General features: G+C 38.3%; 37 protein-coding genes, 1 other RNA gene and 1 other annotated feature. Of the genes, 29 read left to right on the top strand and 9 right to left on the bottom strand.

Features of this window, described 5'->3' with window-relative positions; all coding sequences use genetic code 11:
- Positions 1–463: 463 nt before the first annotated feature.
- The 6 genes from ruvA to AC25Y1_RS18800 all read left to right on the top strand — a co-directional run bounded on the left by ruvA (position 464) and on the right by AC25Y1_RS18800 (position 5,391).
- Entirely contained in the window at positions 464–1,066 is a 603-nt protein-coding gene (ruvA, locus tag AC25Y1_RS18825) for a Holliday junction branch migration protein RuvA (protein WP_488149550.1), read from the top strand.
- A 34-nt stretch (positions 1,067–1,100) separates the two neighbouring features.
- Positions 1,101–2,105, top strand: coding sequence for a Holliday junction branch migration DNA helicase RuvB (gene ruvB, locus AC25Y1_RS18820; RefSeq protein WP_488149549.1), 1,005 nt, complete (start codon positions 1,101–1,103; stop codon positions 2,103–2,105).
- A gap of 30 nt (positions 2,106–2,135) precedes the next feature.
- The gene (gene queA, locus AC25Y1_RS18815; RefSeq protein WP_488149548.1) at positions 2,136–3,191 is read left to right on the top strand and encodes a tRNA preQ1(34) S-adenosylmethionine ribosyltransferase-isomerase QueA; all 1,056 of its coding nucleotides are present in this window, start codon (positions 2,136–2,138) and stop codon (positions 3,189–3,191) included.
- On the top strand, positions 3,188–4,330 hold the full coding sequence (tgt, locus tag AC25Y1_RS18810) for a tRNA guanosine(34) transglycosylase Tgt (protein ID WP_488149547.1): 1,143 nt from the start codon (positions 3,188–3,190) through the stop codon (positions 4,328–4,330). The genes queA and tgt overlap by 4 nt, the downstream gene beginning before the upstream one ends.
- 38 nt (positions 4,331–4,368) lie before the next feature.
- Positions 4,369–4,632, top strand: coding sequence for a preprotein translocase subunit YajC (yajC, locus tag AC25Y1_RS18805; RefSeq protein WP_488149546.1), 264 nt, complete (start codon positions 4,369–4,371; stop codon positions 4,630–4,632).
- Positions 4,633–4,749: 117 nt separating this feature from the next.
- Positions 4,750–5,391: a DUF421 domain-containing protein gene (locus AC25Y1_RS18800; RefSeq protein ID WP_488149545.1), complete on the top strand. Its 642-nt coding sequence runs from the start codon at positions 4,750–4,752 to the stop codon at positions 5,389–5,391.
- On the opposite strand, the gene AC25Y1_RS18795 is transcribed toward AC25Y1_RS18800, so the two are convergent.
- Positions 5,385–6,914, bottom strand: coding sequence for a putative polysaccharide biosynthesis protein (locus tag AC25Y1_RS18795; protein ID WP_488149544.1), 1,530 nt, complete (start codon positions 6,912–6,914; stop codon positions 5,385–5,387). The two genes, AC25Y1_RS18800 and AC25Y1_RS18795, sit on opposite strands and share 7 nt — an antisense overlap.
- 167 nt (positions 6,915–7,081) lie before the next feature.
- Here AC25Y1_RS18795 and glcT point away from each other — a divergent pair, with 167 nt between their 5' ends.
- The 9 genes from glcT (at position 7,082) to dtd (ending at position 19,319) form a co-directional block, all read left to right on the top strand.
- Positions 7,082–7,927, top strand: coding sequence for a glucose PTS transporter transcription antiterminator GlcT (gene glcT / locus AC25Y1_RS18790; protein WP_488149543.1), 846 nt, complete (start codon positions 7,082–7,084; stop codon positions 7,925–7,927).
- A 237-nt stretch (positions 7,928–8,164) separates the two neighbouring features.
- Positions 8,165–10,195, top strand: coding sequence for a glucose-specific PTS transporter subunit IIBC (gene ptsG, locus AC25Y1_RS18785; protein ID WP_488149542.1), 2,031 nt, complete (start codon positions 8,165–8,167; stop codon positions 10,193–10,195).
- Positions 10,196–10,364: 169 nt separating this feature from the next.
- Positions 10,365–10,688 (top strand): post-transcriptional regulator, encoded by a 324-nt coding sequence (locus tag AC25Y1_RS18780; RefSeq protein ID WP_488149541.1) that lies wholly within the window; start codon positions 10,365–10,367, stop codon positions 10,686–10,688.
- 121 nt (positions 10,689–10,809) lie between these two features.
- A complete protein-coding gene (gene secDF, locus AC25Y1_RS18775) occupies positions 10,810–13,089 on the top strand; it encodes a protein translocase subunit SecDF (RefSeq protein ID WP_488149540.1) in 2,280 nt (759 codons plus the stop codon).
- 73 nt (positions 13,090–13,162) lie between these two features.
- A complete protein-coding gene (locus AC25Y1_RS18770; protein WP_488149539.1) occupies positions 13,163–13,504 on the top strand; it encodes a LapA family protein in 342 nt (113 codons plus the stop codon).
- Positions 13,505–13,625: 121 nt separating this feature from the next.
- Positions 13,626–15,974 (top strand): single-stranded-DNA-specific exonuclease RecJ, encoded by a 2,349-nt coding sequence (gene recJ / locus AC25Y1_RS18765; protein ID WP_488149538.1) that lies wholly within the window; start codon positions 13,626–13,628, stop codon positions 15,972–15,974.
- Entirely contained in the window at positions 15,971–16,483 is a 513-nt protein-coding gene (locus AC25Y1_RS18760) for an adenine phosphoribosyltransferase (RefSeq protein WP_488149537.1), read from the top strand. Before recJ ends, AC25Y1_RS18760 begins: the two co-directional genes overlap by 4 nt.
- A gap of 175 nt (positions 16,484–16,658) precedes the next feature.
- The gene (locus tag AC25Y1_RS18755; protein ID WP_488149536.1) at positions 16,659–18,860 is read left to right on the top strand and encodes a RelA/SpoT family protein; all 2,202 of its coding nucleotides are present in this window, start codon (positions 16,659–16,661) and stop codon (positions 18,858–18,860) included.
- Positions 18,861–18,878: 18 nt separating this feature from the next.
- Positions 18,879–19,319, top strand: coding sequence for a D-aminoacyl-tRNA deacylase (dtd, locus tag AC25Y1_RS18750; protein ID WP_488149535.1), 441 nt, complete (start codon positions 18,879–18,881; stop codon positions 19,317–19,319).
- A gap of 87 nt (positions 19,320–19,406) precedes the next feature.
- Here dtd and AC25Y1_RS18745 read toward each other — a convergent pair whose 3' ends face one another.
- Positions 19,407–20,930 (bottom strand): N-acetylmuramoyl-L-alanine amidase family protein, encoded by a 1,524-nt coding sequence (locus tag AC25Y1_RS18745; protein WP_488149534.1) that lies wholly within the window; start codon positions 20,928–20,930, stop codon positions 19,407–19,409.
- Between the two features lie 127 nt (positions 20,931–21,057).
- Positions 21,058–21,293, top strand: a binding site (T-box leader).
- 67 nt (positions 21,294–21,360) lie between these two features.
- Between AC25Y1_RS18745 and hisS the strand changes: the two genes are divergently transcribed.
- The 7 genes from hisS (at position 21,361) to AC25Y1_RS18710 (ending at position 29,142) form a co-directional block, all read left to right on the top strand.
- Positions 21,361–22,647, top strand: a complete 1,287-nt coding sequence (gene hisS, locus AC25Y1_RS18740; protein WP_488149533.1) for a histidine--tRNA ligase — start codon at positions 21,361–21,363, stop codon at positions 22,645–22,647.
- Between the two features lie 21 nt (positions 22,648–22,668).
- Positions 22,669–24,432, top strand: coding sequence for an aspartate--tRNA ligase (aspS, locus tag AC25Y1_RS18735; RefSeq protein WP_488149532.1), 1,764 nt, complete (start codon positions 22,669–22,671; stop codon positions 24,430–24,432).
- An 86-nt stretch (positions 24,433–24,518) separates the two neighbouring features.
- Positions 24,519–24,700, top strand: a non-coding RNA gene (gene ssrS, locus AC25Y1_RS18730) — 6S RNA.
- A gap of 207 nt (positions 24,701–24,907) precedes the next feature.
- Positions 24,908–25,675: a tRNA threonylcarbamoyladenosine dehydratase gene (locus tag AC25Y1_RS18725; RefSeq protein WP_488149531.1), complete on the top strand. Its 768-nt coding sequence runs from the start codon at positions 24,908–24,910 to the stop codon at positions 25,673–25,675.
- Positions 25,676–25,939: 264 nt separating this feature from the next.
- Positions 25,940–26,974: an ABC transporter substrate-binding protein gene (locus AC25Y1_RS18720; protein ID WP_488149530.1), complete on the top strand. Its 1,035-nt coding sequence runs from the start codon at positions 25,940–25,942 to the stop codon at positions 26,972–26,974.
- A 96-nt stretch (positions 26,975–27,070) separates the two neighbouring features.
- Complete coding sequence (locus tag AC25Y1_RS18715; protein WP_488149529.1) at positions 27,071–27,931, top strand: ABC transporter permease; 861 nt, start codon at positions 27,071–27,073, stop codon at positions 27,929–27,931.
- Positions 27,928–29,142: a quaternary amine ABC transporter ATP-binding protein gene (locus tag AC25Y1_RS18710; RefSeq protein ID WP_488149528.1), complete on the top strand. Its 1,215-nt coding sequence runs from the start codon at positions 27,928–27,930 to the stop codon at positions 29,140–29,142. The genes AC25Y1_RS18715 and AC25Y1_RS18710 overlap by 4 nt, the downstream gene beginning before the upstream one ends.
- Positions 29,143–29,203: 61 nt before the next feature.
- On the opposite strand, the gene AC25Y1_RS18705 is transcribed toward AC25Y1_RS18710, so the two are convergent.
- Positions 29,204–29,374: a hypothetical protein gene (locus tag AC25Y1_RS18705; protein ID WP_488149527.1), complete on the bottom strand. Its 171-nt coding sequence runs from the start codon at positions 29,372–29,374 to the stop codon at positions 29,204–29,206.
- A gap of 111 nt (positions 29,375–29,485) precedes the next feature.
- On the opposite strand from AC25Y1_RS18705, the gene AC25Y1_RS18700 reads away from it, so the two are divergent.
- The 3 genes from AC25Y1_RS18700 (at position 29,486) to AC25Y1_RS18690 (ending at position 31,506) form a co-directional block, all read left to right on the top strand.
- The gene (locus tag AC25Y1_RS18700; protein ID WP_488149526.1) at positions 29,486–29,878 is read left to right on the top strand and encodes a CidA/LrgA family protein; all 393 of its coding nucleotides are present in this window, start codon (positions 29,486–29,488) and stop codon (positions 29,876–29,878) included.
- On the top strand, positions 29,871–30,557 hold the full coding sequence (locus tag AC25Y1_RS18695) for an LrgB family protein (RefSeq protein WP_488149525.1): 687 nt from the start codon (positions 29,871–29,873) through the stop codon (positions 30,555–30,557). The genes AC25Y1_RS18700 and AC25Y1_RS18695 overlap by 8 nt, the downstream gene beginning before the upstream one ends.
- Before the next feature lie 70 nt (positions 30,558–30,627).
- On the top strand, positions 30,628–31,506 hold the full coding sequence (locus AC25Y1_RS18690; RefSeq protein ID WP_488149524.1) for a patatin-like phospholipase family protein: 879 nt from the start codon (positions 30,628–30,630) through the stop codon (positions 31,504–31,506).
- 247 nt (positions 31,507–31,753) lie between these two features.
- On the opposite strand, the gene AC25Y1_RS18685 is transcribed toward AC25Y1_RS18690, so the two are convergent.
- Positions 31,754–32,575, bottom strand: a complete 822-nt coding sequence (locus tag AC25Y1_RS18685) for a squalene/phytoene synthase family protein (protein WP_488149523.1) — start codon at positions 32,573–32,575, stop codon at positions 31,754–31,756.
- A gap of 292 nt (positions 32,576–32,867) precedes the next feature.
- Here AC25Y1_RS18685 and AC25Y1_RS18680 point away from each other — a divergent pair, with 292 nt between their 5' ends.
- The 3 genes from AC25Y1_RS18680 to AC25Y1_RS18670 all read left to right on the top strand — a co-directional run bounded on the left by AC25Y1_RS18680 (position 32,868) and on the right by AC25Y1_RS18670 (position 38,591).
- Entirely contained in the window at positions 32,868–36,692 is a 3,825-nt protein-coding gene (locus AC25Y1_RS18680) for an AAA domain-containing protein (protein WP_488149522.1), read from the top strand.
- Positions 36,693–36,847: 155 nt separating this feature from the next.
- Positions 36,848–37,633: a hypothetical protein gene (locus AC25Y1_RS18675; protein ID WP_488149521.1), complete on the top strand. Its 786-nt coding sequence runs from the start codon at positions 36,848–36,850 to the stop codon at positions 37,631–37,633.
- Positions 37,617–38,591 (top strand): helix-turn-helix transcriptional regulator, encoded by a 975-nt coding sequence (locus AC25Y1_RS18670; RefSeq protein WP_488149520.1) that lies wholly within the window; start codon positions 37,617–37,619, stop codon positions 38,589–38,591. The genes AC25Y1_RS18675 and AC25Y1_RS18670 overlap by 17 nt, the downstream gene beginning before the upstream one ends.
- A 101-nt stretch (positions 38,592–38,692) precedes the next feature.
- On the opposite strand, the gene AC25Y1_RS18665 is transcribed toward AC25Y1_RS18670, so the two are convergent.
- From AC25Y1_RS18665 to AC25Y1_RS18645, 5 genes are all read right to left on the bottom strand, one after another.
- Positions 38,693–38,848, bottom strand: coding sequence for a DUF1540 domain-containing protein (locus AC25Y1_RS18665; RefSeq protein WP_488149519.1), 156 nt, complete (start codon positions 38,846–38,848; stop codon positions 38,693–38,695).
- 76 nt (positions 38,849–38,924) lie between these two features.
- Positions 38,925–39,227, bottom strand: a complete 303-nt coding sequence (locus tag AC25Y1_RS18660) for a YunC family protein (protein ID WP_488149518.1) — start codon at positions 39,225–39,227, stop codon at positions 38,925–38,927.
- Between the two features lie 154 nt (positions 39,228–39,381).
- Complete coding sequence (locus AC25Y1_RS18655) at positions 39,382–40,200, bottom strand: MetQ/NlpA family ABC transporter substrate-binding protein (protein WP_488149517.1); 819 nt, start codon at positions 40,198–40,200, stop codon at positions 39,382–39,384.
- An 18-nt stretch (positions 40,201–40,218) separates the two neighbouring features.
- Positions 40,219–40,881 (bottom strand): methionine ABC transporter permease, encoded by a 663-nt coding sequence (locus AC25Y1_RS18650; protein ID WP_488149516.1) that lies wholly within the window; start codon positions 40,879–40,881, stop codon positions 40,219–40,221.
- Positions 40,874–41,617, bottom strand: coding sequence for a methionine ABC transporter ATP-binding protein (locus AC25Y1_RS18645; protein WP_488149515.1), 744 nt, complete (start codon positions 41,615–41,617; stop codon positions 40,874–40,876). Before AC25Y1_RS18645 ends, AC25Y1_RS18650 begins: the two co-directional genes overlap by 8 nt.
- A 235-nt stretch (positions 41,618–41,852) precedes the next feature.
- Between AC25Y1_RS18645 and cyoE the strand changes: the two genes are divergently transcribed.
- The gene (cyoE, locus tag AC25Y1_RS18640) at positions 41,853–42,797 is read left to right on the top strand and encodes a heme o synthase (protein ID WP_488149514.1); all 945 of its coding nucleotides are present in this window, start codon (positions 41,853–41,855) and stop codon (positions 42,795–42,797) included.
- The last annotated feature ends 115 nt before the right edge of the window (positions 42,798–42,912 follow it).

Raw genomic sequence — 42,912 nt, 5'->3', positions numbered from 1 at the left:
CTGCTTAGAAAAATAGTGTCCAATTTTAAGGGTCCAGTGCACAATTTGCGACGAGGAGGCTGAGGTGATGCCCGTGGAAAGCGTCCGCCCGGAACGGAAATTAACGTTTTCACACAAATATACAAGTTTTGAAATCCTAATTCGTTGAGGTACTTCAGTAGAGCCTATTATATTCCATCCAATTCTTCCCTAACTAAATAATAAAATCCCTCCACCGCCTAAATTTTGAGTATATCCGTAGATTCGAGAGTTAAATCCGATGATTCGACAACATATCAGTACATTCACATTGCATTTCCGAAGAAATCCACACTATTTCCGCACATTCCCTACACATATCCGCAAAACGGGACTATACACCCACCCCAACAATCATAAAAAACAACCCCAACGACACAATCGGCTGTAGAAAGTGCGTTCGTATGGTATAATCGAAGATAGCTATTTTAAGGGGGCAATCTGCTTGTACGATTACATAAAAGGGCATGTCACACGTGTCACACCCGAATACATAACACTTGACCAAAACGGGGTAGGTTGGTTGATCGCTACGCCGAATCCGTACGCATTTCATAAGACAGATGAGATCCAACAAGTGTTTACCTATTTGCATGTACGCCAAGATGTGCAACTACTACTAGGTTTTAAAACTTTAGAACAACGCGAACTATTTAAAAAACTAATCACTGTATCTGGGATCGGTCCCAAAGGTGCGCTAGCCATCTTGGCAAGTGGTATTCCATCACAAGTCATTGGCGCCATCGAACGTGAAGATGAAACATTCCTCGTCCAGTTTCCAGGTGTCGGGAAAAAGACCGCTCGCCAGATGATTCTCGACTTAAAAGGGAAGTTGCATGACCTATTCACCGAGATTGATTATGAAGATGAAGAGCATTCACTTCTCACAATGGCTGAAAACGGTGCACTCGACGAAGCCTTGTTAGCGCTCGAAGCATTAGGCTATTCACAACGCGAACTAAACAAAGTCAAACCTGTAATCGAAAAAGAAGAGCTCGATACAGAAGGCTATATGAAAAAAGCCTTGCGACTACTCCTTAAACAATAATAGGGCTGATTGGCCATAGAAAGGATGGTGTACGATGGAGGATCGTGTCATATCAGGAGAAACAACAGAGTTTGACGAAGGGTTTGAACAGTCTCTTCGTCCGCAACTCCTTAACCAATACATTGGACAAGAAAAGGTCAAGGACAATCTCAGTATTTTTATCGAAGCAGCAAAAGGGCGAAGCGAAAGCCTGGATCATGTCCTCTTGTACGGACCACCAGGACTTGGTAAAACTACTTTAGCTACTGTTATCGCAAACGAAATGAATGTCAATATCCGAATGACCAGCGGCCCGGCAATAGAGCGTCCTGGGGATCTTGCAGCGGTCCTCTCTTCGCTTGAACCAGGCGATGTTTTATTCATAGATGAAATTCATAGGCTGAACCGTGCGATTGAGGAAGTGCTTTATCCTGCTATGGAAGACTTTTGTCTTGATATCGTTGTAGGGAAGGGGCCTTCCGCTCGTTCGGTCCGGCTCGACTTACCGCCGTTCACACTCATCGGTGCGACGACGCGTGCTGGCGCATTGTCTGCGCCTTTACGAGATCGTTTTGGTGTTCCTTTAAGACTTGAGTTTTATGAGGAAGAACCGTTGACAGAGATTGTTGTCAGAAGTTCATCAGTTTTTGATGTTTCAATTGACCGTGAAGCTGCGATTGAAATGGCAAAACGTTCTAGAGGTACGCCTCGAATTGCTAACCGATTACTGAGACGGGTTCGGGATTATGCACAAGTGCGCGGCGATGGTAAAATTTCACTTGCTACTGCACAGGAAGCACTTGAAATGCTACAAGTCGATGCACTCGGCTTGGATCATATCGACCATAAGCTTATCACGGGAATGATTGAGCAATTCCGCGGGGGACCTGTTGGAATTGATACGATCGCCGCGAGCATTGGTGAAGAATCTGTGACAATTGAAGATGTTTATGAACCTTATTTATTGCAAATTGGTTTCATTCAACGTACACCGCGTGGTAGAGTTGTAACAAATTATGCATATACTCATTTTGGATATGCAATTCCTGAAAAACCATAATTTATAAAATGAAGGTGGCATTACGACGTAATGAATGTAAATGACTTTGATTTTGATTTACCAGAAGAACTCATTGCACAAACACCATTAAAAGATCGTACAGCAAGTAAATTGCTCATACTTGATAAAGAAACTGGTGAGATTGAACATCGCCAGTTTTCAAGTTTTCTAGCTGAATTAAATACTGGAGATTTACTTGTCTTAAATGATACTCGTGTCCTTCCTGCACGATTAATGGGTGTCAAAGAAGACACTGGAGCAGTCATCGAAGTCCTTTTATTAAAAGAAAATGGTGTAGATGAATGGGAAACACTTGTAAAACCAGCAAAACGTATTAAAATTGGACATACGGTTACTTTTGGTGATGGTATATTGAAAGCGGAATGTACGGGTGTTCTTGAACAAGGTGGACGAATCTTTAAATTTACGTATGACGGGATTTTTCATGAGATTCTTGATAGACTAGGAACAATGCCATTACCGCCCTATATCACCGAAACCTTGGACGATAAAGAACGGTATCAAACCGTCTTTGCGAAAAATCGTGGCTCGGCAGCAGCACCCACAGCTGGTCTGCATTTTACCGAAGAATTATTAACGAAAATCCGTGACAAAGGCGTGGACATTACATTTGTAACACTCCATGTTGGACTTGGGACTTTTCGTCCAGTCAGCGTTGACACAATTGAAGACCACACAATGCATGCTGAATATTATCAGGTGACAGCAGAAACTGCCGCATCGATTAATGCAGCTAAAGCACGTGGTGGACGAGTAATCGCAGTTGGAACAACATCTGCCCGTACATTGGAAACAATTGGGTCGAAATTTGATGGGGACATCGAAGCATCTAGTGGATGGACGTCGATATTTATCTACCCGGGTTATCAATTTACAATTGTCGATGGGTTATTGACAAATTTCCATTTGCCGAAATCGACATTACTGATGCTCGTTTCAGCACTAACCTCTAGGGAACATATTCTTAAGGCTTATCATTCGGCAATTGAGGAGAACTATCGCTTTTTCAGTTTCGGCGATGCGATGTTCATCAAGCCTCCAAACAGAAAGGATTCAGATCAATGACAGCAGCAGTAACTTACGAACATATTAAAACATGTAAACAAACCGGGGCAAGACTCGGGATTGTTCATACACCTCATGGTTCCTTTGAAACACCAACATTCATGCCTGTTGGGACACAAGCGACTGTGAAAACGATGTCTCCAGAGGAATTAAAAGAAATTGGCTCTGGCATCATTTTAAGTAACACCTACCATTTATGGTTACGTCCAGGACACGACATCATAAAAGAAGCCGGTGGATTGCATAAATTTATGAATTGGGATAAACCAATCTTAACGGATTCTGGTGGTTTCCAAGTATTTTCCTTAAGTAAATTTAGAACAATTGAAGAAAGTGGAGTCCATTTTCGACATCATTTAAACGGTAGTAAATTATTTTTAAGTCCTGAAAAAGCAACAGAAATACAGAATGCGCTTGGTGCGGATATTATGATGGCATTTGATGAATGCCCGCCGTATCCTGCAACATTTGAGTATATGAAAGCCAGCGTTGAACGGACGTCGCGATGGGCAGAACGTTGTCTATCGGCGCACGAAAGACCGAATGATCAAGCATTGTTCGGAATCATTCAAGGCGGCGAATTTGAAGAACTTCGTAAACAAAGTGCTAAGGACCTGATTTCACTGGATTTTCCTGGTTATGCCATAGGCGGATTATCCGTCGGGGAATCAAAAGAAGTGATGAACGAAGTATTGGAATTTACGACACCCTTACTTCCGCAGGATAAACCGCGTTATTTAATGGGCGTCGGTTCACCGGGTTCTCTAATTGATGGTGCGATTCGCGGGATTGATATGTTTGACTGCGTCTTGCCGACACGTATTGCACGAAACGGCACATTAATGACAAGTGAAGGTAGACTTGTTGTCCGGAATGCAAAATACAAACGTGATTTTGGTCCACTTGACCCGAATTGTGATTGTCATGTCTGCAAAAATTACAGCCGCGCATACATTCATCATTTAATACGAGCTGAAGAAACATTTGGAATTCGACTAACGTCTTATCATAACTTGTACTTTCTCATAAATTTAATGGAGCAAGTACGAGATGCAATTCGCACAGATAGTCTCGGCGATTTCCGCGAAGAATTTTTTGAGCGTTACGGATTTAACAAACCTGATGCAAAAAACTTCTAAATCTTGTATAATATATCTTGTTTGAAAGGGGGATTATAATGGACACACTTTATCAGTTATTACCATTCGTAGCAATGTTCGCAATCATGTGGTTCTTTCTCATTAGACCTGCACAAAAGCGTCAAAAAGAAACAAAGTCGATGCAAAGTGCATTGAAACGAGGAGACAAAGTAATTACTATCGGTGGCATTCACGGATCAATTGATGCAGTAGACGAAACTACGGTGTACTTGAAAGTCGCAGATGGTATGACACTGCGTTTTGATAGACAAGCTGTTGGTCGCGTTACTGAACAACTTTAATTTTAAATAGCTAGACGGTTCTTGAGATGGAGTCATCCATTTCTAAGAACCGTCTTTTTATTTTTTGTATATAAGATGAATCAGTTTGGGCATCCTTTCTATCGGAGGCGGATGTCATTGAGCGATATCTTAATAATTGTTTTTCGTACATTTATTATATATATAATCATATTAGTCGTTTTACGAGTTATGGGAAAAAGAGAAGTTGGAGAACTTGGTGTCATTGATGTTGTTGTATTTATTATCATGGCTGAAGTTGGCGCACTTGCGATTGAAGATACAGATAAGAATCTTTTCCATGCAATTTTGCCCATCTTTTTACTGCTCATCATTCAATTAATTTCATCTGTTATTTCATTGAAAAGTAAAATGTTTCGTGATTTGGTGGATGGTGATCCAACTGTTATCATACGGGACGGAATTATATTGGAAGAAGAAATGAGAAAGCAACGCTATAATTTGGACGATTTGTTTCAACAGCTGAGAGAACAACAAATCGGTTCTGTACTTGAAGTCACATTTGCTTTTTTAGAACCATCGGGCAATCTTTCTGTGTTTACTAAAGAAGAAACGCAACCTGTTCTTGCATTGATAAGTGATGGAGTTATTCAAAGCCGCCACGTTGAAATCGTTGGATTGACGGAAAAACAATTAATCGACGAGTTAGCAAATCTTGGTATTAATGATATCGAACATGTTTTTTATTGTTCGAATGAGAAAGGCAAACTACAATTTCAATTAAAAGAAGAATATCAATAACTACTTCTTTTTAATAATTTTTTAAGTAATAAAAAGTCATTGAATCGCAACTGGCGCGTTAACATAAGTATAATCAGTAGAAAAAATGATGTGATGAGACATTCTGTGATGATGTCCAAATTCCCAATGGGGATGAAAATCGGACGCATAATCGCAGTCAAAATAAAGGAAATATAGGGAAGTGCGAACATGGTAAAACCAGTTGCTGTTGATCTGTTTTTACGAAGTGTTGCAATATGAAGAAAAGAAGTGATGAGGACGCCGAACCCAATCGCGAGTATTGCACCCGTTTCTTGTATGCCAGGCTGAGATGCGAGTACAAACATGACAGCGAGTTTTGCGATACCGCCGTAAACAGAATTCATCATCCCGGCCTTGGCTTCTCCTGTTGCTTGCAAAATGGAATAGAGTGGGCCTTGAATATAGTAAAAGAAAAATACGGGTGCCAACATTGCCATATAGGATCCGCCTTCTGTAATATGGAAAAGTTTTTCCGCAAGCACCTGTCCATGTAAAAAAAATACGGCCGCTGCGAAAGTACCTGTAATGGCGGATAAACGTAGGGCTAAATGGATCCGTTCACGTAATTTGTTTTTGTTTTTAGAAGCTGCAGCCCCACTTACCGCGGGCACTAATACCACAGACAATGCATAAGGGATGAATGACGGGAACAAGAGTAGCGGGATGAGCACGCCCGAAATAATCCCATATAAGGAAGTCGCAGCAATTGCAGTGATACCAGACATAGAAAGTGCGCGCAAAAATATGATGGGTTCTAAAAACCATGTAAACGTACCAAATAGCCGACTACCCGATGAAGGCAATGCGACTTCAAGAATTGGCTCGAAAGGATATCTTTTTTGTTTTTTTCCAGTTTCTTCATTTGCATTTCGTTTTCGGTATTGACGATATTTTATTAATAAATAAATGACTGATACAGCTTCAGCTAGCATTGTGATAATCATCGCATACGCTGCATTCAGTGCTGTATTATCAGGAGATAGGATGAACGGGAGCATCCAAGTAATGAGCAAAATGCGGAAAAATTGTTCAATGATTTGCGACCATGCCGTTTCCTCAATCCGTGTGATTCCTTGAAAATACCCTCTTATTAAACCGCCAATGGCCGCGACTGGTACAATCGCAATACCTGCATAAAGCGCGGAGGCAGATGCAGGATTGCCAAGAAGGGTCCCTGCTAAATAGGGAACAAATGCGATGGATGTCGGTATAAAAACAATCGCTGTTAATAGAGTCATAAAAACGGCTGTTTTCATAACAGCTGCTATTTTTTCATGCTCGCCTTTCACTTTATGTTCAGCGATGACTTTGGCAATTGCAATTGGTATCCCAAGTTGAACTAAGGATAGAAAAAAGATAAATGCGGGGTATGCAGTCATATAAATTCCAACAGATTCTTCACCCGCAATGCGCATAAATTGAATTCGATAGACAAACCCCAATAGTTTTGACATAAATACAGCGACCATTAAGACAGCTGTCCCGCGGATGAATGAAGACAAATACAACAACTCCTTCTTAATTCAAGAAATTTGCGATAAAATCGAACAAATAAATTTGTCCCTCTACAATTCTATGCTTTCGAATAATTGTTATTACATACGGAAACTAACCATTCCCAAAGATAAGTGGTATTATGAAACTATGAAATTGTAATGGGGATAGATGAATGAAAATATACGAAGTGCTAAAATCATTGAATAATAATGTCCTAATCGCCACTGACATTAACAGAAATGAAGTTGTGTTAATCGGAATAGGCATTGGATTTGGAAAGAAGCCAGGTGATTCGATCACTTCCGAAAATGTCGAGAAAATGTTTGTGCTAAATGACCCTGAAAAACAAGCGCAATATAAACAATTACTTTCGACGATCGATGAAGTAACGATGAAAACGCTAATTTCAGTCGCGGAAGTCATTCGTGAAAGAGCGGGAATGCCATTGAACGAAAACATTCACGTCGTGCTTACCGACCATCTAGCTTTTGCGATTACTCGTATGAAACAAGGGATCATGATTCGGAATCCTTTTCTCTTAGAAACGAAAGCGCTCTATCCAGATGAATATCGAATTGCAGAAGAAGTAACCGAAATGGTCAATGAAAAACTACAAATTGACTTACCAGAAGGCGAAGTTGGTTTTATCGCTTTACACATTCACAGTGCAATAGAAAATAAAAATGTGGGTGAGTTGGCGGCGTATTCAGAGTTAATCGTGAAACTGATTGGTGTTATAGAGGAACAATTCTCATTAGAAATTGATAGAAATAGTATCGATTACACACGCTTAATCCGCCACTTACGTTTTGCAATTGAACGAATGGTCCGTGGAGAGAAAGTGAATGAACCAAAGGCGATTACGCATGTGCTTAAAACAGAATATCCGTTATGCTATAATCTCGCTTGGAAATTAATAAAAATTATGCAACAAACTTTACAAGTAGACATTTATGAAGGTGAAGCTGTTTACCTTTCGCTTCATCTACAACGCTTGCATGCAAAGAAACAGTTATAAAGGTATTGAACTTGCAAAATCATTATGCTACAATACATTTATAAATGCATTAGTTTTTTCACAGCAATACTATAATAATCTATCTAGATACGTGTAACTGATCCGATCAGGCATGAGTAAAAGGATGATTGAATTGGAGTTTTAGGGTAACCTAAAGCATCTTTCAATTTCTTTTTCTCATGCCTTTTTTTATTGGATGAAAAATCTAATGACTTTGAAATTAGGAGGAATATAAAAGTGTTTAAAAAATCATTTGGGGTTTTGCAAAAAGTAGGGCAAGCGTTAATGCTTCCAGTTGCATTGTTACCTGCGGCAGGATTACTGCTGGGAATTGGTAATGCTGCACAACAAGAAACAATGCTGAATTTCATGCCGTTTTTGTCAGCAGATTGGATTCAGTTGACAGCCATGGTGATGGAAGATGCAGGCGGAATCATATTTGGAAATTTACCGCTTATTTTTGCGGTGGGTGTCGCCATTGGTCTTGCAAAGGACGGGGCTGCAGCATTAGCAGCACTTGTTGGGTATTTGGTATTAAATCAAGTGATGAGTTCTTGGTTAGGCATCACGCCAGATATGTTAGCGAATGACCCTAGTTATGCTTTAGTGTTCGGAATTCCAACATTACAGACGGGTGTGTTCGGCGGGATTCTCGTCGGATTGATCGCTGCTTTTAGTTATAATAAGTTCCATGCTATTGAAATGCCGTCTTTCCTTGGTTTTTTTGCAGGAAAACGATTTGTTCCAATCGCAACAGCAGGTTTTGCGTTTATAGCAGGATTGGCGCTGCTTATAATTTGGCCACCAATTCAAACGGGCATGAACATTGCGTCTTTATGGTTATTAGAAGAAGGAACATATATTGCCGTGTTTTTCTTCGGGTTCATTAAACGTCTCTTAATCCCGTTCGGTCTACACCATATCTTCCATGCACCATTTTGGTATGAATTTGGATCGTATACGACAGCGGCAGGCTCAGTTGTTCGCGGTGATATGACAATCTTCTTTGCCCAATTAAAAGACGGCGTTAAACTAACTGCCGGAAACTTTATGGGTGGAGAGTTTCCAATTATGATGTTCGGTTTACCGGCTGCTGCGTTAGCGATGTATCATGCAGCGCGTCCTGAAAGAAAGAAACTAGTCGCTGGACTTTTGGGTTCAGGTGCTCTGACGTCATTTTTAACAGGGATTACAGAACCACTTGAGTTCTCGTTTTTATTCTTATCACCGATTTTGTTCTTCATTCACGCGGTGTTAGATGGGTTATCATTTGTCTTAATGACATTTTTCCAAGTACATGTCGGTTATACGTTCTCCGGGGGTGCGATTGACTTCTTCCTCTTTGGAATTTTACCGGGTAGGGAAGCTTGGTGGATTGTAATCGCTCTAGGTCTAGTCTTTGCGGTTATCTATTACTTCTTATTCCGCTTCATGATTAGTAAGTTCAATCTTATGACACCAGGTCGTGAAAAAGGTGACGAAGACGAGGAAGACAGTAAACAAGCAGGTGCAACAAGCGATCTTCCTTACGATATTCTTAAAGCAATGGGCGGACAAGAAAATATTACAAATTTAGATGCTTGTATTACGCGCCTCCGTGTTTCTGTAAAAGATGTTAAAGTTGTTGACAAAAAAGAATTGCAAAAACTAGGTGCAGCAGGTGTGTTAGAAGTTGGAAATAATATTCAAGCCATTTTCGGTCCACGTTCCGAAATTATTAAAGGGCAAATTCAAGATGTTGTCAGTGGAAAACGTCCACGAGCTGAAGTGATTGCCGAACCATCAACAACCGAAGCACCGATTCTTGACGCATCAGATTTATTCGTATCACCAATTAAAGGAGAAGTTAAACCGTTATCTGAAGTTCCAGACGCAGTATTCTCCGGTAAAATGATGGGTGACGGCTTTGCAATTTTGCCAACTGACGGGAAAATCGTATCTCCTGTTAACGGAAAAGTTGTCAGCTTGTTCCCAACTAAGCACGCAATCGGCATCCTTTCCGATTCAGGTAGAGAAATACTAATCCATGTTGGCATTGATACTGTGAAGTTAGAAGGAAAGGGTTTCGAAGCGTTCGTATCTCAAGATGATCGTATCGAAATCGGCCAAACTTTATTACAGGTTGATCTTGATTATATTAAAGAACATGCAACATCCATTATTACACCAATCATCTTCACGAACTTATTTGACGGAGAAGTGATTGATATTAATAAAATGGATTCTGTAGATCATCAAGAAAAAGATATCATTACAATTAAGAAGTAAATCGTTTAAAAAAACAAGCTGTCTTTAGTCGTTCAGGATTGACTAAGAGACAGTTTGTTTTTGATTTGTTATTTTTTGAAAATTAAATGTCACATTATGCCTAGTTTTTGGTATACTGAGCATAGCGGATAAGCACGTACATAAGACTGTAAGAGAAAGGATTGGGAAGATGAGTACAGAACATGGTCCTATATACACGAAAATGCTTCCTGCACTTCAAAGTAAGCGGAACGAATTCCATTTGTACGGCTATACAACTGTAACTGTAGAAGATATATGGATATATTGTGTACGTAAATTATGGCGTAAGAAAAATGTGAATGAAATGAGAAGTTATCAAGTGACTGATGATATCTTAAAGATTTTACCCGCCGCTTTCATGACGTACACACAAATTGAAGCCCAACGTAATTCAGACTGGTTTTCAGAAATAAACAGTGCTGATTTGCAAATTCTTCTAAATCCAAAAAAAGATGCTGAAAATGAATCATGATAAATGTCTATGTCTAATTGACACATAGAGACCAGTGTTTCATAATAAGGTTATTGTGTTTTCGAGTGAGTACTATTAAAAAAAGTTGTACCACTCATCAGAATGAGGGGGAATTTCAAGTATGAAAACTAGAGGACGGATAGTATCGTTTTTACTCCTACTCGTCATTTTTGCCGCGACGATAGGAACGACAGCAAATCCGATTTTAAAAGATGTGAAACTTGGTCTTGATTTACAAGGTGGGTTTGAAGTTCTATACGAAGTCCAATCGCTTAAAGACAAAGACCAGACAATTACAGAAGCTATGGTAACCGATACTGCCGGTGCATTAGGGAAGCGTATTGATGTGCTCGGAGTCAGTGAACCGAATATTCAAGTCGAATCGAATAATCGAATACGTGTACAGCTAGCTGGTGTGGAGGATCAAGAGTCAGCGAGAGAGCTACTCTCAACACAGGCGAACCTAACATTTAGAGACGCAGATGATAATCTACTTCTCGATGGAAGTGATTTAAAAGAAGGGAAAGCACAACCAAGTTTTGGGGAGCTGGGACAACCTGTCGTTTCTCTTGAAATGGAAGATCCAAATAAATTCGGAGAAATTACAACTGAGCTAGCAAAGTTAAAATCTCAAAACAAAAATGTCATGGTCATTTGGCTTGATTTTGAAGAAGGCGTCGATTCTTATCAAGAAGAAATCATGAAGCCAGATCCAACTTTTGTATCTGCACCAAGAGTTGATAAGCCTATTCATTCATCCAGTGTTCAAATATCTGGATCACCGTTTAGTGTGCAGGAAACAAAGGAACTTGCTGGTATTTTAAATGCTGGAGCGTTACCTGTTCATCTTGAAGAGATCTATTCTACTTCAGTTGGTGCACAGTTTGGAGAACAAGCACTAAATAAAACAGTGACAGCCGGAATTATTGGGGTCGCATTAATCTTTATTTTCATGATCCTTTATTACCGTTTACCTGGTCTTATCGCGGTCATCACTTTATCTGTTTATATTTACCTGATTCTAGTCGTATTCACCGCGATTAACGGCGTACTAACGCTTCCGGGGATTGCAGCATTAATGCTTGGGGTCGGTATGGCAGTCGATGCGAATATATTAACATATGAACGAATTCGTGAGGAATTACGTGTTGGAAAATCGGTTAAAGAATCTTTCCAAGCAGGTGCGAAACAAGCATTTACTGCCATTCTTGACGCGAACCTAACAACGATTATTGCTGCAGTCGTCCTCTTTATTTTCGGGACAAGTTCTGTTCAAGGTTTTGCGATGATCCTTATCATCAGTATTCTTGTGAGCTTCTTAACAGCTGTTTGGGGTTCTAGATTACTACTAGGATTACTTGTAAACAGTGGTCTCCTTGACAACAAGCCAGGATTGTTCGGTATTCGAAAAAGCAGAATTCACGCACCAGAAGAGCAAGTCGAAACATTAGAGTTGTCGACGAAATTTGATCGTTTCAATTTTGTAGAGTCAAGAAAGACATTTTATACGTTATCGATTCTACTCCTCATTGCAGGAGCGATTATGCTTTCAGTGTTTAAGCTAAATCTCGGCATTGACTTTTCAAGTGGTACACGTGTTGAAGTTCTTAGCAGTGAAGCCTTATCACAAGAAGAGTTTTCAAATCAGTTAGAAGAGCTTGGTTATCCATCTAGCGACATTGTCATTTCGGGAGATAATAGCGATATTGGTGTCGCACGATATGTAGATGAATTCAAGCAAGAAGAAGTTAATGGATTAAAGGCTGAGCTCTCTGAGATTTACGGTTCAGAACCAAATATATCAACGGTTTCTTCAACTGTGGGAAAAGAGCTTGCAAAAAATGCGCTTTATGCACTTCTTTTTGCGGGGTTAGGTATTCTACTATACGTCGCGCTTCGTTTTGAATGGCGTATGGGATTATCGACAATCATTGGACTTGTCCATGATGTATTCTTTATGCTAGCGATATTTAGTATTTTGCGACTTGAAGTCGATATTACATTCATCGCAGCGGTCTTGACGATTGTCGGTTATTCCATTAACGATACGATTGTAACGTTTGACCGGATTAGGGAGAACCTAGTCACTCGCGGGACGATTAAGGATGTTACAGAACTTGCGGAAATCGTCAATAAATCTCTACGTCAGACACTTGGTCGTTCTGTAAACACTGTCCTGACAGTTGTATTTGTTGTCGTAGCACTTATGCTACTCGGTGCAGAATCCATCCGTCCGTTCTCGATAGCTCTTCTTATCGGTTTACTTGCGGGAACTTATTCATCGATTTTCATTTCAGCTCAAATATGGTTTGATTTAAAGAAACGTGAAATGAATAAAAAAGGTAAAATTGAAGGAAATAAAGAGAAAAAACAATGGGGATCGGATGAGCCTGTTGTCTAAATAGTTTCGTAATGAATCGAAACGGGGTATACTCATGTATATCCTGTTTTTCTTATTCGAAAGGGGGAATTTTATGAAATTTCAATGGACATGGCTTATTGGTCTTTTATTTGCTATTATAATTGCAGTTTTTTCAGTGCTAAATGTCGATGCTGTTCCTGTAAACTATGCTTTTGGCACTGCAGAATGGCCACTCGTACTGGTTATTTTATGTTCAGCATTACTAGGTGCGGCGATAAGTGGTATCGTTGCGATGGTCCGGTCTGTGGTCACAAATCACCGCGTGAAAGAATTAATGAAAGAAATTAACGGAAAAGAATTGACGATTGCTGCTCAACAGAACCAAATTATGGAGTTACAAAAACTGGTCGGCCCAATCGAACCAGAGAAAAACGAAGAGAAACACTTAAGCTAATCATTGAAAGAGTACAGCACTCGCTAATTCGCGGGGCTGTATTTTTTGATTAAGTAATTCTGTAACCAAAAAATTACTCTCAGACTCTCACATCCGTTATAATAGAGTTGAGGATGTGAACGTGTTGATTGAATCAAAAAATAAATGGACGATTGAACGTCCAGATGAAACAATTGTAAATCAATTATCAACAGCTTTAGCGATTCCTACAGTGCACGCAAAAATACTTGCTTCGAGAGGAATTACAGATCCAGAAGAGGCAAAGTTATTTTTACATATGGATGAATCATCTATTCACGACCCATTTTTATTGAATGATATGGAAAAGGCTGTTGAGATTTTAAAACAAGCAATTCAACATAACGAAAAAATAGCCATTTATGGTGATTATGATGCGGACGGTGTAACAAGTATTGCTGTTTTATCGACTGCGCTAGAAAAACTTGGTGCTGATGTGTTTTTTGTGATCCCAAATCGATTTGAACATGGATATGGGCCGCATAAGGACCTATTCCAAGATATCTACCAACAAGGTGCTTCAGTAATCGTTACGGTTGATAATGGTGTGTCTGGTATTGATGAAGTTGCTTTCGCGAAAACGCTCGGTATGAAAGTGATTATTACAGACCATCACGAAGTAGGAGAAACTTGGCCAGAAGCTGATGCAATTATTCATCCGCGTCATCCAAATGGACATTATCCATTTCCAGATTTAGCTGGCGTAGGTGTTGCATTTAAACTTGCGAGCGCACTACTCGATGAGATTCCTGTGGATTTACTTGAATTTGTTGCCATTGGAACTGTAGCCGACCTTGTCCCACTTAGAGGAGAAAATAGGTATTTTGTAAAAGAAGGCATTAGACGTCTTCGTACTTCTAAACGTCCCGCATTTCAAGCACTCACAAAATTAGCTGGCACGGAACAATCCAAAATAACAGAAGAAACGATTGGTTTTATGATTGGACCGCGTCTTAACGCAGTTGGACGATTGGGAAATGCTTCGCCTGCTGTTGATTTATTAAAAACGACTGATGTGCAGGTTGCAAATGGTCTTGCTGAGCAATTAAATGATTTAAATAAAGAACGACAGGCACTGGTAGCTAATATTACAAAAGAAGCGGAAGCTATGATCGAGGAAATGTATGGTGATCAAATTCCGAAAGTATTTGTATTAGCCAAAGAAAATTGGAATTCAGGTGTTGTAGGGATTGTTGCATCCCGTTTAACCGATAAATACTATCGACCTTCGATTCTATTATCCATTGACTCTGAGGCTGCTATTGCAAAAGGATCGGCAAGAAGTATAGAAGGTTATAATATGTACGCTGAACTGAGTGAAAATGCTGATATTCTAGCAGGATTTGGTGGACATCCGATGGCAGCGGGAATGACCATAAATCTTGAAAATTTATCTTTATTACGTGAAAACTTGAATCGTCAAGCAGATCTGATATTGAGTGAAGATCAACTGATTCCCAAACTTTCCATTGATGTTCCGTTAAGTCTCGATGAAATCGATGTGAAGACGCTTGAAAAACTCGAGTTGCTACGACCATTTGGTATGGGGTTTGAAAAGCCAACCTACTTATTTGAAAATTTAATTGCCAGCTCGGTTCGGAAAATCGGGGCAGCAAAAAACCATATGAAGCTTGACTTAACAGATGGTAGCTCATCACTCGATGCTATTGGTTTCGGATTTGGCGACATAGCCGATCAAATTACACCGAATGTAAAGTTATCTGTCGTTGGAGATCTAGAAGTAAATGAATGGAATGGCAATAAAAAACCGCAATTGCTCGTTCGAGATATTTTATCTGATGAATGGCAGTTATTCGATCTGAGAGGGATTCGTGAGGCGTCTAGGTGGCTACATACGATTCCTTTGGTCAATACTTCATTTATCGCATTCCAACAAACAACAATTGACCAATTCCGTCCTATGATGAACGGACATAAAATAGAACTTTATGGTGAAGTAATGGCATCAAGTGCCGCGAATATTGTTTTATTGGATATCCCGAAAAATGTTTCCGTATTAGAAGAAGTGGTTAAAGATTATGTTCCTGAACGGATATATGCACATTTTCATGTTCATGAATCCCGCTACTTTAATGGGTTACCGAGTCGTGAGCAATTTGGCTGGTATTATAGTTTTATAAAAAGCCGGGGAACTTTTGATTTTATACAAAACGGAGAAAAGCTCGCAAAACATAAAGGCTGGCGAATAGATTCAGTAAAATTTATGTCAAAGGTGTTTTCTGAGCTCAAATTTGTTACTATTAAGGATGGAATAATATCCACGGTAGAAACAACAGAAAAACGTGATTTACAAGAAGCACCAGCCTATCAAGAAAGAAAAAATCAAATGCAACTCGAAGAACGTTTGCTTTATGCACCTTATGTGGAATTGAAATTATGGTTCGATACAATACGTAGCGGCTCAAATGTCGGGGAGGAACACGAACAATGAATTTAAAAGATTATGTAACAGTTGTGCCAAACTATCCTAAAGAAGGAATTAGTTTTAAAGATATCACAACAATAATGGATAATGGGACGGCTTATAAATTCGCTACAGACGAAATTGTAAAGTTTGCCAAAGAAGTGGAAACAGATATTATTGTAGGACCAGAAGCACGCGGATTCATCATTGGTTGTCCAGTTGCCTATGCACTTGAAATTGGATTTGCACCTGTGAGAAAACCTGGTAAATTACCCCGTGAAACGATAAGTGTCAATTATGAATTGGAATACGGTACAGATACATTAACTATCCACAGCGATGCGATTAAACCTGGTCAACGGGTACTAATCGTTGATGATTTACTCGCTACTGGCGGTACGATTGGCGCAACGATAGAACTTGTTGAAAAACTTGGCGGTGTTGTAGCTGGTTGTGCATTTTTGATCGAATTATCATACTTAAATGGACGTGAAAAACTTTCTGGTTATGATATGCGCGCATTAATGACTTACTAAATAGAGGTCCTCCGCTTCACTGCGGGGGATTTTTCTGTACGATGTGCTTTACATTTACATGCATTTATACATACAATGAGAGTATTATCACTTTTTCGGGATAACAAGGAGTGGGGCAGGATTGTAACTTACTTTTTTAACGATCACCTGCTGATCAATTTGGAGGCGTATGATTATGGCGAAAGATCGCGACATGACAGCAGAAGAAATATTTGAACTTGTATCTTCGTATATGAATGAAGAACATGTAAACTTTGTCAAAAAAGCATACGAGGCATCTAAAACTGCCCATGAAGGACAATTTAGAAGTTCAGGAGAAGCCTATATTCTTCACCCAGTTCAAGTTGCTGGGATTCTTGCAGAATTAGAAATGGACCCATCTACGGTAGCAGCAGGGTTTCTTCATGATGTCGTAGAAGACACTGATGTCTCTCGTGAAGATATTATTCTAGAATTTGGTGAAGAAGTTGCAATGTTAGTGGATGGCGTGACAAAACTTGAAAAACTTAAATTCAGGTCTAAAGAAGAAAAACAGGCTGAAAATCATCGAAAAATGTTTATCGCAATGGCACAGGATATTCGAGTCATTCTTATAAAGCTCGCTGATCGTTTACATAATATGCGTACATTGAAACATGTTTCTCCTGAAAAACAGCGTCGAGTTGCAGCTGAAACGCTTGAGATATTTTCACCTCTCGCTCATCGGCTCGGAATTTCAACAATAAAATGGGAACTTGAAGATATCGCGCTTCGCTATTTAAAACCTCAACAATATTATCGAATCGTTAACTTGATGAATCGCAAACGTGCTGAACGCGAGGAGTATTTAGCGGATATCATGGGGCAGGTAAAAAATGAAATTGGTCAGATGAATATTGAAGCTGATTTATCTGGACGTCCCAAACATTTATATTCTATTTATCGTAAAATGGTGCTACAAGGTAGAGAATTTAATGAGATTTATGATTTATTGGCAGTTCGTATTATTGTTTCAAGTATAAAAGATTGCTATGCAGTTCTAGGAATTATTCATACACTTTGGAAACCGATGCCGGGTAGATTCAAAGATTATATTGCTATGCCGAAACAAAATTTATATCAATCTCTACACACGACTGTCGTCGGACCAGGTGGAGATCCACTCGAAGTGCAAATTAGGACTTCTGAAATGCATAAGATTGCGGAATATGGGGTTGCAGCACACTGGGCTTATAAAGAAGGGAAATCTCTATCCAATAATCCTACAGATATTGATTCCAAACTGACGTGGTTCAGAGAGATTCTCGAATTCCAAAACGACTCATCTGATGCTGAAGAATTTATGGAATCCTTAAAATTCGACTTGTTTTCAGATATGATTTACGTATTTACGCCTCAAAGTGATGTGCTGGAGCTACCAGCGGGCTCAGTTCCAATTGATTTTGCTTATCGTGTTCACTCAGAGATTGGAAACCGCACAATTGGTGCGAAGGTAAATGGCAAGATGGTACCGCTAGACACCGAGCTTCATACTGGTGATATCATTGAAATATTAACTTCTAAACAATCATTTGGACCTAGTCGAGATTGGCTAAAAATTGCCAATTCATCTCAGGCCAAAAATAAAATTCGGCAATATTTCAAAAAACAATTACGTGCAGAGAATGTTGTAAAAGGTCGCGACGCAATTGAAAAGGAAATAAAAGCGCAGGAGTTTTTAGTGAAAGAGGTTTTATCTACTCAAAATATTGAACGTGTTTGCGATAAATTCAATTTTGCTTCTGAAGAAGACATGTGTGCGGCGGTTGGTTTTAATGGTATAACTGCTGAACAAGTTGTGAATCGATTAACTGAAGTATTACGAAAAGAGCGGAAAGAACAGGATACGATTAATAAAATTGTATCTGATATTCAAACGACAGCTCAAAGAAAACAATCCACTGAATCAGGTGTGATTGTTAGAGGAATCGATAATTTATTAATCCGTTTATCAAAATGTTGTAATCCAGTTCCAGGGGATGACATTACGGGTTTTATTACAAAAGGTCGTGGGGTCTCGGTTCACAGAAAAGATTGTCCAAATGTGTTCGGTGATGGAAATAGCGCTGATCGAATTATTGATGTTGAATGGGCTGATGAACCTACACAAGACAACAAAGAATTTCAGGTGGATATTGAAATTTCTGCTTTTGATAGACAAGGTTTGTTGAATGAACTGATGATGGTTGTTGCAGAAACTAAAACACCAATTGTCGCAGTGAGTGGCAAAGCAGACCGCAAAAGCATCGCTAAAATCAATATGTCGATAAAAATTATGAACACCGCACACCTACACCGGATTGTGGATCGTATTAAGCAAGTGCCTGATGTATATTCTGTTGAACGTGTAATTAATTAGGTTAGGGTGAGGTAGCAAATGAGAGTTGTTTTACAACGTTCTGGTCCAGCTTCTGTGTCAGTAAACGGAGAAGTGACCGGAGAAATTGGCAGTGGATATGTTCTACTTGTTGGTATTACGCATGAAGATACTGAAGAGGATGCGGCGTATATTGCAGGGAAAGTTGCAAATCTTCGTTTGTGGGAAGATGCTAGTGGAAAAATGAACCATTCCATTCTTGAAAATGGTGGCGATATCTTATCGATTTCACAATTTACGCTGTATGCTAATACTTCAAAAGGGAGGCGCCCTAGTTATATAGAGGCGGCTCGACCTGACCACGCCGAACAATTGTGGCATACTTTTAATGAGCAATTGAAACAACAAGGTTTACAAGTCGAAACAGGCGTTTTCGGCGCCATGATGGATGTTAGTCTAGTAAACGACGGGCCAGTGACAATTATTATCGATTCGAAATAAATGGATGAGCGAGAATGTCATCAATTAAGAGTCACACAAAAAACAAAAAAGTGTATGGGATATCAAGATCCCATACACTTTTTGTTGTTATTCTTTTAATTGATTATCGAAGAAGGTGAGTAGCCCTTGGAAGATTCCTTGAGTTGCTTGTTCACGGAAGCTATCCGTATTGACGCCATGTTCTTCGGATGCATTTGATAGAAATCCTAGTTCTAGTAAAATAGCTTTTTGTTTATTTTCTCGTAGAACGTAATAATTCGCAGGTTGCGCACCGCGATTTCTTAGTGAAATGGTTGAGTTCAGTCCATCATTTACCGCAACTGCAAGTTCTTTTTGATAATGATTCGTATAATAAGTAGTAAATCCTTGAATTGATGAGTCTATCGATGCATCATAATGGATACTGAGAAATGCATCCGCACTATTCTGATGACTAATTGAAACCCGCTTCTGAAGTGAAACAAATGTATTCATATTACGTGTGAGAACAACATTTGCACCTGCAGATGTTAACTTTCTTGCGAGTAGCTCAGAAGTCTTCATCGTTAGGTCTTTTTCGTTTGTTCCGCTAACGCCTATCGTTCCGGTATCGTAGCCGCCGTGTCCAGGATCAATCACAATAGTCACGCCATTTAATGTTCCTGCAACTCGATTTGGTGCGATTTTTTTCGTCGCAGCAATTGGATCTTGATGAGTAGATACAACCCAACTTGCAACGAATGCACTTTCGCCAGACGATAATTTTACTTCATACCAATCGCCATTTTTGGAGACGACAGGGAATTGATTTCCCGCATTCGCACGAACGGCTACTTTAGAGGAAGTAGAAGCTTCGGTACGCAGGTTAGTTCCATTTGACAAAATATAAACTGTTTCTGGTTTTGTTTTTACATCTGAGACAGGTGTGGAAGTTTTAGATTCAGATAATGATCCATGAAATGAATATACCCAACCATTCTTGCCTTTTTCGAGTTCTAATTCAATCCAATTCCCGCTTTTTTGAAGGACCTTGTATGTATTTCCTTTTTTAATAAGGCCAATTCTTTTGGAAGATAAATCATCATCGCTTCGAACATTTAGCGCATTAACGGAAACTGTAAAATAGTTTTTCTCATTCGAAGAACTACTAATCTCACTAACTGGTGCTGATTGATGAGACACGTATTCTGAATAGACCCACCCTTTGACGCCAGTTACGTCAATGCTTGTCCATTCACCTTCTTGTCCGTTCATCTTTGCAATTTCGCCTGCGTTCATTTGTTTCAGCACGGATGCTGATGTAGATGGATTAGCACGTACATTTAAAAAATTTACATTTGAGGTAATAGTAGAATCAATTTCATCGTTATTCGCAGTGAACCAACTGGCAATCCAGCCTTTTTTATCTTTGTACTTAATCTCATACCAATCACCAGAAGTTGATAGGATATTCACCTGATCATCTTGTTGTAGTGTGGCAATGACATCATAAGATAAACCAGGGCCAGAGCGGATATTGAGCTGACTAGCATCGATGATTGCTGTTTCAGATTGTGCATTTGTTTTAGTGAAATCTGATGCAAGAACAAAAATAAGGATGAATGCAAAAGCTATTTTTCCAATTTTACTCAAATTATCATCTCCTCTTATAAACTAGTATAAAGTAAATGTTACCAAAAAACTACATTTTTTGCGAAATGGTTGACATAGCGCATTAAAATCATTAAGCTAATGAGTAATTGACAATAAAATTCAATAAAATTTACTAATGACGTGGAAAGTAATTGCATGATGCTTTGACCAGAGAGGGAAGGACATGGCTGAAATCCATCCTACAAACAAATGCTATGAACAACACCACCGAGGTTCTTTACTGAACAATTTAATTTTCAGTAGGTAAAGACGGGAAATCGACCGTTAAACGATTTACGAGTGGGCACATGTTGTGCCAATTAGGGTGGAACCGCGGAAGCTATTAAGGCTCTCGTCCCTTGCATATATGCAAGGGATGGGGGCTTTTTTTGTTTTTTAGAAAGAGTAAAGCAGCAAAGGAGAATAGATCATGAATTTTAAAGTGCCGAGAGGAACACAGGATATATTACCTTCTGAAACATGGAAGTGGCAAAAAGTTGAAAAAATAATGAATGACGTTTGTAAATTGTACCAATATAAAGAAATACGTACTCCGATATTCGAACAAACGGAGTTATTCCAACGACTTGTAGGTGAAACAACAGACGTTGTTCAAAAAGAAATGTATACATTTACAGACAAGGGAAATCGCTCAATGACATTACGACCTGAAGGAACTGCTCCAGTAGTTCGTTCATTTGTTGAACATAAAATGTTTGGCTATCCCGACCAACCAGTAAAGCTCTATTATACAGGCCCAATGTTCCGTTACGAACGACAACAAGCAGGTAGATATCGTCAATTCGTTCAGTTTGGTGTTGAAGCAATCGGCAGTAATGATCCAGCGATCGATGCTGAAGTAATTGCCTTGGCCTTGGATGTTTATAAACGTGCAGGTTTAACCGATTTAAAACTGGTTATTAATTCACTTGGCGATACTGAGTGTAGAGCTGCACATAAAAAAGCGCTTATTGAACATTTTAATCCTCATATAGAAGAATTTTGTACCGATTGTAAGTCAAGACTAGAAAAAAACCCACTTCGAATTTTGGATTGTAAAGTCGATACAGAAAATCCATTAATCGCATCTGCACCTTCACTTGCTGATTTTTTAAATGATGAATCAGCGGCTTATTTTAAAGAAGTTATCAGTTATCTTGACGATGCAGAAATTGACTATGAAATTGACCCTACACTGGTTCGTGGCCTAGATTATTATAATCATACTGCATTTGAGATTATGAGCACGTCAGCTGGTTTTGGAGCGATTACAACGTTATGTGGTGGTGGAAGATATAATGGACTTGCTGAAGATATCGGAGGTCCTTCTGCACCAGGTATTGGATTTGGAATGAGTATCGAACGTCTTCTTCTTGCGCTTGAAGCAGAAGGAAAGTCATTTGAAGAAGAACCTAATCTAGACGTTTATGTCGTCACATTAGGCGATAAAGCAAAACGTGTCGGAGTTCAATTACTCAGTCAACTAAGAAATAGTGGACTTCGTTCAGATATGGATTATATGGATCGTAAAATGAAAGCCCAAATGAAGTCAGCCGATCGACTTAAAGCAAAAACGGTTGTTGTCATCGGAGAAGATGAAGTAGCCGAAGATGTTGTCATGCTTCGAAATATGGCGGATCGTTCACAAAATAAAGTTTCTACACAAAGCTTAGTCCAAGAGCTACATGCAATTTTAACATTGGATAATTCATTGTAAATTGAAAGGCGGATGACAGCAATGCAACAACAACGAACACATTATTGCGGCGATGTAACAGAACAAGATATAGGAAATGAAGTGACCTTAAAAGGGTGGGTTCAAATCAGACGAGATCTTGGAGGAGTAATTTTTATTGATCTTCGGGATCGTTCTGGGATTGTGCAAGCTGTATTCAATCCAACTTTTTCACAAGAAGCACTTGAAATTGCTGAAACCATCCGTAGTGAATACGTAATTAGTATTACAGGTGAAGTAATCGCACGTGAGGAAAAGCAAAAGAACCCGAATTTGAAAACAGGTTCTATTGAAATAAAAGTAAATGAAGTATCGATTATTAATAAAGCTAAAACGCCAGTCTTCCAAATTGAAGATGAAACAGATGTGAGTGAGGAAGTACGCTTAAAATATCGGTATTTAGATTTACGTCGTCCAAAACTAGCTAAAACATTTAAATTGCGTTCAGATATTACGAAGACGATTCGGAATTTCTTAGATGATGAAGGATTCCTGGAAGTAGAGACACCAATTCTAACGAAATCTACACCAGAAGGGGCAAGGGATTATCTAGTTCCAAGCAGAGTACATGAAGGGGAGTTTTACGCACTCCCGCAATCACCGCAATTATTTAAGCAGTTATTAATGGTTTCTGGTTTTGATCGGTATTACCAAATCGCGCGTTGTTTCCGAGATGAGGATTTGCGTGCGGACCGTCAACCTGAATTCACACAAATTGATATGGAAATGAGTTTCATGTCAATTGAAGAAATTATCGAATTGAATGAACGACTCATGAAAAAAGTGATGAAAGACGTTAAAGGAATTGATGTTGAAACACCTTTCAAACGAATTCCTTATGATGAAGCAATAGCACGTTTCGGTTCTGACAAACCTGATACACGTTTTGAAATGGAACTAACGGATGTTTCAGAAGTCGTAAAAGAAGCACCATTTAAAGTGTTTAGTGGAGCGGTTGAATCAGGCGGGCAAGTAAAACTTATTAATGTTAAAAACGGTGCAGATAATTATACCCGTAAAGATATTGACGCATTAGGTGAATATGCAGCATTATACGGTGCAAAAGGACTCGCTTGGTTGAAAGTCACTGAAGAAGGTCTTACTGGTCCAATTGCAAGATTTTTTGAAGGTGAACTAGCAGATTCCTTACAACAAGCTGCAAACGCTGAAGCAGGGGACCTTCTTTTATTCGTTGCCGATAAAAAGAATGTTGTTGCAGATGCATTAGGTGCACTTCGCGTAAAAATTGGTAAAGAGCGCGGACTGATCGATGAGTCAAAATTCAATTTCCTATGGGTTACGGAGTGGCCATTATTCGAATATAACGAAGAAGAAGGACGTTATACTGCTGCCCATCATCCATTCACTATGCCTGCTGACGAAGAAGAGTTAGTAAATAATCCTAGCAAAGTAAAAGCACAAGCTTATGACCTTGTCTTAAATGGATATGAACTAGGTGGGGGATCACTGCGCATTTACCAACGAGAGCTTCAAGAAAAAATGTTTAAAGCACTTGGCTTTACTGTCGAAGACGCTAGAGAACAATTTGGCTTCCTACTTGACGCATTTGAATATGGAACGCCGCCTCATGGTGGAATTGCATTCGGACTTGACCGCATCGTCATGATCTTATCTGGTGCAACAAATCTGAGAGATACAATTGCATTTCCAAAAACAGCAAGCGCAAGCGATTTACTGACTTCAGCACCTGATCGTGTAGATAATCGTCAACTTGCTGAGCTTGGCATTAAGACTGTCGAAAAGTAAAATTTCTAAAAGATTTGCATCTTTCAGAAATAAATCTACTAAAATGATTGAACTCTCTATTAAATTGTGGTAATCTATTAGTAATACGAATCCTGAAGTGTTCGTTATTTGTCCTTTAGTTTTGACCGAACATTTCTATCGTAGGGAGTTCACATTTCAATTCGGATGACATGCCTCTCAGGGGACGTCAGAACAGTTGGATAGGACACCCACCTGCCGAGTGCGGGCTCAAAACGATAACTTCAAAGACGGCATATTTGGGATTCGTCTTTTTAAAGAAACTTAATCCTCTCCGGAGAATTTGCGGAGAGGTTTTTACTTGTTTAGAAATTTTTAAATTATGAACAAGTAGTAGATTACGATTATAAATATAGAATTTTAAGCTCTACGCGCGGGATGCTCGAGTTATAGACGAGAATCTAGCGCTTTTGTTTGTGGAAAATAAACTTTAATTACTTGAAAGGCGGAGTTTCGTTTGTTGCATCAATTTTCACGAAATGAATTAGCTATTGGAAAAGAAGGCGTCAATCGCATGCGTGATAAAACAGTCGCTATATTAGGGGTAGGCGGCGTTGGTTCTTTTGCTGCAGAAGCTTGTGCTAGAAGCGGAATTGGCCGCATAATTCTCGTTGACAAAGACGATGTTGACGTAACCAATATAAATAGACAACTTGTGGCTTATCTATCGACAGTAGGTCGTTCGAAAGCCGAAGTGATGAAAGAACGAATTTCAGATATTAATAAAGAATGTGAAGTCATTTCCCTTCATATGTTTTATACAGAAGAAACAGCAGAAGAGTTTTATAGTTACAAGCCTGATTACGTCATTGATGCTTCAGATACGATAAGCTATAAAATACATCTTGCACAGGAATGTATCAAACGAAATATTAAAATCATTGCCTGCATGGGTGTTGCCAATAAAATGGACCCCACGCGTTTACAAATTGCAGATATATCAGAAACACATACTGATCCTTTAGCAAAAGTGATTCGTTTACGTTTGCGAAAAGCTGGTATATCGAAAGGACTACCAGTTGTCTTTTCCGACGAAAGTCCTGTGGTAATCCGTGAAGATGTTGTCGATACCGTCGGTAAACCGAACGCGCCGATTCGAAAAGCGGAAATGCCACCAGCTTCTAATGCATTTGTCCCATCAGTTGCCGGTCTAGTTTGTGCCAGTTGGGTTATGAATGATATTGTTGCAGATATTCCAATACAACGTATAAAAGATAGAATTTAATCTATATATTTATTAAAAAACCTTCATTTTATACAAAATGAAGGTTTTTTGTTGTTAAGAAAAAAGAAATATAAAAAAGATTGATTAATTTTCACCAATGCGGGGTATAGAGGCATTACGCACCATACCAGGACTTTACAAGAATTTATTTAATTCGATTTTTACAGAATTTGGTTTGTTATGAAATTTAGAGTCTGGTATGATGAAAAACATATCTGAATTTAATGATTTAAAGATTAACAGAGGGAGGGCGTTGTACAGTCATTGATTCGGAAAAATATATTAAAGGGGTTTGGATTTGATATGCGCAAAATAGCGCTGTTATTCTCAGTTAGTTTAATCGTTTTACTATCAGCATGTGGAGCAAGTACAAGTAAAGATAGTATTGAGGTGATTACATTCGCGGATGCAGGTTGGGATAGTATCCGTGTTCATAATAGTATCGCACAATTTATCGTAGAAGAAGGTTATGGTTATGAAACAGACGTAACCAACGGAACGACTGCTGCAACGATACAAGCGTTAGAAAAAGGCGACATTAACGTTTATATGGAAATTTGGACAGATAACGTTAAAGATGTCTATGATGAAGCGATTGAAAAAGAGAAAATCGTTAAACTATCCACGAATTTTGATGACAACACACAAGGACTGTACGTACCCACTTATGTAATTGAAGGCGATGAAGAAAAAGGTATTGAAGCTGTTGCACCTGATTTAAAGACAGTCGAAGACTTAGCGAAATACCCAGAACTCTTCCAGGATCCAGAAGATAGGGATAAAGGACGTATTGTCGGTGCCCCATCAAGCTGGGCTGTAAGTGAACATTTAGCAGAAAAAATTGAAACGTATGGTCTTGATGAAACATTTAACTATTTAGCGCCAGGTTCGGATTCTGCAATTGTTGCATCTTTAGTCGGCGCTTATTCAAAAGGTGAACCATGGGTTGGTTATTATTGGTCTCCAACATGGGTAACGGCAAGATATGATTTAACCCTACTTGAAGATCACCCTTACGATGAAGATATTTGGAATGAAAACAAAGGAACAGAATTCGCACCGAACGATGTTGTTGTTGCGGTTCATAAAGATTTCATGACACAAGCAGAAGACGTTGTTGAGTTCTTAAAGAATTATAAAACTAGTAATGATATAACAGAAGATATGCTTGAATTCATGGAAGAAACTGAAGCTGACGAAGATGAAACTGCCCTATGGTGGTTAAAAGAGAATGAAGACATTTGGACAGCTTGGGTTTCAGATGAAATTGCAGAAAAAGTAAAAACAGCATTGAAATAAAATGAAAAGTTAAATGGAAAGTGAGTGAAAAACTCACTTTCCCCATTACTTTATTAATCGGGGTGTGAAAGTGACTGTATCATGCAGTCCCAACTTATGATAGATTTTCCAAATGTACGTATACCAATTGGAGATGTCGTAGAGAGTTTCATCGACTTTTTAGCTGATAATTTTCAAGCACTATTTGATTTTATTTTCTTCATTACATCTTCATCTATTAAAGGAATAGAATCCACTTTACTTTCAATTCCATGGTGGGTTTTCATTGTTGTTATTGTATTAGTAGGATGGTATTTTACAAAACTATCAGGCGGCTTGCTTTTTGGTTTTTTCATGTTCATGGTCGGATCTTTTGATTTATGGCCTGAAACGATGACAACGATAGCGATTGTATTAATCTCCGTAATTCTCTCATTAGCTATAGGAATACCGTTTGGTGTTTTAATGGCATTTAATAATATACTTTCAACAATTATGCGGCCAATTCTCGATGCCATGCAAACAATGCCTACTTTTGTTTACTTAATTCCCGTTATCTTCTTTTTCCCATTAGGTAACGTTCCAGCAGTAATCGCAACAATCATTTACGCAATGCCTCCAGTTATGAGGTTAACCGAATTGGCAATTCGAAATGTTGACAGAGAAGTTGTTGAGTCCGCTCAATCATTCGGATCGTCAACTATGCAAATGCTAACTAAAGTACAATTGCCTCAAGCGCTTCCAACAATTATGGCTGGTGTAAACCAAACGACAATGATGGCACTAGCAATGGCTGTTGTCGGTTCTATGGTAGGTGCACAAGGACTAGGCGAACGTGTACTTTACGCGATTAACCGTATTGACATTTCCTTGGGATTTGAGGCGGGTATAAGTATCGTATTTTTAGCAATCATTATTGACCGGATTACCGGTGGAATTGCAGACCGCTTACAGAAACAAAGGGGGGATGCAGCATGACGATTAAAATGAAGGTCGAAAATGTTACTAAAATTTTTGGGCCACGCCCTAAACGAATCATCTCGATGGTCGAAAAAGGGGAATCGAAAACCTCGATTTTAGAAAAGACTGGCCATACAGTAGGTGTATATGACGCTTCAATGGATATTATGGAAGGGGAAACCTTTGTTATCATGGGTCTCTCAGGTAGTGGTAAATCGACATTGATTCGTTGTTTAAATATGCTGAATCGACCAACTGCGGGTTCCATATTCGTAGACGGGGAAGACATTACTACATTCAATTCACAAAAATTAAAGAAGTATCGTCAAGAAAAAATCGCGATGGTTTTTCAACATTTTGGTTTGTTTAGTCATCGAACTATTTTAAGTAATATTGAATATGGTCTTGAAATTAAAGGGATGGAAAAAGCGGAAAGAACTAAAATTGCTCAGCACCACTTAGAACTTGTCGGTTTAAAAGGTTGGGAAGATAAGTTCCCCGACGAACTATCCGGCGGGATGCAACAACGTGTGGGCATTGCACGAGCATTAGCTAATGATCCAGACATTCTTTTAATGGATGAACCTTTCAGTGCGCTTGATCCTTTAATACGCCGTGAAATGCAGTTAGAGTTAATCGATTTGCAAAACCGTTTGCAAAAAACGATTGTCTTTATCACACATGACGTGAATGAAGCATTTAAAATTGGTGACCGTGTAGCGGTTATGAAAGATGGTAAAGTTGAACAAGTCGGAACACCTGAAGAGATATTAGATCAACCAGCCAACCAATACATCAGTGAATTTATACGGGATATTGATCGTTCGAAAATTTTACAAGCTGAGCATATTATGATTCGACCACATGGATTATTATCTCTTAAAGACGGGGTGAATGTGGCGATTAAAACGATGCAAGAAAATGGTCTTTCAAGCGTATTCGTTACAGACCGACAACGTCGTCTACAAGGAATCGTTACGATTGACGGTGCAATCGATGGCTTAAAACATAAAAAAACACTTGAGGAAATATTGCTGGAAGACGTCAATACAGTGTCGCCAGATGAGTATGTACAAGATATTATTCCAAAAGCTTTGGACTCGAAATATCCAATCGTAGTTATAGATGAGGATAAACGGATTAAAGGAATTATTTTGAGAGTAAATGTCTTAGCAAGCCTAATCGATGACAATGGAAATAGTTCTGAAGAAGACATAATTATAGAGTAATCTGTATCAAAAAATCAATGAGAGTACAGGAGAGAATGATATACATTCTTCCTGTACTTTTTTAATTCGTTATTTTTAAGTGTTTTGGGATTAACTGCGTAACCCCTGTTGTTACCGCAGCATCACTGACAGCTCTTGAAACTGCATCTATGGGTTCTTGAATGATAAAGTCATCATGTCTGCTGGCTTCTGCGATTAGTAACGATATAGCGTATGTCGGAACTAATATCATCTCGTCTTTACTATCATTCGTCCCACTTTGTCTTCTAAATAATTATTCACTACTCTTTTATGGTAAAGTAATATAATGATAGGTATTTTGAATGTAGAGAGGGCATGTTGTATGAAGAAATTGCTAAAATGGTCTATTGTACTTCTACAAATTTTGGGACTATTTGTTTTTACTTATTTAGGAGATGTTATCTCTACGTTTTTGAAATTACCAATACCCGGAAGCATAGTCGGTTTAGTTATGCTGTTTTTATGTTTGTATTTTAAAATCATTCCAGAAAGATTCATAAAAGAAGGTGCAGGTTTTGTTTTAGTCATTTTACCACTATTCTTCATACCAGCAACAGTTGGTATTATTCAATATCCTGACTTTTTGTCTGGCAAAGGCGTTCTTTTAATCATACTCATTATGGTGAGTACTTTCTTGACTATGATTGTTGCAGGCTATACTAGTCAACGATTCGAGAAAAAGATGCGAGAAAAGGAGGGACAGCCTAATGAATAGCCTTTTATTAACCATAATCGTCTTATTTGGAACTGTCATCATCTTTTTCTTAATGCGGATGACTTACGCACGTTTCTCAATTGCAATTTTACATCCTGTGCTAACTTCGACAGTCATTATCATTTTAGCGCTTCTATTATTTAATGTTTCCTATGAAAAATATATGGTCGGCGGTCAGTGGATTGAATTATTCTTAGGTCCAACTGTCGTAGCATTAGCTTATCCACTCTATAATCAAAGGAAAATCGTGAAGAAATATATTCGTGCGGTCGGATTAGGAATTGCAACGGGTTTAATCACGGCTATGGGCAGTATTTTATTATTTGCGAAGTTATTTGGCTTTAATGATGAAATTATCCACTCAGTTCTACCAAAGTCGATCACAACGCCAGTTGCAATTCAACTAAGCGAAACGCTAGGTGGCATCTCATCGCTTACGGCAGCATTTGTCATGATTGCGGGATTTAGTGGTGTCATTCTAGGACCAATTGTGATGAAATACACACGGATAGAAAGTCCGCTTAGTAAAGGAATTGCTTTAGGCAGTGCTTCCCATGCATTAGGTGTCGCCAAATCAACAGAATACGGTGAACTTTCTTTATCGATGGCATCGGTCTCAATGTCGTTAAGTGCCATTGCTGGATCAGCCGTAGGTCCATTATTTATATTGTTTTTATAATGACAAATGGTTCTACACGAAGATTGAAACACTTACATTAGACTACCACCATAAATAAGGAGGGTAGTCTTTGTTAATAGACGGTGTATTTTCAGGTGGCGGGTTGAAAGGATTTGCATTGGTCGGTGCCTATCAAGTATTAGAAGAAAAAGGATATCGTTTTACAAGTGTAGCCGGAACGAGTGCTGGTGCAATCATAGCTAGTTTTATCGCTGCAGGATATACTGCCAAAGAAATTGAAGGTTTGTTAGATGAGTTGGATCTAACAAAATTATTAGATTCTAGGTTATCGAAACTACCCATTCCATTCTTAAAATGGATTCATCTTTACTTTCGATTGGGGTTGTATCAAGGAAAGGAATTGGAAAAGTGGTTCTTAGAAAAATTGGCAGATAAAGGTGTTTACTCATTTTCTGATTTACCAAAAGGCTCATTAAAGATCGTTGCATCTGATCTAACCAACGGCAGGATAATGGTGCTACCAGATGATTTAGATCGTTACGGGATTGTAGAAGATACCTTTCCAGTTGCGCGAGCAGTTCGGATGAGTTGTGGTATTCCTTTTTTCTTTGAACCCGTACGTCTGAAAATTGGTTCTGGAGAAACAATTGTTGTTGACGGGGGCGTATTAAGTAATTTTCCTATGTGGATTTTCGATAACGATAATGGGAAAACAGACCGCCCAGTGCTTGGGTTGAAATTAAGCAGAAGCCAAGATGAAATAGAGGGGCGTGACATTAAAAATGCCATTCAATTATTCGAAGCCTTATTTTCAACGATGAAAAATGCACATGATGAAAAATACATTTCTAGAAAACATGAAAAGAACATTGTATTCATACCAGTGGAAAACTATAGTGCTACTCAATTTGATTTGGATGAAAAAACGAAACAAGAACTAATTGAAATTGGGCGAGCGCGAACTGAACTATTTTTGAAAATGTGGTGATTCTTCAATATAACAATAAATGAAGGGATGGCGAATTGAAACGGATCGTATTATTCGGTGCAACAATTGTCGTCGGAATCATTTTAGGTATCGTGGTCACAGTATTGATGAACTAATCATGCGTTGAAATTTCCCATGAAAAAAAACGTTGCAATTAGCAATTATTTACAGGAATTAATGTAATAATTAGCCACACTAATTCCTGTAATATGCCAATCCAACGATTATAGAATAATGGACCAGTTAATTAATCTTCCTGTAAGATTTCATCTACAGTCGTTTCCACTTCAAAGCGATCCATTTTTTCTTTACCACTTATTAAAGCTTTAAGTGTTCGTTTCGCTAATGCGTGGGGAATTTTACAAAACAGTAAAATGTTTTTTGTTGAGATTGAATCGATATAAGCTTGGGCAAGATCCAAGTTTTCTTGGGCATATGCAAACATATCAGCACGTGTCCATCCATCAGGTATGAAATTCACGCCACGCTCTGCATCTTCGTCCTGATTACGCACCATATTGACAACTTGTAAACCGCGTCCATAGGCTATCGCCAATTCGCGGTCTGTTTCCGTACCGTCAAACAGCTCCCAGATATCAGACAACATGACGCCTACCAAACCTGCAACATAATATGTATACTCATCTAAATCTTCTTTTGTATTTACAATAAAGTCTTTTTCGACCCATTTGGCCATTCCGCCCGCCATGATGCTCGTCGATTTTTGAACTTTATTTAAATACTTTACTGGACAAATGGTTAGCCAGTCTCCGAGCCTTAACGTTACTTCAGGTAATACGTGGGCATAAGGCTGTATAAGTTCTTTATATGTATGATTATCAAAATCCGATCGTAATAAGTTGCTTGTTGTTATTAAAAGATGTTGTTTTGTTTCTGAATCTAATTCTTCATGGTCTTCAATTTCGTCAATTGCACGCATGCATAAATAAGCTGAACCAACAATATTCCTCAAGACCGGATTTAATAATTTAATGGGAATATTGAATGTCCTACTCGTTAGTTTTAATACTTGCATGGCTTCTTTTTGTAATTTAGCATCAACGCTCACTTAGATAACCCCTCTCACTTTTACACGTCTTTCTTTACGTTCAATTAAACAGGAAAGTTTCAGATTTAGTGTTTCGTTAATTATATCAGACTACAGTACTTAAATGCGAATATGCTTAACAACATTGTGAAAGTACACTATACTTAAAGATGGATTTTAAATCGAGAACATATATATATTATTGAAAAGTACAATTATGCTGGACAGGCATTGACTTGTACTGCACGAAGGATAACCGCTTAAACGATATTTTTACAAGTCAGTTTGAGCAGTAGTAGAAAGTAGGATGCACATGAATTACGAATTACCCCTACAAAACATGCAATGCAATTTAGGGATTACGAATAATGCACGAAACAGTATGATGAAATTCGTGAAGAATGAACAAAGCTTTTTTTCAATGCAGGGTGCATTTGATATTCATATAGAAAAAAGACCAGAAAACAAACATGGAAATCTATCGTTTTCAATTTTCTTTGACAATGAAACAAACCTGGAGTTAGCCAAGAAAATTGATAACCGCGTTGCGGTAATGGAATGCATTTATAAAAACGATGGATTTTTAGCAACAGGTTTCCATGTTCGTGGCAGAAGAGAACCGGTTCGAACAAATCGGCGTTTGGCCGTCCGATTAAAATTTAATCTTAATTCACGTTTCGCTGTTCCAATGCCAGTTGAATTATATACGCGTCTTCGAGAACTACCTATTGCTCAAGAGCGTTCTGAATATGTTGCGAAAAGAATTTCTAGCTGGGAAGGCTATTTAGCCATACAAGAAAAGAACGCGGATATTGCGGATATTACATCAACCTATACCGGCGCGAGTATTAACGCAGATTTCAATAAGCTCCAAATCGTCTGTTCTGGTCTGAAAAGTCATGAGTGGCGTTCAATTACTAAATTCTCTGTCAAGATAAAAGGAACACAAAATGAAATTGGAACAGTCATCAATACGAATCGATCCAAGAAAATTGTAGAAATAGAATTGAACCGAAAACATCAAGAACTAGCGAGAAAAAATGAATGGAAACCATGGACTTCTAAAGAAATCACTTTCAGTAACTTTTCTGAACTAAGTCAAGTAAAACGGTTGAGAAAAGGTTTTAAAGACTTACAAGACGGTCTTGCAGCGAATGCAAATTTGGAAAAGATTCTATTTGAAGAACGTCCAGTCGTCAGGATATCAAAAAAGACGCAAGACCTTGAATTTCATAATCAACTCAACGAATTCCAAAAAGAAGCAGTGACTGGGGCAATGACCTCAAATGATCTATATGTAATTCAAGGTCCACCGGGTACAGGTAAAACAACCGTTATCTCTGAAATTTGTCAACAAAATGTCAAAGCTGGTTTACGAACACTCGTAGCATCGCAAGCAAATTTGGCGGTAGATAACGCACTTGGCCGATTATTGTCCCATCAAGATATTCGAATTTTACGTTATGGTCGAACAGATAGCATTGAAGAAGAAGGTAAAAAATTTATCGAAGAAAATGTTGCGCTAAATTGGAAACAGCAAACTGAGCAATCAGTTCAAGAACAATTACAAGCACGTTCAACATACGCAGCCAAATTAGAAACTGATTGGGCACAAGGGGAAAATGAATTAGAGAATTATCAACGAGCATTAACTCAACTAGAGGAACAAATTAAGTTGAGAGAAATCGCTGTTGAAGAGTACATTGAACTAGAAAGCCAATTCGCAACATTAATGACAGAAAAAGATAAATTAATGGCTGAAGGAAATGATGATGAAGCGTCTTGCAACTTATTGACGAACTCAATTGAATCGTTAACGGATACAATTGTTCGCATTGAAGAAAGTCTACATGATTCAAATGAGCAAGAAATTGTCGATCAAATGGCAGATTATCAAGGTCAATTAAACTTGTATTACAACCGCATCAGGTACCATCAGACACTTCAGCAAATCGAAGAGAAGGCTAACGTACTGTCAGACGTCGAGCATAAGCTAACGACTACTACAAATAGTCTCCTACAGTTTCAATCCTTTCTACTGGAAGCAAAAGCAGTCAAAAAAATAAATGACCTGCTAGAGAAATCATCGTCAATCGGCTTTATGCCTCCAGACTCGATAAATGAAAGAATTACAGAATTAAATAAAATGATTGACATGATTAAATTGAATCAGCCTGATGACAGTTATAGTGAATGGTCTGAACTGATTCAACGGCTAGATATCGCTATTGGAACTGTCGAGAAAAGTTTGGCTGAAAATGGATTTTTAAAGCCTAATCAACAAGTTGGCAGGCAGAACAAGAATTACAAGGTAGAGGATATTCATGAACAAATTAATAAAGTCGGCCGATTTTTAGTGCAACCATCCGTCAAGCAAGCACTAACTTCCAGGCATTACTCTGCTGAAAGATATGAGTATTTAGAGAAGTTAGGGATAGCATTTGGAGTGCTTCTCGAAAGAAGGGCATACGCAAAATCGCAAATCGCGCAAGTAGAAAATACAAAAAACTTATTTGAAGCCATCAAAATTGATGTAATACACTCGATAGAACATCGTATGACAAACACGAATCAAGAAATTGATGAATTAGAAGAGACTAGAAAAAATTATGAAACGGATTTGACGAAACTTAAGAATCAGCGCTCAGAAATGAGGAATGAACTTGAATTCGTTGATGAAAACAGTTCAATTGAGGTGATTCAAAGCGAATTGAACCAAATCGAAAAAAACTATCAGGAACTTGAAAAACGTCAATTATCTTATAAGCAGCATGTAAAAGACTTGGAAAAATATAAAACTACAAAGGTATCTGAAGTGAATAAGTTGAAGAGTAGTACTGAGATGCTTCAATTAAATCATCGTCATTTAAAACAGGTAAAAGAAAATTATGCAGAAATGGAACTTCAACTACAAAAACTGAAAAAAATCGTCGATCAGAATCCAAAGGAACAGTATGATGAAACACTTGTAGCGATTGCTCAACTTTCAAAAAAACTGGAAGAGATACATAAAGAAAAAGAACGTTTACCGCTTACCAATGAACTTCAAACAGAGTGGTTGTCCATATTGAAAGAAGCTACAGAACATGATTTGGATGAAATCCGAAAATTATATGTCGAACATGCCAATGTTATTGGTACTACTTGTGTCGCATCGGCAAGACGTGATTTTATGGAGGAGTATCCCGTTTTCGATGTTGTCATTATTGATGAAGTTTCAAAAGCAACACCAGCAGAACTGCTACTTCCTATGTTAAAAGGGAAGAAAATTATACTCGTGGGAGACCATCATCAGTTGCCGCCATTAGTAGGTCAAGAAACGGTTGAAGAATTCTTAGAGGAATCTGATGGGCAAGAAAAAATCGAACTCAAAAAGCTCTTAGAAGAATCCTTATTTGAACGGTTATTCAGAACCTTACCAAAGCAAAATAAGACAATGCTCGGCATACAATACCGCATGCATGAAACAATTATGGAGACAATTACGCCTTTTTATGAGGATGGAGATTATCGTTTACAATGTGGCATCGCGGATTCTGATCAAGAACGAGATCATAAAATTGAATCGCGTTTAATCAAAAGAAAAGACCATCTTCTGTGGTTTGATACACCCAATGAACCAGCGTACTTTGAAAATAAAGTAACAGGCGGAACGAGTCGTTATAACCAATCAGAATTAAGAATGGTGAAAGACTTGCTAGTGGATTTGGATCATTCTATTGAAAGTTCAAAAAGGCAGGGTACTTTGGACGAAAGCTTCAAAAAGAGTGTTGGTGTGATTAGTTTTTACGGTGAACAAGTCAAAAGAATTGACCGCTTAATCCAACAAGAATTGATGCCTCAACATTTGCATTGTAGAACTGGGTCTGTGGACAAGTTTCAAGGGATGGAAATGGATATTATCATCCTTAGCTTTGTTCGAAATCACCAAGAAAAAAGCGGAGACATTGGTTTTGCTCGAGACTACAGACGTTTGAATGTCGCCTTATCACGTGCGAGGGAACTGCTTATCATTGTCGGGAGTTCGGAAATGTTTGCAGTTCGAACAAAAGACAGTAAAGCTCGGAAAATGTATGGACGGTTGTTGGAGGACATCAAGAAGGTGAATGGTTTAAAGGATAGCTTAGTCAAGTCATAACCGAGTAAGTACGCTCCATCCGCTTTACTTGGTTATTTCGTTTCTAAGAGTAAAACTAGCTAAAATACACTTTTTCCAGTGCCTTCATTAGCTCCAAGCTCACCCTCAGGAAAGCACAGTTCAGAGTTCAGCTGTCAGGATAAGGAGATGACGTGTTGGAAGAATTAAAGAGAAAATTAATGAGAGAACTACAACAGGATTTTAATGTGAAGGTGTTGGATTCATTATCATGGGCATTGCCGCTTCAACGCATTTCTATCTCAGTCCAAACTGTTGCAAGGACGAAGATGGACATTTTGATGAAGATGATGTTGCTCACTATGCAAAAAATGAAAAACACAACTAAGGATGATCTTGCTGGAATACTTCTAGTCGACCCATTGTTTATCCAAGATTTATTAAATAAGATGCAAAACACCCGGATGATCGAAAAACAAGGGGATGGATTTGCGTTAACAGCTTTTGGCATCCAACAACTTGAAACTGGCATTTATGAACATGAACCTGAGATAGCGTCTGTCGAAAGAATTTACAGTCCTGTTCATCAGGCCATTGTTCCCGGAGAAATTGATAAAACGAACACAACAGAAGACAGCTACCGCTATGAAGAAGAGTTTCCGGAATGGGAAGTTGCATACCTGGAAGAAGATGAGTTGCTTGAAGCTTTGAAAGATGTAGGTAAAGAAACAAACATCGGAAAAATCCAAACCGTTGTCACTGCGATTGAGTCAACATCCGTAATAAGCAGTATAGCTGTATCTTGTCTAGAATTTCGCCTCTACAATAAAGAAGAAGACACAGTCTACGCACGTGTTTGGAATGCACTACTCAATCAATGGGATGAGATCATCGAAGCCCAATTAAATGAAAAAGAACGAATCCAATGGCGCGAAATTTACTTAGAACAACAAGGAGACAAAATTCATGAAATCTCGGGATAGACTATTAGAAGTGATTTCAATCCTAAGGGAATATACAGATGATGAAGACATGAAAACTTTACAAGATATTCACGCTTTGTTACCCGATGAAGCTTCTGTAGGTATGGGAACAGTTCGGGAGGATTTGCTAGCACTCGAAGACGCTCATATTTTTCCGATAAAAGCAGTTCAAGAAAAGAACGGAAAGCAAAAACACTATCATTATGACGGTCGTCTATTTGAAATTCATGAACTTCGGTTATTGATGGATGCAATAAGTGCGGCAAAATTCATTCCAAAAAGAGATACAAATCTCCTGATCATGAAGATTAGAAAATTAACAAGTCGAAGAGTGGCAAAGCAATTAAAGAATGAGTTATATGTTGTAAGCGATGAAGCGCATGAATTAGGAGAAGTGACAAAAGTAGTCGAACAATTACATACCGGCATTCAAGATCGACATGTTGTCGCATTCAAATATGGTCGTTATGGAACAGATTTGAACTTTCATTTGAGCAATGATGGACAAGATTATTTAGTTAAGCCATATGGACTTGTATGGAATAGTGATCGTTATTATTTAGTCGCAGAATATATGCCTGAAAAGAAAGTACGTCAATATCGAGTCGATCGAATGCGGTCCGTTCGGGTAATTGATGATCATTTTACACCGGATCCGGATTTTAATTTAAAAAAATACACACCAAATATGTTCCATATGTTTGGTGGGGAGCAGATTTCTTTAGAAGTTGAGTTTTCAAATAAGCTTATAAATGTTGTTATAGATCGCTTTGGAAGAGATGCAAATATTCAAGTGAAAAATACCGACTTATTTACATTGAAAACCCAGGCAATCATGAGTGAAGGACTTGTCCAATGGCTTATGCGCTTTGGTCATCAGGTAAAAGTGATTCATCCTAAAAATTTAGTTATGCGCATGAAAGAAGAGTCGAAACTTATTTACGAAAAGTATCATTAAAATCACGATAGGAAAGAGAACAACCAAACCACTTGATAATTAAAAAGAATGCCAAGTCTTTTACAAGCGACTTGGCACTTAAACTAAGAGGTTATATGAAATTAAGCTTCAGGTTTAAACGTTTTACAGTCTGTTTCCTCACTATCAGCGGCTTGTTTACCGTGTGTACCCACAACATAAATAACCTTCGCATTACAGTTATTGCCGTCGCCCCAATAAGTGCAGTTACTGACTTCGCATAAAATCCGTTGTCCCATAGCTTCACACCTCCTCGTGTTTATCATCCCCAAAACGAAAGGAATAATGAATAAACAGAGCAGGTAAAATAGCTTGCTATAACATTTTTAATAGTGCATCTTTACCAATGGTTCCTTTCAAGATACCTCGTGCTTCGGCTTCGTAGGTGACTGATTCAAGTGGGGCGTTAAGAAGTTGTTCGATTGTCTTGACGCCGACAGCTCTTCCGGCAATCACTTTGCGATCAGCCAATTTTTCATTTAATAAAGCAACATCAAGTGCACCGCACATAATATAACCATTATCATTCGTTACCACAAGCAAATTTGTTTTGGGCAAAATGACAGAAATGGCTAAAAATACATTACCTTCAATCGTTATGGGTTCTAAACTCATCAACGAATCATCACTCCTTTTCCATTCACGATATGTCATGGAGAGGGAACATGTGAACTCGTCAAACAGATTTAAGAAAAAATCGCTGAATCGGCACCCACTTATGGGCATGCAATTCAACGATTTTTTAGTGAAATATTATTATTTGAGTACTATATTAAAATGCTGGAAATGCGATGTCAGAGAATTTCTCTTCTAGGAATGCTCGAACTTCAGGACCTGATAGATGTTCAGCTAATTTTTTAATAGCCTCGGAATCTTTATTATCTTCACGAGCCATTAAGGAAATTGGGAATGCTGATTCGCCTTCGTCAATTAATGAATCAGTTACGGGTGTCAATCCAAGCGGTTCTGCGTAAGCGGGTAGCAATGTTACAAGATCGACATCTTTGATTGATGCTGCGAGCATTAATAAATCAACTTCCACAAATTTAAGATTCTTAGGGTTTTCGATGATATCTTTTACTCTTGCTTCAAGCCCAACGCCGTCTTTTAATGTTATTAATCCGCCTTTTTCAATCAATTGCAGAGCACGAGCCATATTCGAGGAGTCGTTAGGAATGGCGACTGTTGCACCGTCGGGTAACTTGTCGATACTGTCATATTTATCTGAATAAGCACCTAAAATCGCATGATACACATGTTGGATAACGACTAAATTTGCATCATTCGCTTCATTAAATTGTTCCATATAAGGGGGATGTTGAAAAAAGTTAGCATCAACTTCCTTATTTGCTAAGGCACTATTTGGCTGTACATTATCAGATAAAACGACAATTTCTATGTCAATGCCGTCTTCTAATAATAATGGTTTTGCAATTTCCAACATATCTGTCATCGGTGGAATAAGGGATGCAACTCGAATTTTCGTTACTTTTTCAGATTGGTCAGTTGAATTTTCTTTTTCTTCATTTGCTGTTCCACATGCAGCAAGTGCGAGAACAGAAGCAAATAAAAGAAATACTAATTTTTTCATTAATAAAAATCTCCTTTTTTACGATCTTTTATCAAGTTTTTTTGAAGTTTTAGTCCCGATAATTTGAATAGCTTGAACAAGAATTATCATAATGACAATTGTGAATGCCATAAGCTCGGTTTCATAACGTTGATAGCCATAACGGATTGCAAAATCACCGACACCGCCGCCACCAACTATCCCCATAATCGTAGAATAGGATACAAAACTTATGGTTGCCGTTGTTAATCCGAAAATGAGCCCAGATCTTGCCTCTCGATACAGGAATTTAAAGATTACCTGTGCTTTTGAAGCACCCATAGATATTGCTGCTTCGATAATCCCTTTAGGAATATCCAGCAATGATTGTTCAACCAAACGTGCATAATAAGCAATGGAAATAATGGACAAAGGAACCGTTGCCGCCATCGTTCCTAATGCCGTTCCAATAACAAAACGAGTAAATGGAATTAAAAATACGACTAGCAGTAGAAATGGAAATGAACGAACAATATTTACGAAGGTATCAAGAATAGTAAACAATATTTTATTTTCATACAAGTTACCTTGTCTGCTTAAATAGAGATATGTGCCTAAAGGTAATCCAACCAAGACAGCCGCCAATATTGAAATCCCGACCATAATAAAAGTCTCTCCAATGGATAGCCAAATTTCTGATTGGTACTCAATGATTTTATCCATTAGGTTTAATCACCGCTATTCTTTTTAAATCTTCTATGTAATAATCTACATCATCTTGTAAACCCTGTGGTTCGATTGCGAAACTATCGACAATTTGTCCGTCTTTCATAATTGAAACATGTTCACAAATGCTTTTTACTACATCCATTTCATGAGTGACGATGACGATTGTTACACCCAACGTCTCTTTAATATGACGTAATACGTGCAAAACTTCATTCGTTGTTTTTGGATCAAGCGATGAAGTGGGTTCATCACATAGGAGAACAGTCGGGTTATTCGCTAATGCTCTGGCAATTGCAACGCGTTGTTTTTGTCCACCGCTCAGTTGGGCAGGATAGGCATCTTTTTTGTCGGAAATACCTACAAAGCGAAGACATTCTTCTATACGAATTGCCCTGTCTTTTTTTGGCATTTTAACCAATTCAAGTGGCATTTCTACATTTTCAGCTACTGTTCGATTAAGAACCAATTGAAATTGTTGAAAAATCATGCCAATATTTTGTCTCGCTTTTCGTAAATCCTTATTAGGAAGACTTGTTAGCAATTGTTCTCCTACTCGAACGGTTCCATTATCAGGTCTCTCCAGTAAATTCATCATCCTTATTAGCGTTGATTTTCCAGCACCACTCGTTCCAACAATGCCATGGATTTCACCTTTATGAATTGTTAAAGATAAGGGATGAACAGCTTTCACAGATTGGAAAGATTTCTCGACATTAATGAGTTCAATCATATAAGGGGGACCTCCTTTTCTCCACAGCTTACTATATCACGAAAAGGAATAAGGTGAAATTAATTAAATCATGAAATGTACTCATTGAATCCTGGTTAGTACTAATGATAATTCAGAACTTTTTGGATATCTCAAAATGTGTCATAATCATTGTTTTAATGCGATAGTGGTAGTAAAATTAAGTAATATATAAAGATGATTTTATAATCGAACGTGGATTTAAGGAGAGACACCGATGGAAAAAATTGAAATATCGTCAATGCAAAACTATAAAACTAAAGATCTACAAAAAGAAAATAAAGCCTCGATGATAATTACGGATTTAATTTCTTTGTTTAAAGGACTTGTATTAATAACGAATGTACTTCCTGTATTAACTGGCTTTTGTTTGGCTTTGTATTTTACAAATGCTTCATTTGGCGATCACTGGAAGTTATTTTTAATTACAATCATTGGGAGCACACTGGTAGTTGCTGGTGCGCTTACACTTAATAATTGGTATGAAGTCGATCTTGACAGAGAAATGGCTAGAACCCAGAAGCGGCCGACCGTTACAGGAAACTTTTCCATGAAAACTGTTCTCGTAATTGGTATTATATTATCGGTGGTTGGCTTTTTTATTTTACTCTTCACGACGCTTGAAACGATTGTTTATGCGCTTATCGGCTGGATTACTTATGTTGTTTTATATACTTTTTGGTCTAAGCGAAAATATACATTAAATACAGCAATTGGCAGTGTTTCAGGAGCAGTGACACCGTTAATTGGTTGGGCAGCAATTGCACCTAGTTATCATATTGTTCCAATTGTATTAGCTCTTCTTTTGTTTATTTGGCAGATCCCACACACTTTTGCAATTGGAATTCGAAGATGTGACGAATATAAGGCGGCTGGCGTTGCGATGTTGCCCGTGGTTCGTGGATTCGCAATTACGAAAAGACAAATCGCAGTTTATGTTGCTTGTTTACTTCCACTGCCATTCTTAATACCTTCACTAGGCTATACTTTTATAATTATATCCACGTTATTGAACTTGTTGTTTTTAGGCTTAAGTATTGCTGGATTCTATACAAAAAACGATATAAAATGGGCACGCGTTATTTTCCTCTACTCTGTAAATTATTTAACAATTATTCTCTTAATGATGATTTATATTGCTCTTCCGGTTTTTAGTAGATAAGCTATGTTTGTTTTTAGTACTAATAATCTTTTGAATGACTGACTCAGTATATTGGTATTAGTTGATTGGAGTGCAGGGTGGCGACCATACGCGTCAACTTAAGAAAAATTAATGA

This window comes from Sporosarcina sp. Y1009, from assembly GCF_057669865.1.
The sequence above is the reverse complement of the archived record's forward strand: the minus strand, read 5'-3'. Positions and strand labels throughout refer to the sequence as shown.

Bases quoted from the DNA above. Each gene is read 5' to 3' on its own strand.
- AC25Y1_RS18770 (WP_488149539.1), top strand. From the start codon at position 13,163: ATGAAATTTCAATGGACATGGCTTATTGGTCTTTTATTTGCTATTATA.
- yajC (WP_488149546.1), top strand. From the start codon at position 4,369: ATGGACACACTTTATCAGTTATTACCATTCGTAGCAATGTTCGCAATC.
- AC25Y1_RS18655 (WP_488149517.1), bottom strand. From the start codon at position 40,200: ATGAAAAAATTAGTATTTCTTTTATTTGCTTCTGTTCTCGCACTTGCT.
- hisS (WP_488149533.1), top strand. From the start codon at position 21,361: ATGAATTTTAAAGTGCCGAGAGGAACACAGGATATATTACCTTCTGAA.
- AC25Y1_RS18780 (WP_488149541.1), top strand. From the start codon at position 10,365: ATGAGTACAGAACATGGTCCTATATACACGAAAATGCTTCCTGCACTT.
- aspS (WP_488149532.1), top strand. From the start codon at position 22,669: ATGCAACAACAACGAACACATTATTGCGGCGATGTAACAGAACAAGAT.
- AC25Y1_RS18670 (WP_488149520.1), top strand. From the start codon at position 37,617: ATGAAATCTCGGGATAGACTATTAGAAGTGATTTCAATCCTAAGGGAA.
- ruvB (WP_488149549.1), top strand. From the start codon at position 1,101: ATGGAGGATCGTGTCATATCAGGAGAAACAACAGAGTTTGACGAAGGG.
- AC25Y1_RS18705 (WP_488149527.1), bottom strand. From the start codon at position 29,374: ATGATATTAGTTCCGACATACGCTATATCGTTACTAATCGCAGAAGCC.
- dtd (WP_488149535.1), top strand. From the start codon at position 18,879: ATGAGAGTTGTTTTACAACGTTCTGGTCCAGCTTCTGTGTCAGTAAAC.
- AC25Y1_RS18755 (WP_488149536.1), top strand. From the start codon at position 16,659: ATGGCGAAAGATCGCGACATGACAGCAGAAGAAATATTTGAACTTGTA.
- tgt (WP_488149547.1), top strand. From the start codon at position 3,188: ATGACAGCAGCAGTAACTTACGAACATATTAAAACATGTAAACAAACC.
- glcT (WP_488149543.1), top strand. From the start codon at position 7,082: ATGAAAATATACGAAGTGCTAAAATCATTGAATAATAATGTCCTAATC.
- AC25Y1_RS18760 (WP_488149537.1), top strand. From the start codon at position 15,971: ATGAATTTAAAAGATTATGTAACAGTTGTGCCAAACTATCCTAAAGAA.
- cyoE (WP_488149514.1), top strand. From the start codon at position 41,853: ATGGAAAAAATTGAAATATCGTCAATGCAAAACTATAAAACTAAAGAT.
- AC25Y1_RS18665 (WP_488149519.1), bottom strand. From the start codon at position 38,848: ATGGGACAACGGATTTTATGCGAAGTCAGTAACTGCACTTATTGGGGC.
- AC25Y1_RS18680 (WP_488149522.1), top strand. From the start codon at position 32,868: ATGAATTACGAATTACCCCTACAAAACATGCAATGCAATTTAGGGATT.
- secDF (WP_488149540.1), top strand. From the start codon at position 10,810: ATGAAAACTAGAGGACGGATAGTATCGTTTTTACTCCTACTCGTCATT.
- AC25Y1_RS18650 (WP_488149516.1), bottom strand. From the start codon at position 40,881: ATGGATAAAATCATTGAGTACCAATCAGAAATTTGGCTATCCATTGGA.
- AC25Y1_RS18700 (WP_488149526.1), top strand. From the start codon at position 29,486: ATGAAGAAATTGCTAAAATGGTCTATTGTACTTCTACAAATTTTGGGA.
- AC25Y1_RS18715 (WP_488149529.1), top strand. From the start codon at position 27,071: ATGATAGATTTTCCAAATGTACGTATACCAATTGGAGATGTCGTAGAG.
- AC25Y1_RS18645 (WP_488149515.1), bottom strand. From the start codon at position 41,617: ATGATTGAACTCATTAATGTCGAGAAATCTTTCCAATCTGTGAAAGCT.
- AC25Y1_RS18695 (WP_488149525.1), top strand. From the start codon at position 29,871: ATGAATAGCCTTTTATTAACCATAATCGTCTTATTTGGAACTGTCATC.
- queA (WP_488149548.1), top strand. From the start codon at position 2,136: ATGAATGTAAATGACTTTGATTTTGATTTACCAGAAGAACTCATTGCA.
- AC25Y1_RS18710 (WP_488149528.1), top strand. From the start codon at position 27,928: ATGACGATTAAAATGAAGGTCGAAAATGTTACTAAAATTTTTGGGCCA.